At 59.9% G+C, this 48,061-nt stretch carries 42 protein-coding genes; 23 read left to right on the top strand and 19 right to left on the bottom strand.

The window, feature by feature from the left end; genetic code table 11:
- Positions 1 to 258: 258 nt before the first annotated feature.
- The 3 genes from hrpB (at position 259) to RGCCGE502_RS24545 (ending at position 4,696) form a co-directional block, all read left to right on the top strand.
- Entirely contained in the window at positions 259 to 2,712 is a 2,454-nt protein-coding gene (gene hrpB / locus RGCCGE502_RS24555; RefSeq protein WP_016556905.1) for an ATP-dependent helicase HrpB, read from the top strand.
- A 28-nt stretch (positions 2,713 to 2,740) separates the two neighbouring features.
- A complete protein-coding gene (locus RGCCGE502_RS24550; protein WP_016556904.1) occupies positions 2,741 to 4,051 on the top strand; it encodes an ActS/PrrB/RegB family redox-sensitive histidine kinase in 1,311 nt (436 codons plus the stop codon).
- Between the two features lie 69 nt (positions 4,052 to 4,120).
- Positions 4,121 to 4,696: an ActR/PrrA/RegA family redox response regulator transcription factor gene (locus RGCCGE502_RS24545; RefSeq protein WP_016556903.1), complete on the top strand. Its 576-nt coding sequence runs from the start codon at positions 4,121 to 4,123 to the stop codon at positions 4,694 to 4,696.
- A 2-nt stretch (positions 4,697 to 4,698) separates the two neighbouring features.
- Here RGCCGE502_RS24545 and RGCCGE502_RS24540 read toward each other — a convergent pair whose 3' ends face one another.
- Positions 4,699 to 5,193: an MmcB family DNA repair protein gene (locus tag RGCCGE502_RS24540; RefSeq protein WP_016556902.1), complete on the bottom strand. Its 495-nt coding sequence runs from the start codon at positions 5,191 to 5,193 to the stop codon at positions 4,699 to 4,701.
- 181 nt (positions 5,194 to 5,374) lie between these two features.
- Between RGCCGE502_RS24540 and RGCCGE502_RS24535 the strand changes: the two genes are divergently transcribed.
- The gene (locus RGCCGE502_RS24535) at positions 5,375 to 6,061 is read left to right on the top strand and encodes a L,D-transpeptidase (protein WP_016556901.1); all 687 of its coding nucleotides are present in this window, start codon (positions 5,375 to 5,377) and stop codon (positions 6,059 to 6,061) included.
- A gap of 69 nt (positions 6,062 to 6,130) precedes the next feature.
- On the opposite strand, the gene RGCCGE502_RS24530 is transcribed toward RGCCGE502_RS24535, so the two are convergent.
- From RGCCGE502_RS24530 to hslV, 6 genes are all read right to left on the bottom strand, one after another.
- Complete coding sequence (locus RGCCGE502_RS24530; RefSeq protein ID WP_016556900.1) at positions 6,131 to 8,302, bottom strand: malate synthase G; 2,172 nt, start codon at positions 8,300 to 8,302, stop codon at positions 6,131 to 6,133.
- A gap of 90 nt (positions 8,303 to 8,392) precedes the next feature.
- Positions 8,393 to 9,805 (bottom strand): cytochrome P450, encoded by a 1,413-nt coding sequence (locus RGCCGE502_RS24525; protein ID WP_016556899.1) that lies wholly within the window; start codon positions 9,803 to 9,805, stop codon positions 8,393 to 8,395.
- 51 nt (positions 9,806 to 9,856) lie between these two features.
- A complete protein-coding gene (locus RGCCGE502_RS24520) occupies positions 9,857 to 10,804 on the bottom strand; it encodes a DUF1402 family protein (RefSeq protein WP_016556898.1) in 948 nt (315 codons plus the stop codon).
- 188 nt (positions 10,805 to 10,992) lie between these two features.
- Positions 10,993 to 12,300 carry an ATP-dependent protease ATPase subunit HslU gene (gene hslU, locus RGCCGE502_RS24515; protein ID WP_016556897.1) on the bottom strand — a complete coding sequence of 436 codons (1,308 nt, stop codon included), beginning with the start codon at positions 12,298 to 12,300 and terminating at the stop codon, positions 10,993 to 10,995.
- Positions 12,297 to 12,818 (bottom strand): GNAT family N-acetyltransferase, encoded by a 522-nt coding sequence (locus RGCCGE502_RS24510; protein ID WP_016556896.1) that lies wholly within the window; start codon positions 12,816 to 12,818, stop codon positions 12,297 to 12,299. Before RGCCGE502_RS24510 ends, hslU begins: the two co-directional genes overlap by 4 nt.
- Positions 12,805 to 13,332: an ATP-dependent protease subunit HslV gene (hslV, locus tag RGCCGE502_RS24505; protein ID WP_016556895.1), complete on the bottom strand. Its 528-nt coding sequence runs from the start codon at positions 13,330 to 13,332 to the stop codon at positions 12,805 to 12,807. Before hslV ends, RGCCGE502_RS24510 begins: the two co-directional genes overlap by 14 nt.
- A gap of 179 nt (positions 13,333 to 13,511) precedes the next feature.
- On the opposite strand from hslV, the gene hisB reads away from it, so the two are divergent.
- The 7 genes from hisB to coaA are packed head-to-tail and all read left to right on the top strand — an operon-like array spanning position 13,512 to position 18,166.
- Positions 13,512 to 14,120, top strand: coding sequence for an imidazoleglycerol-phosphate dehydratase HisB (gene hisB / locus RGCCGE502_RS24500; protein ID WP_016556894.1), 609 nt, complete (start codon positions 13,512 to 13,514; stop codon positions 14,118 to 14,120).
- 23 nt (positions 14,121 to 14,143) lie between these two features.
- Positions 14,144 to 14,629 carry a DUF2628 domain-containing protein gene (locus tag RGCCGE502_RS24495; protein ID WP_016556893.1) on the top strand — a complete coding sequence of 162 codons (486 nt, stop codon included), beginning with the start codon at positions 14,144 to 14,146 and terminating at the stop codon, positions 14,627 to 14,629.
- Positions 14,630 to 15,280 carry an imidazole glycerol phosphate synthase subunit HisH gene (hisH, locus tag RGCCGE502_RS24490; RefSeq protein WP_016556892.1) on the top strand — a complete coding sequence of 217 codons (651 nt, stop codon included), beginning with the start codon at positions 14,630 to 14,632 and terminating at the stop codon, positions 15,278 to 15,280.
- A 26-nt stretch (positions 15,281 to 15,306) separates the two neighbouring features.
- Positions 15,307 to 16,056, top strand: coding sequence for a 1-(5-phosphoribosyl)-5-[(5-phosphoribosylamino)methylideneamino]imidazole-4-carboxamide isomerase (gene hisA / locus RGCCGE502_RS24485; RefSeq protein ID WP_016556891.1), 750 nt, complete (start codon positions 15,307 to 15,309; stop codon positions 16,054 to 16,056).
- Complete coding sequence (gene hisF, locus RGCCGE502_RS24480) at positions 16,053 to 16,835, top strand: imidazole glycerol phosphate synthase subunit HisF (RefSeq protein ID WP_016556890.1); 783 nt, start codon at positions 16,053 to 16,055, stop codon at positions 16,833 to 16,835. Before hisA ends, hisF begins: the two co-directional genes overlap by 4 nt.
- Positions 16,836 to 16,850: 15 nt before the next feature.
- A complete protein-coding gene (locus RGCCGE502_RS24475; protein ID WP_016556889.1) occupies positions 16,851 to 17,174 on the top strand; it encodes a phosphoribosyl-ATP diphosphatase in 324 nt (107 codons plus the stop codon).
- A complete protein-coding gene (coaA, locus tag RGCCGE502_RS24470) occupies positions 17,171 to 18,166 on the top strand; it encodes a type I pantothenate kinase (protein WP_016556888.1) in 996 nt (331 codons plus the stop codon). Before RGCCGE502_RS24475 ends, coaA begins: the two co-directional genes overlap by 4 nt.
- On the opposite strand, the gene RGCCGE502_RS24465 is transcribed toward coaA, so the two are convergent.
- The 3 genes from RGCCGE502_RS24465 to RGCCGE502_RS24455 form a co-directional block, all read right to left on the bottom strand.
- The gene (locus tag RGCCGE502_RS24465; protein WP_016556887.1) at positions 18,163 to 18,774 is read right to left on the bottom strand and encodes an alpha-ketoglutarate-dependent dioxygenase AlkB family protein; all 612 of its coding nucleotides are present in this window, start codon (positions 18,772 to 18,774) and stop codon (positions 18,163 to 18,165) included. The two genes, coaA and RGCCGE502_RS24465, sit on opposite strands and share 4 nt — an antisense overlap.
- Position 18,775: 1 nt before the next feature.
- Complete coding sequence (gene arfB, locus RGCCGE502_RS24460) at positions 18,776 to 19,210, bottom strand: alternative ribosome rescue aminoacyl-tRNA hydrolase ArfB (protein WP_016556886.1); 435 nt, start codon at positions 19,208 to 19,210, stop codon at positions 18,776 to 18,778.
- Positions 19,211 to 19,306: 96 nt separating this feature from the next.
- Positions 19,307 to 20,917 carry a phosphoenolpyruvate carboxykinase gene (locus RGCCGE502_RS24455; protein ID WP_016556885.1) on the bottom strand — a complete coding sequence of 537 codons (1,611 nt, stop codon included), beginning with the start codon at positions 20,915 to 20,917 and terminating at the stop codon, positions 19,307 to 19,309.
- 341 nt (positions 20,918 to 21,258) lie between these two features.
- Here RGCCGE502_RS24455 and RGCCGE502_RS24450 point away from each other — a divergent pair, with 341 nt between their 5' ends.
- The 12 genes from RGCCGE502_RS24450 (at position 21,259) to trxA (ending at position 38,866) form a co-directional block, all read left to right on the top strand.
- A complete protein-coding gene (locus tag RGCCGE502_RS24450) occupies positions 21,259 to 21,990 on the top strand; it encodes a response regulator transcription factor (RefSeq protein ID WP_016556884.1) in 732 nt (243 codons plus the stop codon).
- A 78-nt stretch (positions 21,991 to 22,068) separates the two neighbouring features.
- Positions 22,069 to 23,859 (top strand): sensor histidine kinase, encoded by a 1,791-nt coding sequence (locus RGCCGE502_RS24445; RefSeq protein WP_016556883.1) that lies wholly within the window; start codon positions 22,069 to 22,071, stop codon positions 23,857 to 23,859.
- Positions 23,859 to 24,308, top strand: a complete 450-nt coding sequence (locus RGCCGE502_RS24440) for an HPr kinase/phosphorylase (protein WP_016556882.1) — start codon at positions 23,859 to 23,861, stop codon at positions 24,306 to 24,308. Before RGCCGE502_RS24445 ends, RGCCGE502_RS24440 begins: the two co-directional genes overlap by 1 nt.
- 154 nt (positions 24,309 to 24,462) lie before the next feature.
- Positions 24,463 to 24,864 (top strand): PTS sugar transporter subunit IIA, encoded by a 402-nt coding sequence (locus tag RGCCGE502_RS24435; RefSeq protein WP_007528763.1) that lies wholly within the window; start codon positions 24,463 to 24,465, stop codon positions 24,862 to 24,864.
- A gap of 16 nt (positions 24,865 to 24,880) precedes the next feature.
- The gene (locus RGCCGE502_RS24430) at positions 24,881 to 25,156 is read left to right on the top strand and encodes an HPr family phosphocarrier protein (protein WP_016556881.1); all 276 of its coding nucleotides are present in this window, start codon (positions 24,881 to 24,883) and stop codon (positions 25,154 to 25,156) included.
- A gap of 169 nt (positions 25,157 to 25,325) precedes the next feature.
- Positions 25,326 to 26,726 (top strand): adenosylhomocysteinase, encoded by a 1,401-nt coding sequence (gene ahcY, locus RGCCGE502_RS24425; protein WP_016556880.1) that lies wholly within the window; start codon positions 25,326 to 25,328, stop codon positions 26,724 to 26,726.
- Positions 26,727 to 26,929: 203 nt separating this feature from the next.
- Complete coding sequence (locus tag RGCCGE502_RS24420) at positions 26,930 to 29,488, top strand: PAS domain-containing sensor histidine kinase (protein ID WP_016556879.1); 2,559 nt, start codon at positions 26,930 to 26,932, stop codon at positions 29,486 to 29,488.
- Entirely contained in the window at positions 29,488 to 30,996 is a 1,509-nt protein-coding gene (locus tag RGCCGE502_RS24415) for a bifunctional tRNA (adenosine(37)-N6)-threonylcarbamoyltransferase complex ATPase subunit type 1 TsaE/phosphotransferase (RefSeq protein WP_016556878.1), read from the top strand. The genes RGCCGE502_RS24420 and RGCCGE502_RS24415 overlap by 1 nt, the downstream gene beginning before the upstream one ends.
- 13 nt (positions 30,997 to 31,009) lie before the next feature.
- Positions 31,010 to 31,741, top strand: a complete 732-nt coding sequence (locus RGCCGE502_RS24410) for a nucleotidyltransferase family protein (RefSeq protein WP_016556877.1) — start codon at positions 31,010 to 31,012, stop codon at positions 31,739 to 31,741.
- Between the two features lie 3 nt (positions 31,742 to 31,744).
- Positions 31,745 to 34,930 (top strand): double-strand break repair protein AddB, encoded by a 3,186-nt coding sequence (addB, locus tag RGCCGE502_RS24405; RefSeq protein ID WP_016556876.1) that lies wholly within the window; start codon positions 31,745 to 31,747, stop codon positions 34,928 to 34,930.
- A complete protein-coding gene (addA, locus tag RGCCGE502_RS24400; RefSeq protein WP_016556875.1) occupies positions 34,923 to 38,474 on the top strand; it encodes a double-strand break repair helicase AddA in 3,552 nt (1,183 codons plus the stop codon). Before addB ends, addA begins: the two co-directional genes overlap by 8 nt.
- A gap of 71 nt (positions 38,475 to 38,545) precedes the next feature.
- The gene (gene trxA, locus RGCCGE502_RS24395) at positions 38,546 to 38,866 is read left to right on the top strand and encodes a thioredoxin (RefSeq protein ID WP_016556874.1); all 321 of its coding nucleotides are present in this window, start codon (positions 38,546 to 38,548) and stop codon (positions 38,864 to 38,866) included.
- Between the two features lie 51 nt (positions 38,867 to 38,917).
- On the opposite strand, the gene RGCCGE502_RS24390 is transcribed toward trxA, so the two are convergent.
- The 9 genes from RGCCGE502_RS24390 to RGCCGE502_RS24350 all read right to left on the bottom strand — a co-directional run bounded on the left by RGCCGE502_RS24390 (position 38,918) and on the right by RGCCGE502_RS24350 (position 47,805).
- Positions 38,918 to 40,270, bottom strand: a complete 1,353-nt coding sequence (locus RGCCGE502_RS24390) for a bifunctional folylpolyglutamate synthase/dihydrofolate synthase (RefSeq protein WP_019280557.1) — start codon at positions 40,268 to 40,270, stop codon at positions 38,918 to 38,920.
- Positions 40,271 to 40,292: 22 nt separating this feature from the next.
- Positions 40,293 to 41,195: an acetyl-CoA carboxylase, carboxyltransferase subunit beta gene (accD, locus tag RGCCGE502_RS24385; RefSeq protein ID WP_016556872.1), complete on the bottom strand. Its 903-nt coding sequence runs from the start codon at positions 41,193 to 41,195 to the stop codon at positions 40,293 to 40,295.
- Positions 41,196 to 41,234: 39 nt separating this feature from the next.
- Complete coding sequence (trpA, locus tag RGCCGE502_RS24380) at positions 41,235 to 42,074, bottom strand: tryptophan synthase subunit alpha (RefSeq protein ID WP_016556871.1); 840 nt, start codon at positions 42,072 to 42,074, stop codon at positions 41,235 to 41,237.
- Between the two features lie 3 nt (positions 42,075 to 42,077).
- The gene (gene trpB, locus RGCCGE502_RS24375; RefSeq protein ID WP_016556870.1) at positions 42,078 to 43,298 is read right to left on the bottom strand and encodes a tryptophan synthase subunit beta; all 1,221 of its coding nucleotides are present in this window, start codon (positions 43,296 to 43,298) and stop codon (positions 42,078 to 42,080) included.
- A gap of 2 nt (positions 43,299 to 43,300) precedes the next feature.
- Positions 43,301 to 43,969 carry a phosphoribosylanthranilate isomerase gene (locus RGCCGE502_RS24370; protein ID WP_016556869.1) on the bottom strand — a complete coding sequence of 223 codons (669 nt, stop codon included), beginning with the start codon at positions 43,967 to 43,969 and terminating at the stop codon, positions 43,301 to 43,303.
- Between the two features lie 74 nt (positions 43,970 to 44,043).
- Positions 44,044 to 44,805, bottom strand: coding sequence for a M48 family metallopeptidase (locus RGCCGE502_RS24365; protein ID WP_016556868.1), 762 nt, complete (start codon positions 44,803 to 44,805; stop codon positions 44,044 to 44,046).
- A gap of 93 nt (positions 44,806 to 44,898) precedes the next feature.
- Positions 44,899 to 45,333 (bottom strand): DUF2852 domain-containing protein, encoded by a 435-nt coding sequence (locus RGCCGE502_RS24360; RefSeq protein ID WP_016556867.1) that lies wholly within the window; start codon positions 45,331 to 45,333, stop codon positions 44,899 to 44,901.
- Between the two features lie 145 nt (positions 45,334 to 45,478).
- Positions 45,479 to 46,756 carry a polyhydroxyalkanoate depolymerase gene (locus RGCCGE502_RS24355; protein WP_016556866.1) on the bottom strand — a complete coding sequence of 426 codons (1,278 nt, stop codon included), beginning with the start codon at positions 46,754 to 46,756 and terminating at the stop codon, positions 45,479 to 45,481.
- 206 nt (positions 46,757 to 46,962) lie between these two features.
- Positions 46,963 to 47,805, bottom strand: a complete 843-nt coding sequence (locus tag RGCCGE502_RS24350) for a fumarylacetoacetate hydrolase family protein (protein WP_016556865.1) — start codon at positions 47,803 to 47,805, stop codon at positions 46,963 to 46,965.
- Positions 47,806 to 48,061: the final 256 nt, after the last annotated feature.

The raw sequence follows: 48,061 nt of genomic DNA, 5'->3' as shown, positions 1-48,061 counted from the left end.
TTTTCTGGAGGTGCGGTTTTGGCCATTCTCACGGCACCGGAACGGCGACTCCCAGCTGTGCTTTTGGCGCGGTTTCCATTTTCAGCTGCAGAATCCATCTCTCTTACCTCTGTGGTGAGCCCTGAAGAGAGACGACTTGCGCAAAGGCGCGGTGTCAGTAGGTTCACAAGCGATGCAACCCGGGGAATAACCGCATGCCGATCCTGACGAAATGCGCCCCTCCCACGCTTATGAGATGAAGACGCGCACGTGACCCGCATGACTTTTCCGGACCTTCCGATCTCAGACGTTCTCCCGGATATCGGCGCGGCGCTCGCCGCACAGCGCCGCGCGGTGCTGTCTGCCCCTCCCGGCGCCGGCAAGACTACGCTTGTTCCCCTTTATCTGCTTGATCAGGATTGGCGTGGCGATGGCAAGATCGTGCTTCTCGAGCCGCGGCGTCTAGCTGCCAGGGCGGCGGCAGGCCGTATGGCATCGTTGCTCGGTGAGGCCGTAGGTGAGACCGTCGGCTATCGCATGCGCCTCGACACCAGAATATCGGGCAAGACCCGCATCGAGGTGGTCACGGAAGGCGTGTTCGCACGCATGATCCTCGACGATCCGGAACTGTCGGGCGTGTCGACGGTGATCTTCGATGAGTTCCACGAGCGTTCGCTCGACGCCGACTTCGGACTGGCGCTGGCGCTGGACGTACAATCCGCTTTGCGCGAAGACCTGCGCGTGCTGGTGATGTCAGCGACGCTCGACGTCGCGCGCATCATGACACTCCTGGACCAACCTCCGCTCGTCGAAAGCATGGGGCGCAGCTTTCCGATCGATATCCGCTATCAGGATCGACCTGCAGGCGAGCGCATCGAAGAAACGATGGCGCGCGCCGTCACCAACGCGCACGCCAGCGAAGGCGGATCGATCCTTGCCTTCCTGCCCGGCCAAGCAGAAATCGCGCGCACCGCCGAGCGGCTCGAAGGGCGCTTCGGGTCACAGACACTGATCGCTCCGCTCTACGGCAATCTCACACAGCGGGAACAGGACGCGGCGATCCGGCCGGCCGAGCCAGGAACGCGCAAGATCGTGCTCGCCACCTCGATCGCCGAGACATCAATCACCATCGACGGTGTGCGGATTGTTATCGACAGCGGTCTGCAGCGGCTACCGGTGTTCGAGGCGTCGACCAGCATCACACGGCTAGAGACGGTGCGCGTGTCGCGCGCCTCGGCGGACCAGCGCGCCGGGCGCGCCGGGCGAACCGAGCCGGGTATCGCCATCCGCCTGTGGCACCAGGGACAGACTGCCGCACTGCCGGCATTTACACCGCCACAAATACTCTCCAGCGATCTCTCCGGGCTTGTCCTCGACTTGGCGCATTGGGGCGTTCACGACACGCGTTCGCTCTCCTTCGTCGATCAGCCGCCGGAGACGACGCTTTCCGAAGCACGCACGCTGCTATTTCAGCTCGGTGCACTCGACAAGGAAGGTGCATTGACGCGGCGCGGAAAGATGATGCGCGATCTTGCCCTGCCACCGCGTCTGGCCGCCATGGTGATTTCGGCAGGCGAGACGGGGCATGCAAGAGATGCAGCGGAGCTTGCGGTGCTGCTGACCGAACAGGGGCTCGGAGGCCCCAGTATAGACCTCGAAGAGCGGATGCGGCGCTTTCGCTCGGAGCGTGGCGATCGCGTCGAAGGCGCGCGTCAGCTAGCGGCTCGATTGGCCAAGGGTCTCGATGTCGCCAAAGCAACGGAACCGAGCCAGACGGGACGGCTGTTGCTGCACGCCTTTCCGGACCGCATCGCACTGCAGCGCGGCGGCAGAGGCCGCTTCCTGATGGCGAACGGGCGCGGCGCCGAACTGCCGGAGACCGAACGGCTCGCCGGCAGCCCGATGCTCGTCATCGCAGATTTGACGGGTCGGGCCGCGCAAGGGCGCGTTCTGTCGGCAGCCGAGATCTCACGCGCCGACATCGAGGAGGACCTGCCCGACGCCATTTCGACCGGCGATCAGATCTTCTTCGACCGGCAGAGCCGGCAGGTGAGAGCCAGGCGAGCGACACGGCTCGGCGCCATTGTCTTCGACGAGACGCCGCTGCCGCGTCCGGCCGGTGAAGCCGTCAGCCGCGCGCTGGCGGAAGGCGTGCGCGAGCTGGGGCTGGAACTGCTGCCATTTTCCAAGGAAGCCATCCAGCTTCGCGAACGCATCGGCTTTCTTCATCGCAGCATCGGCGATCCTTGGCCTGATGTGAGCGACGCGGCACTGCTTGCGCGGCTGGACGAGTGGTTCATTCCCTACCAGATGGATGCCCGAGGGATTTCCGACATTTCCTCATCCGGTCTTTCGAACGGGTTGTTGGCGCTGATCCCGCACGACCTGCAGCGCGATCTTTCCCGCCTCGCCCCGACACATTTCGAAGCGCCGACCGGACAGCGGCATCCGATCCAATATGACGGCGAGGAGCCTGCTCTGACAATCCGTGTGCAGGAGCTGTTTGGTCTTAAGCAGCATCCGGCGATCGGCGGCGGGCGGCTACCGCTGCTTCTCGAGCTGACCTCGCCGGCGCATCGGCCGATCCAGACGACGCGTGATCTGCCCGGATTCTGGGCGGGATCTTGGAAAGATGTTCGGGCCGAGATGCGCGGCCGCTATCCCAAGCATCCCTGGCCCGAACGACCGGAAGAGGCCATGCCGACGACACGGGCGAAGCCGCGTGGTACATGAGCCCTAGCATGGCCCATGGGGATATCAGATGGTCGATAATGTCGTGAGTTCGCCGGAAGAAGACAGGCACAGCAGCAGGCGCCTGAGACTTCAAACGTTGGTGCGGCTGCGATGGCTCGCCGTGGGCGGCCAGGCCGTGACCGTGTTCATCGTTGCCTTCTGGCTCAAGTTTCCGCTTCCACTTGGTGCCTGCGCCGCGCTGATCGCAGCCCTGGCGGCGGTCAATTTCTACCTGATGATCCGCTATCCGCCGACACACCGGCTCTATCCCGGCGCGGCCTTCGTGCTGCTCGGCTTCGACCTTCTGCAGCTCTGCGCACTGCTCTTCATCACCGGCGGCCTGGCCAATCCCTTTGCTGCCCTCGTCTGCGTTCCCGTCATCATTTCCTTCGCATCGCAGCCGATCCGCTTCAGCACCGTGCTTATTCTGATCGCGATGGTCTGCATCACCATCCTCGCCTTTTCCCCCTTTCCCTTGCCGTGGTTCGATGGGGTCGAGATCAACGTCCATACCGTGATGCAGTTCGGTGTCTGGTGTTCGATCGCATCGACCATGGCTTTTGCCGCTTTCTATGCATACCGGGTCTCCATGGAGGCGAGCCAGCTGGCCGATGCGCTGGCGGCCACCGAGTTGGTGCTGCAGCGCGAGAAGCACCTTTCTCAACTCGACGGTCTTGCCGCCGCCGCAGCACACGAACTGGGAACGCCACTCGCCACCATCAGCGTCGTTGCCAAGGAAATGGAGCGCGAACTGAAGAATGACGACCGCTTTCGCGAGGATGTGCAACTGTTGCGCAGCCAGAGCGAGCGGTGCCGCGACATCCTGCGGCGGCTGGCAACGCTTTCCGCGGAAGGCGAAGCTCATCTCCGGCGGCTGCCTTTGTCGTCAATGATGGAAGAGATCGTGGCGCCTCACAGGGAATTCGGGATCAAACTCGAACTAGTCGAGAAGAGCCCGCGCAAGGGCGAGCCAGTGACCGACCGCAACGCCGGCATCATGTACGGGCTCGGCAATTTGATCGAAAACGCTGTCGATTACGCGCGCGACAAGGTGATCGTGACCGTCGAGCATGATGTGAGAAAAGTTCGCATCACGGTAGAGGACGACGGCGACGGTTATTCCCCCGATATCCTGACCCGGATTGGCGAGCCCTATGTGACCAAGAGGCAGCGGGAAGACCGGGCGGGTGGTTTGGGGCTCGGTCTCTTCATCGCCAAGACTCTCCTGGAACGATCGGGCGCGTCGCTGGTGTTCGAGAACCGTATGCCCGAGACGGCTGGAGCGCGGGTGCGTGTCGAATGGCCGCGCATGCTGATCGATGCAAATTCGACAAAATGACGCTATCGGCTTAATGAAATGCGGGACATTTGACTTTTATCAGGCAGGCAGCTGCCGGGATTGACGAACATGAACGAGCTTGACCACGACTCCTCCCTCGCAGATGCGGATCATATTGGTCCGGATGCCAGCCTTCTGATCGTCGATGACGATGGCCCGTTCCTGCGCCGACTGGCGCGCGCGATGGAGACACGTGGCTTCAAGGTTGAGACTGCGGAATCGGTCGCGGAGGGCGTTGCCAAATCAAAGAGCCATCCGCCCAAATACGCAGTGGTTGACCTGCGACTTGGCGACGGCAACGGGTTGGATGTGATCGAAGCCATCCGCCAGCGCCGGGATGACACCCGGATCATCGTCCTGACGGGGTACGGAAATATTGCGACCGCTGTTACGGCCGTGAAACTTGGCGCCGTCGACTACCTGGCGAAGCCCGCCGACGCCGACGACGTTTACGCCGCCCTCACCCAGCGCGCCGGCGAGAAGGCGGAACTGCCGGAGAACCCGATGTCGGCCGACCGTGTGCGCTGGGAGCATATCCAGCGGGTTTATGAGATGTGCGAGCGCAATGTTTCGGAGACTGCACGGCGGCTCAACATGCATCGCCGCACGCTGCAACGGATCCTTGCCAAGCGTGCGCCGAAGTAGCGTCAGATATCGTCGACCTCAAACGGCTTGCCGTTTGCCCATTCGGCCATCAGCAGGCGCTGGGCGGCTGCGCGAGTGAAATTAAGCGTCACGGATTTTCGCGTCGCTGGCGCAAGGCGATGCTCTGGTGCCTCGCGGATCATATGCGCCCCGTAGCCATCCGATAGAAACAAGCCGCAATCCTCCGGGAAGATATCGAGCGGAACATCCTTGTGGGTGGCGAAGAATAGTCGATCGCAATGGAGGCGATAGTCCGGCCATTTGTGGTCGACGCGGAAGTCCTCCACCGAGGTCTTGATCTCGATGATCCAGATCTCGCCCTTCTCCGAAATCGTGATCAAGTCCGCCCGTCGTCCGCTGGCAAGCGACAGCTCCGGCAATACGGCGTGACGCATCTCATGAAGTAAAATCTGAGTCCCGCGGCGGACCAGCATAGCTCTGTCCGACTGTCGTCCGTCTATTAACGGATTGTTATTGTAAACGCTCAAAATCGTCATGGATAACCGTCGGTCTGGCGCGCGCGTTGTTGCAAAAAAACCATGCGCTTCTAATTTGCCGCTGCGTATTGGTTTTGCCGCACTGCAACAGCTTGCAAAGGCAAAGTTAATCGAAAATAAACCATAATCAAAGATGGTTCAAAAGACCGTTCTCCCCTTGCCCATTTCCTAAGAGACATCCATGCGCATCCGCAATGCATTTCCTGTATTCGGCCTGATGGCGACGCTCGCTCTGGCCGGTTGCTCCTCGACTATCGAGAGCGCTTCCGTCGAAGACAAGGTCGCGCCGGGGCCGACCGTTCAGACCGCGCAGATCTTCGACGACGCCTATGGCGTGACGACGGATGCCGGATATTCGCTGCCGGCGATCCCGATCCAGAGGGTCAAGCCGCAGTTCCGCCGCCAGATCGTCTCCTACGAAACCACCGAGCGCCCGGGCACGATCATCGTCAACACCCGCGAACGCTTCCTCTATTACATCCTGCCCGGCGGCAAGGCGATGCGTTACGGCATCGGCGTCGGCAAGCAGGGCTTCGCATGGGCGGGTACGGCCTACGTCGCATGGAAGCAGGAATGGCCGACCTGGCATCCGCCGAAGGAAATGGCCGAGCGCAAGCCCGAGGTCGCCAAGTATGTCGAGGAGGGTATGGGCCCCGGCCTCAGCAACCCGCTCGGCGCGCGCGCCATGTATCTCTTCAACGAAAAGGGTCAGGATACCCTCTTCCGCCTGCACGGTACGCCGGAATGGGCTTCGATCGGCACCGCTGCCTCCTCTGGCTGCATTCGTCTGATGAACCAGGACGTCATCGATCTCTACAGCCGCGTACGCCCGGGCAAGACGACCTCGAAGGTCATCGTTATCCAGTAAGCTGAAAATGGGCATTAAAAAGGCCGCCGAAACATTGTTCCGGCGGCCTTTTCCATTGATTTGTCCTTGTCAGATCGTCTGCTTGGCCTTCAGTTCGAGGCGGCGACGATGGAGGACCGGCTCGGTATAACCGTTCGGCTGCACCCTACCCTTCAGGACAAGATCGAGTGCCGCCTGGAAGGCGATCGAACCGTCGAAATCGGCGGCCATCGCCGCGTAGGCTGGATCGGATGCATTCTGCTGGTCGACGATCGCGGCCATGCGCTTCATTGTCTCGACGATCTGCTCTTCGCTTGTCACCTTGTGATGCAGCCAGTTGGCCATGTGCTGGGCGGAGATGCGCAGCGTCGCACGGTCTTCCATCAGGCCGACATCGTTGATGTCCGGCACCTTGGAGCAGCCGACGCCCTGATTGACCCAACGGACAACGTAACCCAGAATGCCCTGGGCATTGTTGTCGAGTTCGCGCTGGATTTCCTCCGGCGTCCAATTCGGCCTGATAGCAACAGGCACCGAGAGGATGTCGGAAAGCTTGGCGCGGGCGCGATCCTTCAAGCCCTGCTGGACGCGGGCGACATTGACGCGGTGATAATGGGTGGCGTGCAGCGTCGCGGCGGTCGGCGACGGAACCCAGGCGGTATTGGCGCCGGCTTTCGGGTGCGCGATCTTCTGCTCGAGCATCGCCGCCATCAGATCTGGCATGGCCCACATACCCTTGCCGATCTGTGCGTGGCCGGAAAGGCCGCATTCGAGACCGATATCGACATTCCAGTTTTCGTAGGCGCCGATCCAGGCGGCCTGCTTCATGTCGCCCTTGCGAATCATCGGCCCGGCTTCCATCGACGTATGGATCTCATCGCCGGTGCGGTCGAGGAAGCCGGTGTTGATAAAGACGACGCGTTCGCGGGCGGCGCGGATGCATTCCTTGAGGTTGACCGTAGTGCGTCGTTCCTCGTCCATGATGCCCATCTTGATCGTGTTGCGCGCCATGCCCAGGGCATCTTCGACGCGCGAGAAGATCTCGGCGGCGAAGGCAACTTCCTCGGGACCGTGCATCTTCGGCTTGACCACATAAACCGAACCGGCGCGGGAATTCTTGCGGCGGCCGTTCGGGCCGACGTCGTAAAGGGCAATCATGCCCGTAATCATTGCGTCCATGATCCCTTCGGGCACTTCATTGCCGTCGCGATCAAGGATAGCCGGATTCGTCATCAGGTGGCCGACGTTGCGAACCAGCATGAGCGAGCGGCGATGCACTTCGAACGGCGCGCCTGACGGACCGCTGTACTGCAGATCAGGATTGAGTTTGCGAATGAAACTCGAGCCGCCCTTCGACACTTCCTCCTGAAGATCGCCCTTCATGAGGCCAAGCCAGTTGCGATAGACGACGACCTTGTCTTCGGCATCGACGGCTGCGACAGAGTCCTCGCAGTCCATAATCGTCGTGATTGCCGATTCCAGCCAGAGGTCGGAAATATGGGCCGGGTCGCTCTTGCCAATGGCGGTCGAGGCATCGATGACGATGTCGACATGGATGCCGTTGTTCTTCAACAGGATGTGAGACGGCGCCGCGGCATCGCCCTGATAGCCGGCAAAATGCGCTGGATCGGTCAGCAAAACATGCTCGCCGTCGGTCGAGGTGATCGCGAGAGCCCCGTTCTTGACAGCAAAGGTCGCAACATCCTTCCAGCTCCAGCCATCTAGCGGCGCGGCCGTGTCAAGGAAATCGCGAGCCCAGGCAATAACCCTTTCGCCGCGCTTTGGATTGTAACCCTTGCCCTTCCCGGCGCCGTCTGTCTCGGAAATCGCATCCGTGCCGTAGAGTGCATCGTAGAGCGAGCCCCAGCGGGCATTGGCGGCGTTGAGCGCGTAGCGCGCATTCATGACGGGAACGACGAGCTGAGGGCCGGCGATCGAGGCGATTTCCGGATCGACGTTGGTCGTCGTGACGTGGAAATCCGAGCCTTCCGGCAGGATATAGCCGATGTCGCGCAGAAACACCTGATAGGCTTCGATATCGGTCGGCGCACCATGCTGGCGGTACCAGTCATCGATGCGGAGCTGGAGTGTATCACGCTTTGCGAGCAGTTCGCGATTGCGCGGCGCCAGATCGTGAACGATCGCCGAGAAATCGGTAAAAAACTTTTCGGCATCGATCTTCAAGCCGGGCAGCGCTTCCTTGACCAAGAAATCATGAAGGACGGCCTCAACAGCAAGACCGTTTTTATCGATGCGGCTCATTCAATATCTCCTTAGACCCACACGGGGTTTTGCATGCTGCCACTTTGCCCGGCTTTCATTCATAGTCAATTATGCAATAGTTCTAAAGATTTATGTCCGTTCAGGAACATATCTCGGCGTGACGATCATCGGCAGACCGTTTTGCGGCTGTGTCGTTAGTTTCTGCACCGGCCACGGATTGGTCTGGTCTGTCACATCGAAGCGGAAACGGCGCATCAGCACGGCGAGAGCGATGACAGCCTCCTGCAGCGCAAAGGTCGCGCCGATACAGACACGCGGCCCGGCACCGAACGGCAGGAACTGGAAGCGCCCGATGCTGCCACGGTTCTCCGGCAGGAACCGCTCCGGGATGTAGGCGCGCGGCTTTTCCCAATAGAGTTCGTGGCGATGCAGCGTCCACGGCATGATGAGGACGGTGACACCCGCCTCGATCTCCACCGTTTCTCCTTTCGCGTCGGTCCAGCGATCGGCGGTGATGGCGGCACGATTGATGGACGGCGCCGGTGGATAAAGCCGAAGCGCCTCCTCGAAGGCGGCACGCGTATAGGGCATCAGATCGAGCCACTTCACCGGTTCGACATCCTGGGCCAGAACGCGATCGATTTCCTCCTCCATCGCCCCGCGGATGTGCGGCGTGTTGGCCACGCAATAAAGCGTCCAGGCAAGTGCGCGTGCCGTCGTCTCGTGGCCGGCGCCGATAAAGGTGAGGATATTGTCCTCTATTTCGTCGTTCGTCAGTCCGCCGGTCTCAGCCTGATCAAGGAGCAAGGTCAGAAAGTCGTCCGGTGCGGAGACTCGATCGGCCTGCATACGCGCGAGCCGGGCATCCATGGTCTGGCGCACGATGTTGCGGAATTTGTCGAGCACTTTCTGCCCGCCGATACGCGTGACGCGCGGAACCCAAGACGGGGCGCGCAGCAGGTCCATCGGATCAACGCGGCCCATGCGATGCAGCAGGGCGTTTACGTCGTCGGCAAAGCTGTCGGAGGAGGTGACGATCTCGCCCGAAAACAGCGTATCGGCAAGAATGGCGAAGGTCAGCTCCGTCATGTCGGCGGCAATCTCGAAGACCTTGCCGTCACTGCCGGCTGCTTCGTATTTCCTCGCATAATCTTCGGACTGGCGCAGCATTTGCCCGGCGAAACCGTTTGCGTGACGAGGGGTGAAAACCGGCGCCACCGCCTTTCGAGAGCGCTTCCAGACATCCCCCTCCGCCGTCAGCAGCCCGTCGCGCAGGATCGGACGCAAAATAAGCTGGCGAATATCCGACATGCGGTAGTTCGCGGCGTTATCGACGAGAACATGACGGATCAGGCCGGGATCGTTGACGATCAGGGTTCTTTCGCGAAAGAATCGTGTCTGAATCCACGGCAGCGTGTAGGAGGGCTCGCCCCAGAGCTCCAACGGGTTGCGCAGAATGGTTCGAATTATCTGAAGACGGCTCGGCGGCACCGTACGAGGTAACGGTGCGGGCGGTACGAAGGGATCCGGACGCATGTCCATCAGAATTCAGCCTTTTCGCAGGAGATCTAGGCTCTCCCGGCAAGGCGAAAGCTAGAGCAGACGCTCCAGCTCGTCCAGCTTGTCGTTGACTAGCCAGCCGTAATAGTTTTCTTCCGGCCAGACGGTTTCACCGGAAGCACGGTTCTTGGCAGCGAGAGCCGCCGCGCGCTGGCGCGAATTGCCAACATTGTAGAGCGTCGCGGTCAGTCCCGGGTTCTTCGAGATATCCATGTCGGCGATCTGCTTATAGTCGTCGATCGACCGCCGGATGGAGGCAGCAACAAAGGCGAGTGAGATATCCGGCTGCATGATCGCCTTGTAAACGGAACCGGCGTCCTTCTCGTTCAGCTTCTCGTAGCCCGAGACCTTGGAGACCAGATCGGTCAACATCAGGGCGGTCAGCGGGTTGATCTGCCCAAGACCGAAGGTCTGGCCGGCGTAGAAAGGCTGGAAGAAGACTGCGCTGAAGCGGTTGTTCGGGTAGCCCTTGCCATCGACGGTCTTGCCGCGGAAGTCGCTGTCCCAGATATCTTCGCGGCAGCTCCACAGCGTGTAGGAATCGCCCTTGCCGTTGCATTCGGCAAATTGCGGCCGCCTGACGAAGTCATCCACATCCTCGCCGTTGTAGGCGAAGCGGAAGCTCTCACCCGCGTAGGACGCAGCCTTCACGTAGTAGGACTGCAAGCGGTCATAGGCGTCGACATTATAGGTATGCTCGCCGACGATCGCGCCGATCACATGGATCGGATCGATGCCGTAAGCGGCCGACACCTTTTTGATCTTGGCCATCAACTCGTGATCGGACGCCAGGAGGTCATGGACTTTGTCATACTTGCGATCGAACGAGCTCTTCGTGCCCTTGGTGCGGCGAACCGAGGCACCCGGAATATCCGGCTGCTCGACGTGACGGTTGCCCGGCGGCACCACCTGCATGGCGAAGGCAGGCGCCGACGTCAGCACGGCAGCAGCAATCATAAGGCTTGTCAGAAGGCGTCGCACGATCAGCGTTCCCATCGATTCATGGCAATGTCGCGAAGCGCGCTGACTGGACCACAATCTTGGCCGAATAATGCTGGCGCCGACAACAAAACGGGCCTTTCACTAAAAAGTAAAAGGCCCGCTGTCGAGAGTTGAAGCTGTCAAAATCGTGGCATCACATCAGTAAGACGCGCCCCGATGCTTGTCCATCACAGGATGAAGCGTGACAGATCGGTGTTTTGCGCCAGATCGCCGACATGCTTGCGGACATAGTCGGCGTCGATCGTCACGCTTGAGCCGCCGCGATCCGGGGCATTAAAGGAGATTTCGTCCAGAACACGTTCCATCACCGTCTGCAGGCGGCGGGCGCCGATGTTTTCAACGGACGAATTCAAATGAACAGCAACGTCCGCCAGGGAATCGATGCCATCGTCAGTAAATTCGAGGCTGAGGCCTTCAGTTTCCATGAGAGCCTTGTACTGCCTGATGAGGCTCGCCTCGGTCTCCGTCAGGATACGGCGGAAATCTTCCTTGGTGAGCGGGCGCAGCTCGACGCGGATCGGCAGACGGCCCTGAAGTTCCGGCAGCAGATCGGACGGCTTGGAGACGTGAAAAGCACCGGAGGCGATGAAAAGGACGTGATCCGTTTTCACCGGGCCGTACTTCGTTGACACTGTCGTGCCTTCGACCAGCGGAAGCAGATCGCGCTGCACGCCTTCGCGCGAAACGCCGGCACCCATGCCGCCGTCGCGAGCGGCAATCTTGTCGATCTCGTCGAGGAAGACGATGCCGTCATTCTCGACGGCGCGGACCGCCTCACGCTGGATGACCTCATTGTCGATCAGCTTGTCGGACTCGTCGCGGATCAGATCGGTGTAGGACGCCTTGACGGTCGTCCGGACCTTCTTGGTGCGACCGCCCATGGCCTTGCCGAACATTTCAGAGAGATTGAGCACGCCGATATTGGCACCCTGCATGCCGGGAATGTCGAAGCCGCCCATCCCGGTGCCGGTGTCGGCGATCTCGATATCGATCTCCTTGTCGTCAAGCTCGCCGCTGCGCAGCTTCTTGCGGAAGCTGTCACGGGTCGCCGGCGAGGCCGTGGCACCAACGAGCGCATCGAGAACACGTTCTTCCGCGCTCATATGCGCCTTGGCTTGCACTTCGCTCCGCTTCTTCTCGCGGGCGAGCCCGATGCCAACCTCGACGAGGTCGCGGATGATCTGTTCGACATCGCGGCCGACATAGCCGACTTCGGTAAACTTCGTGGCTTCGACCTTGATGAACGGCGCGCCGGCGAGCTTGGCGAGACGGCGGGAAATTTCCGTCTTGCCGACGCCGGTCGGGCCGATCATCAGGATATTCTTCGGCATCACCTCGTCGCGCAGATCGGGATCGAGCTGGTGGCGGCGCCAACGATTGCGCAACGCGATTGCCACGGCACGCTTGGCCTCATGCTGGCCGATAATGAAGCGGTCGAGCTCGGAAACGATCTCGCGGGGGGAAAATGTGGTCATCTGTCCGTTACTCCGGGTGCGTCCAGCGCCATGAAATGGGCCGGACCGTAAATGGAAGTTCGTGTATCGACGTAGTGGAAGCCTGCTTTTTCGTAAGCCCTGATCGCCTGGCGGTTCTCGGGATCGGGATCGATCACGATGCGCCTGGCGCCATTGGCGAAGAGTTCGGACGCAAGCTGGCGGATGATCGCGGTACCGTGACCCTTGCCTACAAGCTCCGGAATGCCAATCGAGATATCAACGCCCAGCGTGCCTTTCGGCTGGTCCTGATAGGGATGGCCGTCTTCCAGATGAGGATCATAGCTTTGCAGGTAGCCGATCGGCTGCCCGTCCATTTCCACGATCATCGGTCTTGTCTCGACGCTTTCCATCGCCTCTTCGATCGCTGCAAGCTCTGTGTCGGGCGCGCCCCACCATTTCGCGACATGCGGCTCTGCCAGCCACTTGGCCACGAGGCCAAAATCCTCACGGCCGATGTCGCGGAAACGGTAGTTCGGGGCGTGCTCAGCTCTCGGCATCCAGGGTTTCCACCACCACGTTATGGTTCGTGTAGACGCAGATATCGGCGGCAATATCGAGGGCGCGGCGCGCAACCTCTTCGGCCGACTTGTCCGTGTCCATCAGGGCGCGGGCCGCGGCGAGCGCATAGTTGCCGCCCGAACCGATCGCCATGGCGCCGTGCTCGGGCTCGAGAACGTCGCCGTTGCCCGTGATCGCCAGTGTCACCGTTTTGTCGGCGACGAGCATCATCGCTTCGAGATTGCGGAGATACTTGTCCGTACGCCAGTCCTTGGCGAGTTCGACGGCGGCGCGCATCAGCTGACCGGGATATTGTTCGAGCTTCTTTTCGAGGCGTTCGAGAAGCGTGAAGGCATCCGCGGTGGCGCCTGCGAAACCGGCAATGACCTCGCCCTTGCCGATGCGCCGCACCTTGCGGGCGTTGCCCTTCATCACGGTCTGGCCGAGGCTCACCTGACCATCGCCGGCCATGATGACCTTGCCGCCCTTTCGAACTGTAACAATCGTTGTCATCTACTAAACCTTTGCCCGTCTGCCGGGCTCGTTGCGTCGGGCCGAACGCCGGCCCTGTCGAGCCCTATGTAAGTGCGTGAAAGCCGATTGCAAATGGCGTCGTTTTCTGCCGCCGCGGTTCTGGATATTTCCCGGCTTGCCTGATAAGGAACCCCCGTATTTCCCGATGGAGCAGCCATATGGCCGAGACCGCAGCAAGCCGCACGGGTACCGTGTCCCGCAAGACGAACGAGACTTCGGTTTCCGTTTCCGTCAATCTCGACGGCACCGGGAAGTCGAAGATTTCGACTGGCGTCGGCTTCTTCGACCATATGCTCGACCAGCTGTCACGACATTCGCTGATCGATATGGAGATCGAGACCAAAGGCGACCTGCACATTGACGATCACCATACGGTGGAAGACACCGGCATCGCGATCGGCCAGGCGATTGCCAAGGCGCTCGGCGACCGCCGCGGCATCACGCGCTACGCATCGATCGATCTCGCCATGGACGAGACGATGACAAAGGCGGCCGTCGACCTCTCCGGTCGTCCCTTCCTTGTCTGGAACGTCGCCTTTAGCGCGCCGAAGATCGGCACGTTCGACACCGAACTCGTTCGCGAATTCTTCCAGGCGCTTGCCCAGAACGCCGGCATCACCTTGCATATTTTCAACCACTATGGTGCCAACAACCACCATATTGCAGAGACATGCTTCAAGGCCGTTGCCCGCGCGCTGCGTACGGCGACAGAGATCGATCCGAGACAGGCGGGCCGTGTTCCCTCGACGAAGGGCACGCTCGTCTGAGCCCCCTGAGGGAGCTTGACGACATGACTTCCAGCTATCTGGTTCTGACTGCGCCTGGCGGAACGGACACCAACCACGAGAAGACGCGCTTCATTCGCGACGGTTTTACCGTGCTCGGGTTTCTCTTCCCCTGGATATGGCTCGCCTTCCACCGGCTGTGGCTCTACGCCATCGCGGCATTTCTCCTGCAAAGCCTCGGCGGCGCGTTGGCCGACCGGGCCGACCTCTGGCCAGTCGGCGTCGCAATTACTTTCGGCACCAGTCTGCTGGTAGCGCTCGAGGGTCAGAATTTGCGCGCCGGCAATCTGGTCGCGAAAGGTTGGGGCGAAGCCGATCTCGTTTCGGCCGATTCCCTTGGGACCGCGGAGGAAATCTACTTTTCGAATGTCCCGACCGATGCCGGCGAGAGCCGACCGGCGCCCTCGCCGCAATGGGATCCTGCAGCCCATGCGCCGCGACACGGCAACGCCACTTCGCTCGGTCTCTTTGGTTTTGATGGAGGACGCTGAATGCGCGTCGCAATTATAGACTACGGCTCCGGCAATCTGCGTTCGGCGACGAAGGCCTTCGAACGCGCTGCGCGGGAAGCCGGCATCGACGCCGTGATTGACCTGACCGACAAGGCAGAGGCTGTCGCGACAGCTGATCGCATCGTGTTGCCGGGCGTGGGCGCCTATGCCGACTGCCGCCGTGGGCTCTATGCGGTTTCCGGCATGTCGGAGGCATTGATCGATGTAGTCGAGAAAAAGGCCCGGCCGTTCCTCGGCATTTGTGTCGGCATGCAGCTGATGTCGTCGCGCGGTCTCGAGAAGACCGTCACCGATGGCTTCGGCTGGATTCCCGGCGATGTCGTTGAAATGACCCCTGATGATGCCAATCTGAAGATCCCGCAGATCGGCTGGAATACGCTCGATCTGAAATCCCCTCACCCGCTGTTCGACGGCATTCCGACCGGACCGAACGGGCTGCATGCCTATTTCGTGCATTCCTACCATCTGGCGACGAAAAACCCTGGCGACGTGATCGCGACGGCCGATTACGGCGGTCCGGTCACCGCTTTCGTCGGTCGCGACAACATGGCCGGAGCCCAGTTCCATCCTGAAAAGAGCCAGAAGCTCGGCCTCGCCCTGATTGCCAATTTCCTGCGCTGGAAGCCCTGAGCTCGCGCACTGCAAGGACTGACAGAATGATCCTATTTCCTGCAATCGACCTCAAGGATGGCCAGTGCGTCCGCCTCAAGCTCGGCGATATGGAACAGGCGACCGTCTACAATCCGGATCCCGGCGCGCAGGCGAAGGCCTTTGAAGATCAAGGCTTTGAATGGCTGCACGTCGTTGATCTCAACGGCGCCTTCGCAGGCGAAAGCGTCAATGGCGCCGCAGTCGATGCGATCCTGAAGGCAACGAAGAACCCGGTTCAGCTTGGCGGCGGCATTCGCACGCTCGACCATATCGAAAACTGGCTGTCGCGTGGCCTCGCCCGGGTTATTCTCGGGACCATCGCGGTGCGCGATCCAGCGCTCGTGATCGAAGCCTGCAAAACGTTTCCCGGCCGCGTTGCCGTTGGCATCGATGCCAAGGGCGGCAAGGTCGCAGTCGAAGGCTGGGCCGAAGCCTCCGAGCTCGGTGTCATCGAACTCGCGAAAACTTTCGAAGGCGCCGGCGTTGCCGCGATCATCTACACCGACATCGACCGCGACGGCATCCTTGCCGGCATCAACTGGGCTTCGACGCTCGAGCTTGCCGAAGCCGTGTCAATCCCGGTCATCGCGTCCGGCGGCCTTGCTTCGATCAACGACGTGAAACGGATGCTGCAACCCGACGCACGCAAGCTCGAGGGTGCGATTTCCGGTCGCGCGCTCTATGATGGACGCATCGACCCTGCAGAGGCGCTGGCGCTGATTTCGGCCGCACGCGCAAAGGAGACTGTACAATGACCCTCAAGGCTCGCGTCATTCCCTGCCTCGACGTCAAGGACGGCCGCGTCGTCAAGGGCGTCAATTTCGTCAACCTCGTCGATGCCGGAGATCCGGTCGAGGCTGCCAAGGCTTATGATGCTGCTGGTGCTGACGAACTCTGCTTTCTCGACATCACCGCATCCTCGGACAATCGTGAAACGATCTTCGATGTCGTCGCGCGTACTGCCGAGCAGTGCTTCATGCCCGTTACCGTCGGTGGTGGCGTTCGCACGATTGCTGACATCCGCAAGCTGCTGCTCTGTGGCGCGGACAAGGTCTCGATCAACTCGGCGGCCGTCAACAACCCCGATTTCGTTGCGGAAGCCGCCGACAAGTTCGGTGACCAATGCATCGTCGTCTCGATCGACGCCAAGAGGCGGACCACGCCCGCCCAGGGCGACGTCAGCGCCTGGGAGATCTACACGCACGGCGGCCGCAACGCGACCGGCATCGACGCCGTGGATTTTGCTCGGAGGATGGTCGAACGTGGGGCCGGCGAACTGCTTGTTACCTCGATGGATCGGGACGGGACCAAGGTCGGCTACGATCTCGACCTGACGCGCGCTATCGCGGATTCGGTTCGGGTGCCTGTGATCGCCTCGGGCGGCGTCGGCGATCTCGATGATCTCGTGGCGGGCGTCAAACAGGGACATGCCAACGCTGTGCTGGCCGCTTCGATCTTCCACTTCGGCACCTATTCCGTCGGGGAAGCGAAGCGCTATATGTCGTCTTGCGGCATCGACATGCGTCTGGATTGAGTGGGAAGCAGAATCATGAGCGAATTCACCCTCGCCGACCTCGAAAAGATCGTCGATGCCCGGTCGAAGGCCTCCCCGGATGAATCCTGGACGGCAAAACTCGTTGTTGCAGGCCAGCCGAAAGCCGCGAAAAAGCTCGGCGAAGAGGCGATCGAGGCCGTGATGGCCGCGATCACCGACGATCGCGAAAACCTCACCTATGAAGCCGCCGACCTGCTCTATCACCTATTGGTCGTATTGAAGGTCGCGGGCATTCCGTTGCAAAGTGTGATGGCGGAGCTTGAGCGCCGTACCGCTCAATCCGGCCTGAAAGAAAAAGCGAGCCGGCAAAGTTCATGAGTATCGCAAGACAGCTCATCGGAGCGCCCGAGACGCTCGATCATTTTCAGGCGAATGCCTATTCGCCCTACCACTTCTTTTCTTCCGAGGAATGGGCGCGCTTCCGTGCCGATACGCCGCTCACGCTGAAAGGCGACGAGGTCAAGCGGCTACGCTCCATGGGCGACCCGATCGACCTCGATGAAGTGCGGCGGATCTATCTGTCGCTTTCGCGCTTGCTTTCGGCACATGTGGAATCGTCGCAGCTGCTTTTCGAGCAGCGCAACCGCTTCCTCAGCCTCTCCGACGTGGCAAAGACGCCGTTCGTGATCGGAATCGCGGGTTCGGTTGCCGTCGGCAAATCCACCACGGCCCGTATCCTGAAGGAACTTTTGACGCGGTGGCCATCCAGCCCGAAGGTGGACCTTGTGACCACCGACGGCTTCCTGCATCCGAACGCCGTGCTGCAGCGTGAAAACCTGATGCAGCGCAAGGGCTTTCCCGAGAGCTACGATACCGGCGCGATCCTGCGTTTCCTGGCGGCGATCAAGGCGGGCCAGCCGAACGTCAAGGCGCCGTCCTATTCCCATCTGGTCTATGACGTGCTGCCGAACGAATACAAGATCGTCGACCGGCCCGATATTCTGATCTTCGAGGGCATCAACGTCCTGCAGTCGCGTGATCTGCCGGCCGGCGGCAAGATCGTGCCGATGGTTTCCGACTTCTTCGATTTCTCGATTTACATCGATGCGGATGAAAGCCGAATTCATGATTGGTATGTGGCGCGATTCATGCGACTGCGTGAAACAGCGTTTCGCGATCCCCATTCCTTCTTCCACCGCTATGCCTCGATCAGCGAGGAGGAAGCGCTGACGATCGCCGAAGGCCTTTGGGAAAACATCAACCTGAAGAACCTGCGGGAAAACATCCTGCCGACGCGCCCGCGGGCCGATCTGATCCTGCGCAAGGGCAATAATCACCTGATCGAACAGGTGGCTCTGAGAAAGCTCTAGGGCGTTACCCGGCGAAGCGTCAGGTTGATGCGACCACCGTTCTTCAGCAGCGTCGATGTCGACGGATAGATCTTGTCTACGCCGTGGAAGCAAAGGCGCCCTTCCGCTCCCAAGACAACGACATCGCCGCTTGAGAGCTTGAAGGAAAGCGTCCGGTCGTTGCGCCCGAGACCGCCGACGCGAAACAGGCACGTATTCCCAAGCGAGATCGACACGACAGGCGCCGCGAGATCCTGCTCGTCCTTGTCCTGATGCAAGCCCATGCGCGCCTCGTCGGAGTAGAAGTTGACGAGACAGGCCTCTGGCGGCTTGTCGTAGCGGGAGACATCGTTCCAGATTTCCAGCAGTTCCGCGGGCATATCCGGCCAAGGTTTACCGGTCACGGGATGGGTCGACTGGTAGCGATAGCCACGTTCCTTGTCGGTGACCCAGCCGAGCGGGCCACAATTCGTCATGCGAACCGACATCGGCTTGCCGGTGCCGGGCATGACCGGCACGAAGAGCGGTGCGTCCGCCACGATCGACCTGATGATCTCGACCAATGCCTGCTGCCGTGGGCGGTCCAGATATTCGGGGCAGTGACTGACGCCGTTCGGCAGCTTCAGCATATCAATCTCCGAGCGGTCGCCCGCGCATCTTCTTTACCTCCGACCGACCCGACTTCGCTTTCAGCCGGCGTTCGATCGATCCCTTTGTGGGCTTGGTTTTCTTGCGGGGCGGCGGCGGTGGCTTTGCTGCTTCGAGAATAAGCTCCTTCAGCCGCTCGCGTGCATCTTCGCGGTTGCGATCCTGGCTGCGAAAGCGGCTCGCCTCGATCATCAGCACGCCTTCCTTCGAAAGGCGCTTGCCGGCGAGCTTTACGGCATTCCCCTTCACGCGCTCGTTGAGCGAAGGCGAGTTTGGAATGTTGAAGAACAGCTGGACGGCTGTCGAAACCTTGTTGACGTTCTGCCCGCCAGGGCCGCCTGCCAGAACAAATTGCTCGGTCAACTCCCATCCGGCGATGGTGATTCGATCGTTGATGTAAAGGGGTTCGCTGGCCATGCGATTTCTATCTCACATCGGCCGGCCCTTGGGAACAGACAAAGAAACCCAGCGGAGACCGCCGGGTTTCACGTGAATCATCAATGTTTTGGCGCGTCACTCAGCGGCGGCGCGAAACCCCGGGGCCGCATCGCGCACCCCACCATCGACATGGCCTTCGAACTTCGCGAAGTTCTCGATGAACATTGTCACCAGCTTGCTGGCCTGTGCATCGTAGGCGACCGGATCCTGCCACGTGGAACGCGGATCGAGGATAGCCGTGTCGACACCCGGCACCGTAACAGGAACGGCGAAGCCGAAATTCGGATCGACGCGGAAATCCGACTTGCCGAGGTCACCCGAGAGTGCCGCGGCCAGCAGCGTGCGGGTCGCCTTGATCGGCATGCGCTTGCCGGTGCCGTAGGCGCCGCCGGTCCAGCCGGTGTTGACAAGCCAGCATTCGACGCCGTGACGGCCGATGAGATCCTTCAGGAGATTACCGTATTCCGAGGGATGGCGTGGCATGAACGGTGCGCCGAAGCAGGTCGAGAAGGTCGCTTCCGGCTCGGTTACGCCGCGCTCGGTGCCTGCCACCTTGGCCGTGTAACCGGACAGGAAGTGGTACATCGCCTGATCAGGCGTCAGCTTGGCGATCGGCGGCATGACGCCGAACGCATCGGCTGTCAGCATGATGATCGTCTTCGGATGACCGGCAAGACCGGTCTTGGAGGCGTTTGGAATGAAATCCAGCGGGTAGGCGCAACGCGTGTTTTCCGTCAGCGACCCATCGTTGAAGTCGGGTTCGCGCTGGTCGTTGAGGACGACGTTTTCAAGGACGGTGCCGAAGCGCTGCGTCGTCGCGTAGATTTCCGGTTCCGCTTCGGCCGACAGGCGGATGGTCTTGGCGTAGCAGCCGCCTTCGAAGTTGAAGATGCCGTCCTCGCCCCAGCCGTGTTCGTCGTCGCCGATCAGCGTGCGGGCCGGATCTGCGGAAAGCGTCGTCTTGCCGGTGCCCGAGAGACCGAAGAAGACCGCGGCATCGCCGTCAGGACCGACGTTGGCCGAGCAGTGCATCGGCATGACGCCCTTTGCCGGAAGGAGGTAGTTCAGCACGGTAAAGACCGACTTCTTCATCTCGCCAGCGTAGAACGTACCGGCGATCAGCACCTCGCCGTTCGTCAGGTCGCAAGCGATGACGGTTTCAGTGCGGCAACCGTAACGGGCCGGGTCGGCCTTGAACGTCGGTAGGTTGATGATCGTCAGCTTCGGAGCGAAGGTCGCAAGTGCCGAGGCCTCCGGACGGATCAGCAGGTTGCGAATGAAAAGCGAATGCCAGGCAAGCTCGGTAACGACACGCGTCGGCAAGGCATTGTTTTCGTCGGCACCGCCGATGAGATCCTGAACGAACAGGTCCTTGCCGGCAGCGTGCGCGAGCATGTCCTGCTTCAGCAACGCGAAGTGCTGCCGCGACATCGGCTTGTTGTTGTCCCACCAGATCTGGCTATCGGTGTTGCCATCACGAACGACAAACTTGTCCTTCGGGGAGCGGCCGGTGTGCTGGCCGGTCAAAGCACGCAGCGCACCATGGGCGGTGAGTTCAGCCTCTCCCCGGCGAATCGATTCTTCATAGAGGGAGGCGGCCGTAAAGTTATAGCGAACGCTATTTGCGCTCCCCAAACCGATCGTCGCCAGCTCTATCGCCGGGTTGTGGACTCCGAACAGCTCCATGGTCTTTCCCTTCCCTTGAGGCTCGTGCCGTTAAGAACTGAGGGTGACCGTACGGGCGGTTTTTTTAAAACGCAAGAGAAGAAAATGGATAAAATGCAGCAATATCAAACTATTAATCGATTTAAATTTTCCCGCCTTATTTTAAATCGTTTGAATCAGAAGTGGCCGCGCAGATTTTCGACACATCTCTTGGTTGCGATCAAAACTTTAGAACAATCCAACCCTTTATCTTTGCCACAATTTGTTCCACCTTTATCCCGATAAGCGCATCCGGTTCAGAGAGGCCGCCTGGGGACCTTCTAAAATCCTGGAGACGCGCATAGATGACGGAGACGAATACCATGCCGACAATCGCGCTCGTTGATGACGACCGCAACATCCTTACCTCGGTATCGATTGCACTCGAGGCAGAAGGATATAAGGTCGAGACGTATACGGACGGCGCCTCAGCCCTCGACGGTCTTCTTGCTCGCCCACCGCAGCTTGCCATCTTCGATATCAAGATGCCGCGCATGGACGGTATGGAGCTCCTGCGCCGCTTGCGGCAGAAATCCGACATACCGGTCATCTTCCTCACGTCCAAGGATGAGGAAATTGATGAGTTGTTCGGCCTGAAGATGGGCGCCGACGACTTTATTACCAAGCCGTTCTCGCAGCGTCTGCTGGTCGAGCGCGTCCGCGCCGTCTTGCGCCGGGCATCGAGCCGCGAGGCTGCCGCCGCCGCCGGTGGTGCTGCGCCAAAGCCCGGCACGGCACAACAGCTCGCTCGCTCGCTGGAGCGCGGCCAGCTGGTCATGGACCAGGAACGCCACACCTGCACCTGGAAGGGCGAGCCGGTGACGCTGACGGTGACCGAATTCCTTATCCTGCATTCTCTGGCCCAGCGTCCGGGCGTCGTCAAAAGTCGTGACGCATTGATGGATGCGGCCTATGACGAGCAGGTCTATGTCGACGATCGCACCATCGATAGCCACATCAAGCGGCTCCGCAAGAAATTCAAGATGGTCGATACCGACTTTGATATGATTGAAACGCTCTACGGAGTGGGCTACCGCTTCCGCGAAGCAGCCTGATGCCGAAGCGGCGCGGCATCTGAGAATTGTCGAGAGTGATGAACGCGAAAGCGGTCCGCTCTCCGAAAGGGCCTGTGGTTGGCACAGTTGGTGCAGGAAAGAGATCTGGATGAGGCGGAAGGCGTGAGCAGCCGCCGCGTCAGGGGACGACGTTGGTCGCACCCCTTCACGATCATCCGTCGCATCTTCGGCAACGCCGTCTTTTCGAGCCTGACGCGCCGCATCCTTTTCTTCAATCTGGCCGCGCTAGTCGTTCTCGTCGGCGGCATTCTCTACCTCAATCAGTTCCGCGAAGGGCTGATCGACGCTCGCGTCGAAAGCCTTCTGACGCAGGGCGAAATCATCGCCGGCGCGGTTTCCGCGTCCGCGTCCGTGGACACCAACTCGATTACCATCGACCCCGAGAAGCTGCTCGAACTGCAGGCCGGCCAGAGTATTACCCCGGTTCCGAACGACGAGGATCTCGAATTCCCGATCGATCCGGAGAAGGTCGCGCCTGTGCTGCGTCGGCTGATTTCTCCGACCAGAACCCGCGCACGCATTTTTGACGCTGACGCCAACCTGCTTCTCGACTCTCGCCATCTCTATTCACGCGGCCAGGTCTTACGTTTTGATTTGCCGCCTGTGGATGACGAGGAGCAGAGCTGGAGCCAGTGGTTCACGACGATCTTCAACAAGGTCCTGCAACCAGGAAACCTTCCCCTCTACAAGGAAGCCCCGGGTGGCGACGGCTCGATTTATCCCGAAGTCATGAACGCACTGACTGGTGTTCGCGGCGCTGTGGTTCGCACTACGGAAAAGGGCGAGTTGATCGTTTCGGTTGCCGTTCCGATCCAGCGGTTCCGTGCTGTTCTGGGCGTGCTGCTCCTATCTACCCAAGCCGGCGATATCGATAACATCGTTCACGCCGAGCGCCTCGGCATCATGCGCGTCTTTGGCGTCGCGACACTCGTCAACGTTCTCTTGTCTCTCGTTTTGTCGTCAACAATCGCCAACCCGCTGCGGCGCCTGTCGGCTGCCGCCATCCGCGTGCGCCGCGGCGCGAAGGAACGCGAAGAAATTCCCGACTTTTCCGCCCGCCAGGACGAGATCGGCAACCTCTCCATTGCGCTGCGCGAAATGACGACCGCGCTCTACGACCGCATCGACGCGATCGAAAGCTTTGCGGCCGACGTCAGCCACGAACTGAAGAATCCGCTGACGTCGCTCCGCAGCGCCGTCGAAACGCTGCCTCTGGCAAAAACAGACGAGTCCAAGAAGCGGCTTCTTGATGTCATCCAGCACGACGTTCGTCGGCTCGACCGTCTGATCAGCGACATTTCCGACGCCTCTCGTCTCGATGCTGAATTGGCGCGCGATGACGCCGGCTCGGTCGATCTAGAGATTCTGCTTCGCGATTTCATCGACGTATCGCGGCAAATTCGCAGCCGCAGAAAAGAAGTACAAATCGAATTCGCGATCGAGCGCAAGCCGGGCGTGAAGACACGTTTCGTCGTAAACGGCCATGACCTGCGCATCGGACAGATCGTTACCAACCTCATCGAAAACGCCCGCTCCTTTGTTCCGGAACACGACGGCAGGATCACCGTGCGACTGGTCCGAACGCGGTCTCGCTGCATTGTATACGTGGAAGACAACGGTCCGGGCATCCAGGCAGAAGACATCGATCGCATCTTTGAGCGCTTCTATACCGACCGACCGGAATCCGAAGGCTTTGGACAGAATTCGGGCCTCGGCCTGTCGATCAGCCGTCAGATCGCCGAAGCACATGGTGGGTCGCTGCGCGCGGAAAACATCATCGATCCCGAAACCGAAAAACTGCTCGGAGCGCGCTTCATCCTCGCCCTTCCCGCCGACACTACCTTGTGATGGACAAGCCATCAAATATCCACGCAACGGCCATCGTCGTCGGCAAGACCGGCCTTCTCTTCATGGGGCCGTCGGGCTGGGGGAAATCGATGCTGGCGTTCACCTGCATCAATGAAGCACAACGCCTCGGCATTTCCTCAGCGCTCGTCGCCGACGATCAAGCACTGCTTTCGGAAGTGGATGGATCGGTGATTGCAGCGTGCCCTGCCTCGATTGCCGGTTTGCTGGAATTGCGCGGCACCGGCCTCGTTCGCCTGCCGCACATTGCCAGCGCCGCGATGCACTACGCTATCCTTCCTGCGAGCCCTACTGGCGAGAAACGGTTGCCGCCAGAAGGCGAGCGAACAACTATTGCTGGCAGCATAGAACTGCCGGTCATTCGGTTGCTGGCTAATACTCCACTACCGCTGGCGATATTGATGGCAAAAGCACCGGACATCGGACAGTAATGCCCGCAGAATCGGCAAAACCGGCCCATAAAGTCGTATTTTTGTCTTGCACTTCGGGTTTTCATCGCCAAGATGTGCCCCCACGGTGGACGCGATTGCTGCATTGCGATATTGGGGCCACCGTTTGGAATATGCCATTAGGAGCAGTAATATCATGATCGGACTTGTGCTTGTCACTCATGGCAAGCTGGCTGAAGAGTTTCGTCATGCGGTCGAACACGTTGTCGGTCCTCAGAAATTCATCGAAACGGTCTGTATCGGTCCCGAAGACGACATGGATCAGAGGCGACAAGATATTCTGGAAGCAGTATCCCGTGCCGATGACGGCCATGGAGTTGTCATCCTGACAGACATGTTCGGTGGTACCCCCTCCAACCTGGCAATCTCAGTCATGAGCAGCGGCCACACGGAAGTCATTGCTGGCATGAACCTACCGATGCTCATCAAGCTCGCGGGTGTACGCGGCGAGAACAACATGGAGAAGGCGCTCGTCGAAGCCTCCGAGGCCGGCCGGAAATACATCAACGTCGCGAGCCGCGTTCTCAGTGGCAAATAGTGAGCACATCGCGCCCATGACGGCACTCTCCCGTGAAATTCTGATCATCAACAAGCGCGGATTGCACGCACGCGCTTCGGCAAAATTCGTACAGCTGGTCGAGAATTTCGATGCCGCCATCACTGTATCGAAAGACGGAATGACGGTCGGCGGGACATCGATCATGGGATTGATGATGTTGGCGGCAAGCCCGGGCTCCAGCGTCTTGATCTCGGCCAGCGGCAACCAGGCTGCACAAGCGCTCGATGCGCTCGACGAGCTGATCCAGAACCGGTTCGGCGAGGAAATGTGAGCTTCTCCCGGCTCATATAAACATATAAAGACTTCTTTATATCATTATTGCCTTCGTCATAGAAGCCTGCTAAACGGCCTTTCATCGCCGCGCAGACTGCGTGGACGCATGTGGTGCCCTTTGTGCGCCTTTGAATTTTTGAGCCGCTTTTCAGCCTGGAGAAAACCCAATGAGCACTGAAAAAGATTATATCGTCGCCGATATCGGCCTCGCAGACTTCGGTCGCAAGGAAATCACGATCGCTGAAACCGAAATGCCGGGCCTGATGGCCTGCCGCGCTGAGTTCGGCGAGGCGAAGCCCCTGAAGGGCGCGCGCATCACTGGCTCGCTGCACATGACGATCCAGACTGCCGTTCTTATCGAGACGCTCGTTGCACTCGGTGCTGAAGTCCGCTGGGCATCGTGCAACATCTTCTCGACGCAGGACCATGCTGCCGCCGCGATCGCCGCTTCCGGCGTTCCGGTTTTCGCCATCAAGGGCGAGTCGCTGCATGATTACTGGGTCTATACCGACAAGATCTTCCAGTGGACCGATGGTGGTTTCTCCAACATGATCCTCGACGATGGCGGCGATGCCACCATGTACATCCTGCTCGGCGCTCGCGCCGAAGCTGGCGAAGACGTACTGTCGAACCCGCATTCAGAAGAGGAAGAAATCCTCTTCGCGCAGATCAAGAAGCGCCTTGCCGCAACGCCTGGCTGGTTCACCAAGCAGCGCGACGCGATCAAGGGCGTGACCGAAGAAACCACCACGGGTGTCAACCGCCTGTACCAGCTGAGCCAGAAGGGCCTGCTGCCGTTCCCGGCAATCAACGTCAACGACTCCGTCACCAAGTCGAAGTTCGACAACAAGTACGGCTGCAAGGAATCGCTGGTCGACGGTATCCGCCGCGGCACCGACGTGATGATGGCCGGCAAGGTTGCCGTCGTCTGCGGTTACGGCGACGTCGGCAAGGGTTCGGCTGCTTCGCTTCAGGGCGCCGGCGCCCGCGTCAAGGTCACGGAAGTCGATCCGATCTGCGCGCTGCAGGCAGCCATGGATGGCTTCGAAGTCGTCACGCTCGAAGACGTTGTATCTTCCGCCGACATCTTCATCACCACGACCGGCAACAAGGACGTCATCCGCATCGACCACATGCGCGCGATGAAGGACATGGCGATCGTTGGCAACATCGGCCACTTCGACAACGAAATCGAAGTCACTGCGCTGCGTAACCTGAAGTGGACCAACATCAAGCCGCAGGTCGACCTGATCGAATTCCCGAAGGGCAACCGCATCATCCTGCTCTCGGAAGGCCGCCTGCTGAACCTCGGCAACGCGACCGGCCACCCGTCCTTCGTGATGTCGGCTTCGTTCACAAACCAGACGCTGGCGCAGATCGAGCTCTTTACCAAGCCCGGCCAGTACCAGAACCAGGTCTACATCCTGCCGAAGCACCTCGACGAGAAGGTCGCACGCCTTCACCTCGATAAGCTCGGGGTAAAGCTGACGCAGCTTTCTGAGGAGCAGGCTTCCTATATCGGCGTAAAGCCGCAAGGCCCGTTCAAGGCTGACCACTACAGATATTGATCGCAGGATTGATATCCACAACATCTAGAGGGCGCCACATTGACAAATGCGGCGCCCTTATTTTTTGGCACACACCTTCCCGCCGATTCCCTTCCGAAGTATTGTTTTAACACTCGATTCGTAGCCACGGACGTGTCCGTTTGCTTCGAAAATGGGATGTCTTGTCGTGATGCGGCACATTAAAGGACGGAGACATACCGCGCATGTCGGAAATGACGCACAGCCTGGTCGAACAGGCAGAGGTTGGCGCTTACGCTGACCACTGCCCGGTCCAATCGGGCGAACGAAACCCTGTCAGCACCGGCATCGTGTCTCGCGTGGCACGGATTTTTGCCGCTGGCACGGCCATCGCATCGATTGCGCGGCCGGTTTTCGCGCAGGTCGAGACCGAGACTGTTGCAGCGGCGCATCTTTTCACCTCATCGCAGGTTGTTGGTCTCTCCGTGGTGATCGGTGTGATTTCGGCCGCGCTGCTTTCGACCCTTTGGGTTGTGCGCCAGCGCGGAAACCTCGAAAGCGAAAGCCGTGAAATCCGCTCGGCCCTCTCTGACGCGCAACAGCGTATTTCGCAGTATCAGGCCCTGATTGCGGACAAGAATCGTCGGATCGTCATCTGGGACGGCGGCGAGCGTCCTGAACTGATCGGTCAGCTGCCGGCCGAAACCGGCGCGCCGCAAGACAGCGAGTTCCTGGCCTTCGGATTGTGGTTGAAGCCGCGGTCGGCGTCTGAGCTTGAGCGTGCGATCGATCGCCTGCGCGGATCGGCCCACAGCTTCGACATGGTTGTCGAAACCCATCGCGAAGAAATCCTCGAGGCGCAGGGCCGAGTTTCGGGCGGACGTGCATTCGTCCGCTTTGTCGCGCTGAACAATCTACGGGCCGAGCTTGCCGAACTGAAGATCGAACGGGACAGACTATTGTCCTCGATCTCGGCATTCCAGAGCATGCTCGATGCAATCGACCTTCCAGCCTGGCAGCGTGATACCGAAGGCCGACTGACCTGGGTTAATCAGGCCTACGGCGAAGCCGTCGAGGCAACCACGCCGGAGCAGGCCGTCAACGAGGGTCGTGAGTTTCTAACAACCGTTGCCCGTGAGCGGATCCGCGCGACGGCGACAACTGAGTCGCCATTCCACGACAAGATCTCCACCGTGGTGTCCGGCAACCGAACCTTCTTCGACGTCGTCGATGTAAAGGTCCCGAGCGGCTCCGCCGGGATAGCTGTCGACGTTTCCGGCATCGAAGCTGTTCGCGCCGAGCTCGAGCGCACGCTAAAGAGCCACGCCGAAACACTCGACCACCTCGCAACGCCTGTCGCGATCTTCGACGGTGACCGTCGACTGCAATTCTATAATCAGGCTTTCGTTTCTCTCTGGCAACTTGATATCGCTTTCCTCGAGAGCCGGCCCGACAACGCGGAATTGTTGGAGCGCCTGAGGGCTGCCAAGAAGCTGCCGGATCAACTCAACTGGAAATCCTGGAAGGAAGCCGCGCTTTCGGTCTACCGTGCCCTCGATACCCAATCTGACCTCTGGCACCTGCCGAACGGCCAGACATTGCGGGTCTTTGCAACAGCACATCCTCAGGGTGGTGCGACTTGGGTATTCGAGAACCTCACCGAACAGGTCGACCTCGAGACACGCTACAACACGCTTCTCAAGGTACAGGGCGAGACGATCGACCATCTATCAGAAGGTGTGGCGGTCTTTGGGGCCGACGGGCGCATTCGCCTCTCGAATCCCGCTTTCCGTGCACTCTGGGGAATTACCGAGGCCGAGGCGAAGGCAGGGACGCACATCCGTGCCCTTGGAGAGTCTTGCTCTCAGTCCTATGACCGTCCGGACGGATGGAAGACCTTTGGCGAGTTGATCACCAGCTTCGACGACGAGCGCCGTTCCAGCCAGGGGACGCTCGAACTATTTTCAGGCCTCGTGCTCGACTATGCAGTCATTCCGTTGCCTAACGCGCAGACGATGCTGACCTTCGTCAACATGACCGACAGCGTCCGTGCCGAGCGCGCCCTGACGGAAAAGAACGAGGCGCTGCGCAAGGCGGACGAGCTTAAGAACGACTTCGTCCAGCATGTTTCCTACGAGCTACGCTCGCCGCTTACCAACATCATCGGTTTCACCGATCTGCTGCGCACGCCGGGGCTCGGACCGCTGAACGACCGGCAGGCCGAATATATCGATCACATTTCCACGTCCTCTTCGGTATTGCTGACGCTGGTCAACGATATCCTCGATCTAGCCACCGTCGACGCCGGAATCATGCGGCTCAACTATTCGGCGATCGATCTTGGCGACCTGCTTGACGACGTGTCGATGCAGATTGCCGACAGACTGCAGGAAAGCGGCGTAACACTGGAGATTACGGCTCCCGCACATCTGGGCTCGATCGTTGCTGACCCGCAAAGGCTGAAGCAGATCCTGGTGAAGCTACTTTCCAATGCCGCCAACTTCTCGCCGGAAGGCTCGTCAATCTCGCTCGAATGCAAGCGTGAGGGCATGGATTTCGTCTTTGCCGTCAGTGATCGTGGCCCTGGCATTTCGCAGGATATGATCGCCAATGTGTTCGACAGATTCGCCACCGGCGCAAAAAATGGCAAGAGGGGCGGCGCCGGCCTTGGGCTTTCGATCGTCGACAGTTTCGTCAGTCTTCACCACGGGACGGTCACCATCGACAGCCAACCGGGCAAGGGCACCATCGTGACCTGCCGGATTCCTTCGGTCGATCTTCCGACGTCCGTCGCAGCCGAATGATGGCTCCCGGCATTTCCCTCTTCCTGAAGGATGAGGCGGAAACAATCCGCTTTGGCGAGGATTTGGCGCTGGCGTTGAAGCCAGGTGATTGCCTTGCGCTGTCCGGCGATCTTGGCGCCGGCAAATCGTCGCTTGCCCGCGCATTTCTGCGCGCCATGGCGGATGACGACGAACTCGAGGTGCCGAGCCCCACCTTCACGCTTGTGCAGGCGTATGACCTGCGCATTCCGGTCGCGCACTTCGACCTGTACCGTCTTGGCGATCCGGCCGAGCTGACCGAACTTGGCTTCGATGAGGCGCTCCAGGACGGCATCTGCCTCGTGGAATGGCCTGAGATGGCCGCCGGCGAGCTGCCGGCAGACCGGATTATGCTGAAGCTAGAGCACGAGGGTGCAGGTCGGCGCGTAGCCATTGTTGCGCCGAGAAAACAGGCGGCACGAATCCGCCGTGTCCTCGCAATACGTGATTTCCTCGATGACGCAGGATATTCCGACGCAAAGCGTCGTTTCCTGACGGGAGATGCCTCACTGCGAGCCTACGAGGCCGTCTACGCCGAAGACGGGAAGCGACGCGTGCTGATGGATTGGCCGCCGCTGCCGGAGGGACCACCGGTTCTGGATGGCAAGCCATATCCAAAGGTCGCGCATATCGCGGAAAATGCCTATCCCTTCGTTGCGATTGCCAATGTGCTTAGGAGAGAGGGTTTTGCAGCCCCCGAAGTCTACAAGGTGGATTACGATCAGGGTATTCTGCTCCTAGAAGACCTTGGCGCGGACGGTGTTCTGGACGCGGAAGGCCGGCCTATCGTCGATCGTTATCGGGCAAGCGTCGCGTGCCTCGCACATCTCCATTCGCTGACAATCCCGCAGGACATCCGCGTCACGGTCAACCATGTCCATCACATCCCGGATTTCGACCGGACGGCGATGAAGATGGAGGTGCGCCTCGTTCTCGATTGGCACCTGCCTTGGAAGCGTGGCGGCACCGCAGCCAGTGATGCCGAGCGGGATGACTATCTTGCCATCTGGGATAGGCTGATCGACGAATTGGACACGGCGGAAAAGAGCCTTCTCCTCCGCGATTTTCATTCACCCAACATCATCTGGCGCGAGAACGAGACAGGCATTGAGCGCGTTGGACTGATTGATTTCCAGGACGCAATGATCGGCCCAACGGCCTATGACCTTGCGTCTATCGTGCAGGATGCGCGCGTCACGATCTCTCCGGATCTTTTCCGGCAATTGATGGACGACTATCTGTCACTGCGCAGAGTAGAAGGCAGCTTCAATGAAATCCGCTTCCTGAAGAGCTGGGCGATCATGTCGGCGCAACGCAATTGCAAGCTTGCCGGCCTGTGGGTTCGCTTGATGCAACGAGATGGAAAACCTGGCTATATGAAACATATGCCGCGCACCCTCTCGTATCTTTCCGTTGCGCTGAAGCATGAAGCGCTTGCCCCCTTGCGCGACTGGTGCGTAAGGGCTGGAATAGTACCAAGCGAATCATAATTTCTCGGATCAGATGAGTATCAAACAAGCCATGGTTCTCGCTGCAGGTCTCGGGACCCGCATGCGGCCGATTACCGACACGATCCCGAAGCCGCTCGTGAAGATCGACGGCAAGGCGATGATCGACTACGCGCTGGATTCGCTTGCCGAAGCCGGTGTCGAGAGGGTCGTGGTCAATGTTCATCACCACGCAGACCAGATGCTGGCTCATCTCGCTTCATACCGAGACCTCGAGATCATTATCTCCAATGAGCGCGAGAAGCTGATGAACAACGGCGGTGGACTTGCGAAGGGCTTGAAGCTGCTTGCTCCCGGCAAGGTTTTCGTCACGAATGCGGATCTCTTCTGGATTGGAGAGCGGCCAGACGCGCCGAGCAACCTGACACGCTTAGCCGGATTCTTCCGACCGGAAAGCATGGACATGGCTATGCTCTGCGTGAAGTTGGAAGATACCACCGGTCACAACGGCAAGAATGATTTCAATATGGCCAGCGACGGCGCGTTGATGCGTTTCGCCGATGGCGGGCCGAGCCCGGTCGTGTACGCCGGCGCCATTGCCATGGACACATCATTCCTTGACGACGCTCCGGCCGATCCCTTCAATCTCAATCTCTATTTCGACAAGGCGATCTCTCGCGGCCGGCTTTACGGCACGGTGCTCGAAGGACACTGGCTCACGGTCGGTACGCCCGAAGCGATCGGCGAGGCGGAGGAAACGATCCGGCGATACCGGACGTTTGCATGACGAATGGCCGAGCATCACCGGCCAAGGGTCTTAACCATCCCCGCGGGGCTTCCTTTTCTGAGGACCCTTGCCGAAAGCCTTTGTGAGGGCCGGCTGACACCGCATTTCCGGTATGATCCCGACGATCCTCTATCGCTTTCCAAAACCACGATCTATCTGCCGACGAGGCGTGCCGCACGTGTTCTTCGTTCGGAATTCGTCGATCTTCTGGGCGGCCGGTCTGCGATCCTGCCGGTCATCCGCCCACTCGGCGAAACCGACGATGACAGCGGCTATTTCGACGAGGCCCTACCGGCAACCCTGGATCTTGCCCAGCCGCTCTCGAATACCGCCCGGCTGCTGGAACTCGCCCGGCTCATCCTCGCCTGGCGAAACAAGCTTCCGGAGATTGTCCGCAGCATCCATTCCGATTCGCCGCTCGTTGCGCCCGCAAGTCCTGCCGACGCCATTTGGCTCGCGCGCAACCTTGCAGAACTCATCGATGCGATTGAAACCGAGGATCGGGATTGGAGCGAACTGTCCCGATTGAATGCCAAGGATTATGCGCTTTGGTGGCAACTGACGGCGGAATTCCTTCAGATCGCTAGCGCCTTCTGGCCGGAGAGACTGAACGAGCTCGGCAAGTCGTCGCCGGCGAGGCACCGAAACGCAGTCCTTCGGGCGGAAGCAAACCGTCTTGCGACAACCCGACCGATGGGACCCATTATCATAGCGGGATCCACCGGCTCGGTGCCGGCGACGGCCGACCTCATTGCTGCGGTCGCTAACCTTCAGGAAGGCGTCATCGTGCTACCGGGCCTTGACCTCGGGATGCCGGACGAACACTGGCGAATGGTGGCACCGGACGAGCCAGTGGATCCCGCGAGCCGCAGTCACTCGCAATACGGCCTGGCACAGTTGCTGAAGCGCCTGAAATTGACGCGCGAGGACGTTGTGCCACTTGCGGAGCCAGCAGAGGAGCTGCAGCAACGCGCTGAAATCCTGTCGCATGCGCTCTCCCCTGCGGAGGCAACCAGTGACTGGGGAAGCTGGAAGGCGAAGGTAGCCACTACGGCAGTCCCGACAGCGTTTGCCGATGTCTCGCTGATCGAGGCAGGCAACGAGCGAGAGGAGGCGACCGCGATCGCGATCGCCCTGCGTTTGGCTCTCGAGCGACCCGGTAAGGATGGCGAGAGCCGGGCGGCATTGATCACGCCCGATCGAAACCTCGCCCGCCGCGTAACCACCGAACTCTCGCGCTTTGGCATCGTTGCTGATGACTCTGCCGGCACTCCGCTTTCCGCAACACCACAGGGAACATTGCTGCAGTTGTTGCTCGAAGCAACGCTTCGGCCCGGCGATCCGGTCGCCATAGTCGGACTGCTCAAGCATCCACTGGCCCGCTTTGGGCTGGAGCGTAGCACGCTTGTCGAAGCCGTTGCGGCACTGGAGCTTCTCGCACTCCGAGGTGGCGTAGCCGACGTCGACATCTCTGCGCTCGAACCGCTTCTCGAGCAGCAACTGTCCAAGCAGGCCCACGATCGTCACGCCCCCCAATGGCGAAAGGCGCTCCCTGCCAGTGCAGTCGATCAGGCCCGCGCCCTCGCCAATCGCATTGCCGAAGCCACCGAACCACTTGCCTCGGCGCTCGTTCGAAGCCTATCCGAAGAGCGAGGACTGACGACCAGTTTTGCCCTTTCCGACTGGGCGAAGCGCACCGGGCGCGCCCTGGAGGCTGTAGCCCGCGACGATCGCGGTGACCTTGCCGGGCTCTGGTCGGGGGAAGCGGGCGACACGCTGGCGTCAATGTTTGGCGAAGTCATTGAAACCGAAGGACAGATCAACGCCGACGGGCCGCAGTGGATCGATATTGCCGCGGCACTTCTCGCAGGCCAGGCGGCAAAGCCGAGGGCGCTAAGTCATCCAAGGCTCTTCATCTTCGGTACGCTGGAAGCGCGCCTGCAGAGCGTAGACACGCTCATCCTTGGTGGACTGAACGAAGGGTCGTGGCCCGGACAAACGTCCAACAATCCCTTTGTTTCCCGCACCATGAAGACCGAGATCGGGCTCGAACCGCCGGAGCGACGGATTGGCCAACTGGCGCACGACTTCGAAATGGCCAACGGCACGCGTCATCTCATCTATTCGCGTGCGCTCAGGCAAGGTTCTACGCCAACTGTTGCGTCGCGGTGGCTGCAGCGACTGCTCGCGTTTGGCGGGAAGGAGTTCGAGGCGGAGCTGAAGGATCGTGGAGGCCATTTTGTGCATTGGGCAAATCTGATCGATCAGGGCAGCGATCGTCAGGCGCCGGCACAACGGCCCAGCCCAACGCCGCCACAGGAAATGCAGCCGAAGTCCTATTCGTTCAGTGAGGTAGGGCGGCTTCGGCGCGACCCCTACGCCATCTACGCGCGCCGGATTCTGCGGCTTGACCCTGTTGCGCCCTTCAACCGGGATCCCGGCGCCGCCGAACGAGGAACGCTCTATCACAAGGTCATCGATCGCTTCATCCGCGAGGGCCACATTGCCGGAACACCCGCGGCGGAAACGGCGATGGAGGTCATTTTGACGGAGCTGTTCGATACGGAACAACTGCCCGCACACATCGATACCGTCTGGCGCCCGCGCTTTCGCGAGGTTGCTCGCGCCTTTCTCGATTGGGAGGCGCGACGACGGCCGGATATCCGAAGAACGCTGACCGAGGTTCGCGGCGGCGTCGAGTTGGAGCACGTCAATCTCAGGCTCAGCGGTATCGCCGACCGGATCGACATTACGGGGACAGGAGCTGCCGATATCATCGACTACAAGACCGGATACAATCCGTCTCCGTCTCAAGCACGCGCCCTTCTCGATCCCCAGTTGGCGCTGGAGGCCGCCGCGCTTCACGCCGGCGCATTCAAGGATGCCGGCAGTCTCGTTCCGCAGAATCTTCTCTATGTGCGACTTCGCCCGGGAGATCGCTTCCAGGTCGACACCGTCAACAACGAGACGTCGACCAGGAACGACAAGACAAAGTCGGCTATGGATCTGGCCGCTGAGTCGATCGATCAGCTCATAAAGTTTGTCTCACTGCTACAATCCGGTGAAAAGGGCTTTACCTCGCGGCTCTTGCCGGCACAGCAATTCGATTTTGGTGGCGACTACGATCACTTGGCCCGCGTCTCGGAATGGTCGGCGGCGGAGAGCGACGAGGAAGCCGGCGATGAGTAACGAAACAACATTGCCCGAGGGCGACGATCCCGTTGCCTGGACGAGCTGGACGACGATCCAACAGTCCATCGCATCCGACCCTCAACGGTCTGCCTGGGTTTCGGCCAATGCAGGATCCGGGAAGACCCACGTCCTGACACAGCGCGTTATCCGCCTGCTATTGGCCGGGGCCCGCCCGTCGGCGATCCTCTGCCTGACCTATACGAAGGCGGCAGCATCGGAAATGTCGAACCGTGTGTTCGAACGGCTCGCCGAATGGGCCGTTTTGACCGATGCGGAGCTTGAGGAGCGCATTGCGCAGATCGAAGGCAAAACACCGGAGCCGGCAAAGCTCGCGGAAGCGAGGCGGCTTTTTGCCAAAGCGCTCGAGACTCCGGGAGGACTGAAGATCCAGACCATCCATGCATTCTGCGAGGCGCTGTTGCATCAGTTTCCACTGGAAGCGAATGTGGCCGGCCACTTTTCCGTGCTCGACGACCGCGCAGCCGCGACGCTTCTTTCGGACGCGCGACGGTCACTGCTCACCGCAACGACACCAGAGGATGACCCGGCGCTGGCGGAAGCCTTCGCCTATGTGCTCAATCTCGGCGATGAGTCAGGCCTCGAAAACCTCCTCGGGGAGATCATCGCCAACCGCAATGCGATCCAAGCGTTTGCCCAGGATGCCGAGCGTAGGGGCGGCATCGAAGCCGTCCTGCGCACGAAGCTCTCTCTCTCCGAAAATGACACTACGGTTGGCATTGCCGAGGCCTATTGGCCCCTCGCGGGGCTGCGTGGCGAGATGCTTAACCAGTATCTAAGCCTTGCGGACCAGAAGGGCGGTGCCAAGGCACACGATATTGCAGCCGCCTTGCGGTCGGCCGCACGCGAACGCGACTATGCGAGGCGTGCTTTGCTGCTGGAGAAAGTCTTCCTTAAGGGAAAGGGAGAGCCAAAGGCGGATTCACAGTTTTTCGTGAAGGCGATGTTGAAGGAGGCGCCAGAACTCGCTGATGCCGTCGCAACGGCGCGAGCGCACGTCATATCGTGCCGGGATCGATTGAAAACGGTGCGCATGTACGAGGCCACCCGCGCCGCGCTGGTCCTCGCCGACCGTCTCAACAAGGATTACGACGACCTTAAGAGGCAGCGTAGCCAACTCGACTTCGAGGATCTGATAACGCGGACTGCAGAGCTGTTGAACAAGAGCGACGTTGGCCCGTGGATCCACTACAAGCTCGACCAGGGCATCGACCATATTCTCGTCGACGAAGCACAGGATACCAGCCCGATCCAATGGAGCGTCATCCAGTCGCTGGCCGAGGATTTCTTTTCGGGCGAGAGCGCCCGCACCGCGGTGCGGACCCTGTTTGCCGTTGGTGACGAAAAGCAGTCTATCTACTCGTTCCAGGGTGCCCGCCCCGAGCGCTTTTCCGAAGAAAGCCAACAGACGCGCCGGCGCGTTTCCCAGAGCGGACTTGCCTTCTCGACGGTGCGATTACCGCTGTCCTTCCGCTCAACCTCGGACGTCCTTGCCGCTGTTGATCACATTTTCACGCCAGCTGAGAATGCCCGTGGGCTGAGTGCGACAGGTGAACCAGTGGTTCACCGTTCCAACCGTATCGGTAACCCCGGCGCGGTCGACCTCTGGGAGATGGTGGCGCCGGAGGCGACGATAAAGGAGGAAGACTGGACCGCACCCTTTGACGCTACACCGGAGAGCGCGCCGGCGTCCATTCTTGCGCGTCGCATCGCCAACACGATTGGCAATCTGGTTGGCAAGGAAACGATCGTCGAGAAGGGTAAGGAGCGACTGATCGACGCCGGCGATATCCTCGTGCTCGTTCGGAAGCGCGATGCCTTCGTCAACGCGCTGACACGCGCCTTAAAACGTCGCGGCGACATACCGGTCGCCGGTGCTGACCGCCTGCGCCTGACGAGCCACATCGCGGTGCAGGACTTGGTGGCTCTCGGCCGCTTTCTGCTGTTGCCGGAAGATGATCTCTCGCTGGCCGCGCTGATGAAGAGCCCGCTTCTCGATCTGAGCGAGGACGACGTCTTTGCAGTTGCTGCCCTTCGTGCGGAGGGCGAAAGTGCCTGGTCTCACGCGCAGAAGTTCGCCGCCGATGGCAATTCGCGCTTCGAAGTGGCGGTTTTACGTCTCAAGCTTTTCCTCGATGAATCGAAAGCACTGTCGGTTCACGATTTCTACGCGCGCGTGTTGGGATGCCACGGTGGCCGACGACAGTTCCTTGCCCGCCTCGGGACCGAGGTAAGCGACATTCTCGACGAGTTCCTGACATTCGCGCTCGATCACGAGAACTCGGGCCTGCCCGGCCTGCAGTCCTTCATTTCGACGCTCGAGATTGAGGCGCCGGAGGTTAAGCGCGAGCAGGACAAGGGGCGGAACGAAGTCCGGATCATGACCGTCCACGCTTCAAAAGGTCTGGAGGCGCCGATCGTGTACCTCGTTGACGGCGGATCAAAGGCCTTCATACATTCGCACATGCCTAAGCTTCGGCTTCTTGAACAGGAGCATGGCGAACCGCCGATGCCAGCCTGGGTTCCGCTCGGCGATCTCAGCAACTCGCTCACCCAAATTGACGCGACGCGCCTCCAATCGCTCGCGGAACAGGAATATCGCCGGCTACTCTATGTCGCGATGACGCGAGCTGCGGATCGCCTAATCGTTTGCGGTTACCGGGGCATTCGTCCGAACACTGATACCTGGCATGCAATGATCTCGACAGCGATGACGGACAGTCATCCGCATGTCTCCGCTGCGACATTCTCCGGACCGGACGGCACCTGGGCCGGTATCGAATGGCGCGTGCCCCGAATTGAGCGCAGCTTCGAACGGCTGGTGCGCACCGAACAGACCGCAAGGCCGGAGAATATCCCCCCAAGCCTGGCAAAGCCGCTGCCGCCGCGAAGACAGTTGCCCCGACCGCTCAGCCCTTCCGGCGTCGGGACCATTGTGGACGATGGTGCTGATGATCTTCTGGTCGCCTCGCCGCTCTTTGACGAAAAGGGCAAACCGGATCGCTCCCTGCAAAAAGGGCGGCTCCTACACCGCATGCTGCAGACGCTGCCGGATGTGCCGCGCGGCGAGCAGGCCGATGCAGCGGCGCGCTACGTCGAGCGCGCCGCGCGCTTCTGGCCGGAGAGCGAGCGTCGGCGACTCGTAGATTCGGTCCTGAAACTATTGGGGGATCCCGATCTAAAGGCCGTGTTCTCAACTCACGCGCAGGCGGAAGTCGCGGTCATGGGCACCCTGACGATCGCCGGACTCGACCACGCCGTTTCCGGCCGCGTTGATCGAATGGCAGTTTTCGAGGATCGGGTCGTGGTGCTCGACTACAAGACCAATCGCGTTCCGCCACAGACGGCAGAGACGATTCCCTTTTCCCACAAAGCTCAGCTTGCAATTTATCGTGAAATCCTGGCGCCGCTCTATCCCGGCAAACGCATCGATTGCGTGCTGGTTTACACCGAGAATGGTTCCGTTCACACCCTGACGCCCGATGCATTGGCGTCGGCGCTTGCGCAGCTCGAAACAAAGTGAAATACCGGGCATTGAAATTCCCGCACCGCACGCTCACATGTGTTTCAACAGGAATCCGTAAAGGAGCAGCCATGGCTACCGTAAAAGTCGATATCAACAACTTCCAGTCGGAAGTTCTGGAATCCGTAGAACCCGTCGTCGTCGATTTCTGGGCTGAATGGTGCGGCCCGTGCAAGATGATTGCCCCCAGCCTCGAAGAACTCGCTGTCGAGTTTCAGGGCAAGGTGAAGGTCGCCAAGCTCAACATCGATGAGAACCCGGAACTGGCCGCTCAGTTCGGCGTCCGCTCCATTCCGACGCTCGCCATGTTCAAGGCCGGCGAAGTTGCTGACATCAAGGTTGGCGCTGCCCCGAAGACCGCTCTTTCGAGCTGGATCTCAAGCGCCGCTTAAGCATTGCCTATCAGCACATAAGAAGAAGCCCGGCATTTGACCGGGCTTTTTTCATTTCGGGGGTGTGCCGTTGTCGGCAAGCACATCGCCGACGAGATAAAGAGAACCGCCGATCAGGATGCGTGGCGGGTGGGCCTGTTCGAAGGCGCCTTCCTTGACTGCTTCCAACGCGTCGCTGACAGTCGACATCGGCTCCGCGACTAGGCCCGCATCATATGCGGCGTTTGCCAGGATAACCGGGTCAATCATCGAGTCGCTGCCGCGGATCGGCACGCAATAGACCTTTTCGGCAAGTCCCTTGAAAGCCTTGAAGTAGCCGATCGGATCCTTGGTGTTGATCATCCCAATGATCAGGAACAGCGGCCGTGACTGCTTTTCCTCGAAATTCGCCATGGCTTCGGCGATGACTTCGCCAGCGCCAGGATTGTGGCCGCCATCGACCCAGATTTCCGCTTTGGCCGGGGCACTGGCCATCAAATGCCCGTCGTTCAGTCGCTGAAGGCGACCCGGCCACTCGACCGACAGCAGCGCCTTTTCCATCATGGTCTCGGTAACCGTGAAGCCGGCAGCCTTGACGGCGCGGATCGCTGCCGCAGCATTGGCATACTGGTGGCGACCCGGAAGACGCGGCAACGGCAGGTCGGCGAGGCCAAACTCGTCCTGATAGACGAGGCGTCCATATTCCTCGTGTGCCATATAGTCCTGGCCGAAGACGGCCGTCGGGCAATTCAGTCGCTCTGCAGTCGACATCAGGACGTCGAGCGCGGCATCATACTCCTGCTTGCCGATAACGACCGGGCAACGGCGCTTCATGATGCCGGCCTTCTCGGCCGCAATCAGTTCGACGCGATCGCCAAGATAAGGCTGATGGTCCAGCGAAATCGGCATGATGACGGAGACGGCGGGGTCGGAAATCACGTTCGTCGCATCGAAACGGCCACCGAGGCCGACCTCGATGATAGCCGCGTCCGCCGGATGCTCGGAAAAAAGGATGAAGGTGACGGCGGTCAGGATCTCAAAAACGGTGATCTTCTGACCATCATTGGCGGATGCGACGCGTCGCACAGCCTCGGCGAAAACCGCATCATCGACCAGCTGGCCGCGACCACCTTTGACGCCGATCCGGTAGCGCTCGTGCCAGTTTACAAGATGCGGGGAAGTATGGACATGCGCGCTGTAACCGCCGGCTTCCAGCAAGGCCCGGCAAAAGGCCGTCACCGATCCCTTGCCGTTCGTACCCGCCACGTGAATAACGGGCGGCAGCTTCTTCTGCGGGTCGCCGAGAACTGAAAGCAGTCGGGTAATGCGGTCGAGGGACAGATCAAAGCCCTTGGGATGCAATCCCATGAGCTTGTCGATTTCCTGCGCTGCTTCGCTCACTGCGGCCTGGCCCCTTGGTATCATCGCGCGACCCGCCCCAGTTGGCTCAGGCGCTCGCGGCGATCGCGAGCGTCCCGCTTTCCTTGTTGAGGTTTGCTGCAGGCTTTTTGGTCAGGATCTTCAGGACGCGCGCCAGCGTATCCGGAATATCGTGGCGCTTGACCACCATGTCGACCATGCCGTGTTCCAGCAGGTATTCCGACGTCTGGAAGCCTTCCGGCAGCTTTTCTCGGATCGTCTGCTCGATGACGCGCTTGCCGGCAAAGCAGATTTCCGCGCCGGGCTCTGCCAGGTGCAGATCTCCGAGCATCGCGTAAGACGCCGTAACACCACCCGTGGTCGGGTTCGTCAGAACGACGATGTAGGGCAGCCCCGCTTCCTTCAGCATGTCGACGGCAACGGTCGTGCGTGGCAGCTGCATGAGCGACAGGATGCCTTCCTGCATGCGAGCACCGCCCGAGGCCGGGAACATGACCAGCGGGCACTTCTCCGCAATGGCACGCTCGAAGGCCTTCACGATTGCCTCGCCGGCGGCAATGCCGAGCGAACCGCCCATGAAGTTGAACTCGTGAACGACGGCGACGAGCTTCAGGCCACGAACCTTGCCGACGCCGGCAACGATCGTGTCTTCCTGCTCGGTCTTAACGCGGCTGTCCTTCAGGCGGTCCGTGTATTTCTTGGAATCGCGAAACTTTAGCGGATCCTGTGCGACCTTCGGCTGGACGAGCGCTTCGTAGGCGCCGTCATCGAAAAGATCGGCAAGACGAGCCTTTGCCGGCATCTTCATGTGATAGCCGGAGGCCGGAATGACCCACTTGTTGCTCTCCAGATCTTTATGGAAGACCATTTCACCCGTTTCCGGGCACTTGATCCAGAGGTTCTCCGGCACTTCGCGGCGGCCCAGCATGGAATTGATGCGGGGGCGGACGTAGTTGGTGATCCAGTTCAAGTCGAAAACTCCTGATTGACTCTTGCCAATGTGGGGAAACTATTCGGCAGCAACAAGGCGCGCCGAACGTGTCCCCGTTGACAGTCCACGAACAAGGGCGGCGACGGCCTGGACGGTGTCGGCGGTCGCCTTCCCATCCCTGGTGAGGCTCGTTGCCACCTGATTGACGATTGCGGTGCCGACGACGACGCCATCGGCCGAGCTGCCGATGACCTTCGCATGGTCGGCGGTCTTGACGCCGAAGCCAACGCAAACGGGCAGCTCGGTATGCTGCTTGATGCGCTTGACGGCGCCGGAGACGAGAGATGTATCCGGTAGCGCCGAGCCGGTGATACCCGTCATCGACACGTAATAGACGAAGCCCGATGTGTTCTTGAGAACAGTCGGCAAGCGCTTTTCATCCGTCGTCGGCGTTGCCAGGCGAATGAAATTAATCCCCTTCTTGAGGGCGGGGATGCAGAGTTCGTCATCCATCTCCGGCGGAAGATCAACGATGATGAGGCCATCGATGCCGGCCGCCAGCGCATCATCGACGAACTTGTCCACGCCATAGATATAAATCGGGTTATAGTAGCCCATCAATACGATCGGTGTTGCGTCATCGGCTTTGCGGAAATCGGCTGCAAGCTGCAGTGTCTTCTTTAGGGTCTGACCGCCCTTCAGAGCGCGCTGGCCAGCCATCTGGATCACCGGGCCATCGGCCATCGGATCGGAGAAGGGCATGCCGAGCTCGATGACATCGGAGCCCGCTTCCGGCAGGGCCTTCATGATGCCGAGCGAGGTCTCGTAGTCCGGATCACCGCCCATGAAATAGGTGACGAGTGCCGGCCGGCCTTCCGCCTTCAGATCGGCGAAGCGTTTATCCATACGTGCGGTCATGACTTACTCACCCATTCCCAGAATCTTGCCGACAGTGAAGATGTCCTTGTCGCCGCGGCCGGAGAGGTTCATCACGATGATCTCGTCCTTGCCCATCTTCGGGGCGCGCTTGATGACTTCGGCGAGCGCATGCGACGGCTCCAGCGCCGGAATGATGCCTTCGAGGCGGGTGAGCGTCTGGAAGGCATCGAGCGCCTCATGGTCCATGATCGGGACATATTCGACGCGACCGATGTCGTTCAGATAGGAATGTTCCGGGCCGATGCCGGGGTAATCGAGACCAGCGGAAATCGAATGTCCTTCCTTGATCTGGCCGTCACCGTCCTGGAGCAGGTAGGTGCGGTTGCCATGCAGAACGCCGGGCGAACCTGCGGTGATCGAGGCGCAGTGCTCGTCGCCATTGAGGCCCTTGCCGCCAGCTTCAACGCCGACGATCTTGACACTCTCATCGTCGAGGAATGGATGAAAGATGCCGATCGCATTCGAACCACCGCCGACGGCAGCGATGACGAGATCCGGCAGCCGACCTTCCGCTTCCAAAATCTGCTCACGAGCTTCGGTACCGATCACGGCCTGGAAGTCGCGGACCATTTCCGGATAGGGGTGCGGGCCGGCAGCCGTGCCGATGAGGTAATAGGTATCATCGACGTTGGTGACCCAGTCACGCAGCGCCTCGTTCATGGCGTCCTTGAGCGTGCCATGGCCGGCCGTGACGGGCTTCACCTCGGCGCCAAGCAGCTTCATGCGAAACACATTCGGCGCCTGACGCTCAACGTCGGTTGCGCCCATGTAAACGACGCAAGGAAGGCCGAAGCGGGCGGCAACGGTTGCGGAGGCAACGCCATGCTGACCCGCACCTGTTTCCGCGATGATGCGGGTCTTGCCCATGCGCTTGGCGAGCAGGATCTGGCCGATGCAGTTGTTGATCTTGTGCGAACCGGTGTGGTTCAACTCTTCGCGCTTGAAGTAGATCTTCGCGCCACCGAGTTCGGCTGTCAGGCGTTCGGCGAAATAGAGCGGGCTTGGGCGGCCGATGTAGTGGGTACCAAGCTGCTTCAGCTCCGCCTGGAATTCCGGATCGTCCTTTGCCTTGTTCCACTCGTCCTGAAGGTCGAGGATCAAAGGCATCAGCGTCTCGGCGACGAAGCGGCCGCCGTAAATGCCGAAACGGCCGTCTTCATCAGGGCCGGAACGGAAGGAATTCGGTTTTGGCGTCTGGTTCACTCTCAACTCCCTGAGGCCGCTTCGGGCTGGCAAGCCCATTCGACCGCATCGAAAAACTCGTCGATCATTGCCACGTCCTTGACACCCGGCGCACTTTCGACACCGGAGGACGCATCGATCCCAGGCGCCTTGGTCATGGCGAGCGCCTCGGCAATGTTGGCTTTGTTCAACCCACCGGAAAGCATGTAATCCACATTGTCGTCAAGCCAAGAGAGCAAGCTCCAATCGAAGGAAACCCCGTTGCCACCGGGCAAATCGGATCCCTTCGGGGGCTTGGCGTCGAACAGGAAACGATCGGCAATGCCTATGTAAGCCTCGACCCGCTTCAGGTCGTCAGCCGTCCGCACGGAGAAGGCCTTCATGACAGGCAGTCCATACACCGCCTTTATGGTCAAAACGCGCTCTGGGCTCTCGTCGCCGTGCAACTGAAGAATATCGGGTTTCAGCAGTGCCACGATCTCATCGAGATCGTCGTTGCTCGGATTTACGGTTACGGCAACGATCTTGGCTTTGCCGCGAACCGGTTCCGCAAGCTTGCCAGCGATATCGGGCTCGACATAACGCGGGCTCTTTTCAAAGAAGATGAAGCCGATATGCGTCGCACCGCGCGCAACGGCGCGATCGATTGTTTCAGCCGTGCTCAGCCCACAGATCTTGATATCCGGTTTCATGGCAGCGGAGTGACATGAAAAGCGCTTGGAGTCGAGCCAAATCGCGACAAAAGCTGAATTTTGCGAGGCTTTGATCAGTCAAAATCGATGGCGTGAAGCTGGCTGCCATGACGCTTCAGCCAGGCCTTTGCCTCTTCCATATGGGGGCAGAGCTTCTTGCAAAGCGTCCAGAAACGCGGTCCGTGGTTCATCTCCCTGAGATGGGCCACTTCATGGGCCGCCAGATAGTCGACGACGGATGGCGGCGCCATGACGATGCGCCAGGAAAAACTCAAATTTCCCTCAGACGAACAGGACCCCCAACGGCTGCGGGTGTCCTTCATGGAAATCGACCTGATCGGCGTGTTGATCGAACGAGCATGCAGCGTTGCCAGCCGCTCGAGATCCGCCCGCGCTTCCTTCTTCAGGAAGTTTGCGATGCGTCGACCGACATGCTCGGGCATGCCACTGACCTTCAAGACGGGCTTACCATCGACGACAATCGCTTCCGTCAATCCGCGAAGACTGCCCGTGTGATGAATACGATGCGAAACGCCACGAAAGAGGATGATGCCTCCGTCGTGTAGGCCGGCGTCCGTGGAGAACTTGGCAAGCTTGGTGAGCAACCAACCCTGGTGACGGTCGAGAAATGCGTTGACCTCACGTTGTGCCAGTCCACTCGGGATCGTCATCTTCAGTGCCCTGCCACCCGGCTCGATGCGCAGGGTAATGCGGGTCGCCCGCTCGTGCTGCTTGATCGTCAGCGGCATCAGGCGACCAGCCACGTCAAGCGTTCGGGTCTCCGGCGGAGCCGGCTTTCGAACGCTGCGGCGTGGCTTTGCGAGAAGCGGGAACATGGGTTCTTTCTATATGATTCGCCAGTCCTGCAGACAAAGAAAAGCCGGCATCAACGATGCCGGTTCAAGTTTCAGTGCTGAACAGTGCTGGAATTACGGCGTCTGGTATTCTGCTACCGGTCCGTTGTCGTCACGCTTGGCGTTCTTGCGATCGCGCATGAAGCGGTCGAACTCTTCCTGGTCCTTGGCGCGGCGCAGTTCGCTTACGTAGGAATCGAACTCTTCGCGCATCTCATCCAATTTGCGACGTTCTTCTTCGAGCCGATCGAGCTCGGCCTTCCGCCAGTCGTCGAAGGCGACATTGCCCGTCGAGAAATGCGGGCGATAGCGGCTATGCGAACGTCGGCAGCCGGCAAAGAATCCATCTGCGGCATTGTTGGCGTCGAGCTTGAAACCGCGCAGGCGCTCCCCGAAGATGATGTAGGCGAGCATGGCGAGACCCAGAGGCCAGAAAACCACGAAGCCGAGGATCATCAGGGCAATGGTAGCCGGAGTCCAATCCGGGCGAAGCAATGCTGACTGGTTCATCGTGCGGTGTCCTCGCATTTTCCGCGCCCGGCAAGATGCCGAACGCTGGAATCGATGTGGTTACACGGCCAGGAAGCTTCAAGACGGGGCACGTCCAAATCGTACAACGCCTTGAAATGCAATTACTAATTCAGAATCACCTAAATCAACTAGACTTACCGCCTTTGATCACCCGCTTTACAGCAGGCTTTCCTGTGCGCGCATGTTCCCTGACGAAATTGACGATGCGCGGAGCGATTTCGCGGCGGAAGCGCGAGCCGTTAAAGACGCCATAGTGGCCGACATCAGGCTGCAGGTAGTGCATGCGCATGTTGTCGGGGATGTTGACGCAGATGGTCTGAGCAGCCTGAGTTTGGCCGACGCCCGAGATATCGTCATTCTCGCCTTCTACGGTCAGAAGGGCAACGTTGCGGATCGCGGCGGGATCGACAAGCTTGCCGCGGTGGACCAATTCGCCCTTCGGCAGCGCGTGCTTGATGAACACCTGTTCGACCGTCTGAAGGTAAAACTCGGCCGTCAAATCCATGACCGCCAGATATTCGTCGTAGAAATCGCGGTGCTTCTCGGCCGGCTCACCGTCGTTCTTCACGAGGTGCATGAAGAATTCCTTGTGCGCGATCACGTGCCGATCGAGGTTCATCGACATGAAGCCTGACAGCTGCAGGAATCCTGGATAGACCGGGCGCATGAAGCCCGGCTGAGGCCACGGCACGTTCATGATCACGTTGTCGGCAAACCACTCCAACGACCGCTCCTTGGCTAGCTGGTTTACCGCCGTCGGATTGATGCGCGTATCAATCGGCCCGCCCATCAATGTCATCGAAGATGGTGAAAACGGATCGTTTTCCGCCTCCATCACCGCGGCCGCGGCCAGTACGGGTACGGACGGCTGACAGACGGCGATGACGTGGGTGTCTGGACCGAGGAAGCGCAGCATTTCGATGATATAGTCGACATAGTCATCGAAATCGAAGGTGCCTTCGGTCATCGGCACCATGCGAGCATCCATCCAGTCCGTGATGTAGATGTCGGCACTTGGCAATAGCGCCTCAACGGTGCCGCGCAGCAGCGTCGCATAGTGACCGGACATCGGCGCAACAACGAGAATGCGCGGGTCCGGTACATGACCACTCGGAACATTGCGAGCGAAATGGAGCAGATTGCAGAAGGGGCGTGACCAGACAATCTCTTCCCGGACAGCAACCTTTCGGTCGCCGATGACGGTCTCTTTCAGATCGAATGAGGGTTTGCCGTAGCGGCGCGTTGTGCGCTCGAACATTTCGAGACTTGCCGCCATAGTGCGGCCCCAAGGCGTCTGCGAAATGGGATTGAACGGATTGGCATAGACCATGCGCATGATATCGGCGAAAGCGCGATAAGGCGCCAATGCAGCATGGTTCAATTCATAAAGCTGATAGAACATGAGATGCGCCACCTTTCTCTAATCTGGAAGACGACGCCGATTGAAAAGGCATCGGATTCTTTCCAACGACGTGCTGGCACCTCAACGCAGATTAACAGGTTTTTGTTGCGCAGCAACATTGGCATCCGCACCGCAAAAAGAAATGCCGGGAAAATTATCCCGGCATGATGGTGCGCTCGAATGCTTAATGATCTCGGAATGGGGTCTCAGCGATCAGCCACGAAGGTCTGCATCTGTGAGCCCAAACCCTCGATGCCGAGCTCGACGACGTCACCGGACTTAAGGAACCGCGGTGGCTTCATGCCCATGCCGACGCCAGGAGGCGTCCCGGTCGAGATGACGTCGCCCGGATGCAGGGACATGAACTGGCTGAGATAGGACACAACGTAGGCAACGCCATAAACCATCGTCTTCGACGAGCCGTTCTGCATGGTTTCGCCATTGACCTTCAGCCACATCCCGAGGTTTTGTGGATCCGCGATTTCGTCCTTGGTGACGAGCCAGGGGCCGATCGGACCAAACGTGTCGCAGGACTTGCCCTTAGTCCACTGACCGGCACGCTCCGTCTGGAAGGCCCGCTCAGAGACGTCATGGGACACACAATAGCCGGCAACATAATCAAGCGCGTCGGCTTCGCTGACATACTTCGCCGTTTTGCCGATGACGACGCCGAGCTCCACTTCCCAGTCGGTCTTCTCGGAGCCGCGCGGAATGAGGACATTGTCGTTCGGCCCCACGATTGCCGATGTTGCCTTCATGAAGATGACGGGCTCCGGCGGGACGGTCGCGCCAGTTTCCACAGCATGGTCGGAAAAATTCAGGCCGATGCAAATGAACTTTCCGGTTCCGGCAACGCAGGCGCCGATACGACCGGGTGCCAATTCCGGCAGGCTCTTCGGGTCAATAGCCTGAAGCTTCGACAAGCCTTCGGGCGAGATCGCTTCGCCGCCAATATCCGCAACATGCGCGGAAAGATCGCGGATCCTGCCATCTGAATCGAGCATGGCGGGCTTCTCACGGCCAGCCTCTCCAACACGCATAAGCTTCATGAAATTCCTCCTCAGAAAAAGCGAAGTCGTCATCACCTATGAACGAGATATTCACCGGTGTCATTACGGCTTTTTGGCGAAGCGGTACGCAGCTCCACAAAATTTCCGTAGATCGGACCTTTCCGACACGATCAATTTTTGACCAGTCTTCGCCTGTGAGAAGACCCGCCTGTTTTCATGAGTGTTTTGGCCAACCCGACCTGCCGTTGCGGCGTGAGACTCAGCCAGTGGCAAGCGAGACTTTGCACTGTCCTCC

This window comes from Rhizobium grahamii CCGE 502, from assembly GCF_000298315.2.
Classification (GTDB): domain Bacteria; phylum Pseudomonadota; class Alphaproteobacteria; order Rhizobiales; family Rhizobiaceae; genus Rhizobium; species Rhizobium grahamii.
Note: the sequence above shows the minus strand (reverse complement) of the source record. Positions and strands in the feature narration are given on the sequence as shown.

Coding starts and splice junctions, on each gene's coding strand:
- hrpB (WP_016556905.1), top strand. CDS start 259: ATGACTTTTCCGGACCTTCCGATCTCAGACGTTCTCCCGGATATCGGC.
- RGCCGE502_RS24550 (WP_016556904.1), top strand. CDS start 2,741: ATGGTCGATAATGTCGTGAGTTCGCCGGAAGAAGACAGGCACAGCAGC.
- RGCCGE502_RS24545 (WP_016556903.1), top strand. CDS start 4,121: ATGAACGAGCTTGACCACGACTCCTCCCTCGCAGATGCGGATCATATT.
- RGCCGE502_RS24540 (WP_016556902.1), bottom strand. CDS start 5,193: ATGACGATTTTGAGCGTTTACAATAACAATCCGTTAATAGACGGACGA.
- RGCCGE502_RS24535 (WP_016556901.1), top strand. CDS start 5,375: ATGCGCATCCGCAATGCATTTCCTGTATTCGGCCTGATGGCGACGCTC.
- RGCCGE502_RS24530 (WP_016556900.1), bottom strand. CDS start 8,302: ATGAGCCGCATCGATAAAAACGGTCTTGCTGTTGAGGCCGTCCTTCAT.
- RGCCGE502_RS24525 (WP_016556899.1), bottom strand. CDS start 9,805: ATGGACATGCGTCCGGATCCCTTCGTACCGCCCGCACCGTTACCTCGT.
- hslU (WP_016556897.1), bottom strand. CDS start 12,300: ATGACCACATTTTCCCCCCGCGAGATCGTTTCCGAGCTCGACCGCTTC.
- RGCCGE502_RS24510 (WP_016556896.1), bottom strand. CDS start 12,818: ATGCCGAGAGCTGAGCACGCCCCGAACTACCGTTTCCGCGACATCGGC.
- hslV (WP_016556895.1), bottom strand. CDS start 13,332: ATGACAACGATTGTTACAGTTCGAAAGGGCGGCAAGGTCATCATGGCC.
- hisB (WP_016556894.1), top strand. CDS start 13,512: ATGGCCGAGACCGCAGCAAGCCGCACGGGTACCGTGTCCCGCAAGACG.
- RGCCGE502_RS24495 (WP_016556893.1), top strand. CDS start 14,144: ATGACTTCCAGCTATCTGGTTCTGACTGCGCCTGGCGGAACGGACACC.
- hisH (WP_016556892.1), top strand. CDS start 14,630: ATGCGCGTCGCAATTATAGACTACGGCTCCGGCAATCTGCGTTCGGCG.
- hisA (WP_016556891.1), top strand. CDS start 15,307: ATGATCCTATTTCCTGCAATCGACCTCAAGGATGGCCAGTGCGTCCGC.
- hisF (WP_016556890.1), top strand. CDS start 16,053: ATGACCCTCAAGGCTCGCGTCATTCCCTGCCTCGACGTCAAGGACGGC.
- RGCCGE502_RS24475 (WP_016556889.1), top strand. CDS start 16,851: ATGAGCGAATTCACCCTCGCCGACCTCGAAAAGATCGTCGATGCCCGG.
- coaA (WP_016556888.1), top strand. CDS start 17,171: ATGAGTATCGCAAGACAGCTCATCGGAGCGCCCGAGACGCTCGATCAT.
- RGCCGE502_RS24465 (WP_016556887.1), bottom strand. CDS start 18,774: ATGCTGAAGCTGCCGAACGGCGTCAGTCACTGCCCCGAATATCTGGAC.
- arfB (WP_016556886.1), bottom strand. CDS start 19,210: ATGGCCAGCGAACCCCTTTACATCAACGATCGAATCACCATCGCCGGA.
- RGCCGE502_RS24455 (WP_016556885.1), bottom strand. CDS start 20,917: ATGGAGCTGTTCGGAGTCCACAACCCGGCGATAGAGCTGGCGACGATC.
- RGCCGE502_RS24450 (WP_016556884.1), top strand. CDS start 21,259: ATGCCGACAATCGCGCTCGTTGATGACGACCGCAACATCCTTACCTCG.
- RGCCGE502_RS24440 (WP_016556882.1), top strand. CDS start 23,859: ATGGACAAGCCATCAAATATCCACGCAACGGCCATCGTCGTCGGCAAG.
- RGCCGE502_RS24435 (WP_007528763.1), top strand. CDS start 24,463: ATGATCGGACTTGTGCTTGTCACTCATGGCAAGCTGGCTGAAGAGTTT.
- RGCCGE502_RS24430 (WP_016556881.1), top strand. CDS start 24,881: ATGACGGCACTCTCCCGTGAAATTCTGATCATCAACAAGCGCGGATTG.
- ahcY (WP_016556880.1), top strand. CDS start 25,326: ATGAGCACTGAAAAAGATTATATCGTCGCCGATATCGGCCTCGCAGAC.
- RGCCGE502_RS24420 (WP_016556879.1), top strand. CDS start 26,930: ATGTCGGAAATGACGCACAGCCTGGTCGAACAGGCAGAGGTTGGCGCT.
- RGCCGE502_RS24415 (WP_016556878.1), top strand. CDS start 29,488: ATGGCTCCCGGCATTTCCCTCTTCCTGAAGGATGAGGCGGAAACAATC.
- RGCCGE502_RS24410 (WP_016556877.1), top strand. CDS start 31,010: ATGAGTATCAAACAAGCCATGGTTCTCGCTGCAGGTCTCGGGACCCGC.
- addB (WP_016556876.1), top strand. CDS start 31,745: ATGGCCGAGCATCACCGGCCAAGGGTCTTAACCATCCCCGCGGGGCTT.
- addA (WP_016556875.1), top strand. CDS start 34,923: ATGAGTAACGAAACAACATTGCCCGAGGGCGACGATCCCGTTGCCTGG.
- trxA (WP_016556874.1), top strand. CDS start 38,546: ATGGCTACCGTAAAAGTCGATATCAACAACTTCCAGTCGGAAGTTCTG.
- RGCCGE502_RS24390 (WP_019280557.1), bottom strand. CDS start 40,270: ATGATACCAAGGGGCCAGGCCGCAGTGAGCGAAGCAGCGCAGGAAATC.
- trpA (WP_016556871.1), bottom strand. CDS start 42,074: ATGACCGCACGTATGGATAAACGCTTCGCCGATCTGAAGGCGGAAGGC.
- RGCCGE502_RS24370 (WP_016556869.1), bottom strand. CDS start 43,969: ATGAAACCGGATATCAAGATCTGTGGGCTGAGCACGGCTGAAACAATC.
- RGCCGE502_RS24365 (WP_016556868.1), bottom strand. CDS start 44,805: ATGTTCCCGCTTCTCGCAAAGCCACGCCGCAGCGTTCGAAAGCCGGCT.
- RGCCGE502_RS24360 (WP_016556867.1), bottom strand. CDS start 45,333: ATGAACCAGTCAGCATTGCTTCGCCCGGATTGGACTCCGGCTACCATT.
- RGCCGE502_RS24355 (WP_016556866.1), bottom strand. CDS start 46,756: ATGTTCTATCAGCTTTATGAATTGAACCATGCTGCATTGGCGCCTTAT.
- RGCCGE502_RS24350 (WP_016556865.1), bottom strand. CDS start 47,805: ATGAAGCTTATGCGTGTTGGAGAGGCTGGCCGTGAGAAGCCCGCCATG.